Annotated in this window: 52 protein-coding genes; 29 read left to right on the top strand and 23 right to left on the bottom strand. The window is 70.2% G+C overall.

The genetic code is table 11. The annotated features are described in order from the left end of the window. Positions 1-6 precede the first annotated feature (6 nt). Together ACFQ8E_RS09325 and ACFQ8E_RS09320 are read right to left on the bottom strand one after the other, a co-directional pair. Positions 7-447 (bottom strand): MarR family winged helix-turn-helix transcriptional regulator, encoded by a 441-nt coding sequence (locus ACFQ8E_RS09325; protein WP_430550288.1) that lies wholly within the window; start codon positions 445-447, stop codon positions 7-9. After that, positions 444-1388, bottom strand: a complete 945-nt coding sequence (locus ACFQ8E_RS09320) for a serine aminopeptidase domain-containing protein (RefSeq protein WP_430550287.1) — start codon at positions 1386-1388, stop codon at positions 444-446. The genes ACFQ8E_RS09325 and ACFQ8E_RS09320 overlap by 4 nt, the downstream gene beginning before the upstream one ends. An 81-nt stretch (positions 1389-1469) precedes the next feature. On the opposite strand from ACFQ8E_RS09320, the gene ACFQ8E_RS09315 reads away from it, so the two are divergent. After that, positions 1470-1661, top strand: a complete 192-nt coding sequence (locus ACFQ8E_RS09315) for a hypothetical protein (RefSeq protein WP_430550286.1) — start codon at positions 1470-1472, stop codon at positions 1659-1661. 42 nt (positions 1662-1703) lie between these two features. Here ACFQ8E_RS09315 and ACFQ8E_RS09310 read toward each other — a convergent pair whose 3' ends face one another. After that, complete coding sequence (locus ACFQ8E_RS09310) at positions 1704-2228, bottom strand: hypothetical protein (protein WP_430550285.1); 525 nt, start codon at positions 2226-2228, stop codon at positions 1704-1706. A gap of 195 nt (positions 2229-2423) precedes the next feature. Between ACFQ8E_RS09310 and ACFQ8E_RS09305 the strand changes: the two genes are divergently transcribed. The 13 genes from ACFQ8E_RS09305 to ACFQ8E_RS09245 all read left to right on the top strand — a co-directional run bounded on the left by ACFQ8E_RS09305 (position 2424) and on the right by ACFQ8E_RS09245 (position 21521). Next, the gene (locus ACFQ8E_RS09305) at positions 2424-3338 is read left to right on the top strand and encodes a restriction endonuclease (protein WP_430550284.1); all 915 of its coding nucleotides are present in this window, start codon (positions 2424-2426) and stop codon (positions 3336-3338) included. A gap of 409 nt (positions 3339-3747) precedes the next feature. Continuing rightward, positions 3748-4872 (top strand): hypothetical protein, encoded by a 1125-nt coding sequence (locus ACFQ8E_RS09300; RefSeq protein ID WP_430550283.1) that lies wholly within the window; start codon positions 3748-3750, stop codon positions 4870-4872. Between the two features lie 162 nt (positions 4873-5034). Beyond that, positions 5035-6357: a hypothetical protein gene (locus ACFQ8E_RS09295; RefSeq protein ID WP_430550282.1), complete on the top strand. Its 1323-nt coding sequence runs from the start codon at positions 5035-5037 to the stop codon at positions 6355-6357. A gap of 30 nt (positions 6358-6387) precedes the next feature. Next, positions 6388-6666, top strand: coding sequence for a hypothetical protein (locus ACFQ8E_RS09290; RefSeq protein ID WP_430550281.1), 279 nt, complete (start codon positions 6388-6390; stop codon positions 6664-6666). 135 nt (positions 6667-6801) lie between these two features. Beyond that, on the top strand, positions 6802-7200 hold the full coding sequence (locus ACFQ8E_RS09285; RefSeq protein ID WP_430550280.1) for a GIY-YIG nuclease family protein: 399 nt from the start codon (positions 6802-6804) through the stop codon (positions 7198-7200). Positions 7201-7277: 77 nt separating this feature from the next. Beyond that, a complete protein-coding gene (gene mobF, locus ACFQ8E_RS09280; protein ID WP_430550279.1) occupies positions 7278-10619 on the top strand; it encodes a MobF family relaxase in 3342 nt (1113 codons plus the stop codon). A gap of 138 nt (positions 10620-10757) precedes the next feature. Then, positions 10758-12668 carry a P-loop NTPase fold protein gene (locus tag ACFQ8E_RS09275; protein ID WP_430550278.1) on the top strand — a complete coding sequence of 637 codons (1911 nt, stop codon included), beginning with the start codon at positions 10758-10760 and terminating at the stop codon, positions 12666-12668. 55 nt (positions 12669-12723) lie between these two features. Further along, positions 12724-13455: a Qat anti-phage system associated protein QatB gene (qatB, locus tag ACFQ8E_RS09270; protein ID WP_430550277.1), complete on the top strand. Its 732-nt coding sequence runs from the start codon at positions 12724-12726 to the stop codon at positions 13453-13455. Next, positions 13452-14723, top strand: a complete 1272-nt coding sequence (qatC, locus tag ACFQ8E_RS09265; RefSeq protein WP_430550276.1) for a Qat anti-phage system QueC-like protein QatC — start codon at positions 13452-13454, stop codon at positions 14721-14723. The genes qatB and qatC overlap by 4 nt, the downstream gene beginning before the upstream one ends. After that, positions 14720-15448 carry a Qat anti-phage system TatD family nuclease QatD gene (gene qatD / locus ACFQ8E_RS09260; protein ID WP_430550275.1) on the top strand — a complete coding sequence of 243 codons (729 nt, stop codon included), beginning with the start codon at positions 14720-14722 and terminating at the stop codon, positions 15446-15448. Before qatC ends, qatD begins: the two co-directional genes overlap by 4 nt. A 210-nt stretch (positions 15449-15658) precedes the next feature. Continuing rightward, positions 15659-17233, top strand: a complete 1575-nt coding sequence (locus ACFQ8E_RS09255) for a type I restriction-modification system subunit M (protein WP_430550274.1) — start codon at positions 15659-15661, stop codon at positions 17231-17233. Further along, complete coding sequence (locus ACFQ8E_RS09250) at positions 17230-18429, top strand: restriction endonuclease subunit S (RefSeq protein WP_430550273.1); 1200 nt, start codon at positions 17230-17232, stop codon at positions 18427-18429. Before ACFQ8E_RS09255 ends, ACFQ8E_RS09250 begins: the two co-directional genes overlap by 4 nt. Next, on the top strand, positions 18426-21521 hold the full coding sequence (locus ACFQ8E_RS09245; RefSeq protein WP_430550272.1) for a type I restriction endonuclease subunit R: 3096 nt from the start codon (positions 18426-18428) through the stop codon (positions 21519-21521). The genes ACFQ8E_RS09250 and ACFQ8E_RS09245 overlap by 4 nt, the downstream gene beginning before the upstream one ends. Before the next feature lie 76 nt (positions 21522-21597). Here ACFQ8E_RS09245 and ACFQ8E_RS09240 read toward each other — a convergent pair whose 3' ends face one another. Then, positions 21598-22710 (bottom strand): DUF4062 domain-containing protein, encoded by a 1113-nt coding sequence (locus ACFQ8E_RS09240; RefSeq protein WP_430550271.1) that lies wholly within the window; start codon positions 22708-22710, stop codon positions 21598-21600. Between the two features lie 453 nt (positions 22711-23163). On the opposite strand from ACFQ8E_RS09240, the gene ACFQ8E_RS09235 reads away from it, so the two are divergent. From ACFQ8E_RS09235 to ACFQ8E_RS09220, 4 genes are all read left to right on the top strand, one after another. Next, complete coding sequence (locus ACFQ8E_RS09235) at positions 23164-25257, top strand: DUF262 domain-containing protein (protein ID WP_430550270.1); 2094 nt, start codon at positions 23164-23166, stop codon at positions 25255-25257. Positions 25258-25356: 99 nt separating this feature from the next. After that, positions 25357-26487, top strand: coding sequence for a 3-oxoacyl-[acyl-carrier-protein] synthase III C-terminal domain-containing protein (locus tag ACFQ8E_RS09230; protein ID WP_430550269.1), 1131 nt, complete (start codon positions 25357-25359; stop codon positions 26485-26487). Continuing rightward, entirely contained in the window at positions 26484-27227 is a 744-nt protein-coding gene (locus tag ACFQ8E_RS09225) for an iron-containing redox enzyme family protein (RefSeq protein ID WP_430550268.1), read from the top strand. The genes ACFQ8E_RS09230 and ACFQ8E_RS09225 overlap by 4 nt, the downstream gene beginning before the upstream one ends. Continuing rightward, positions 27227-28054, top strand: a complete 828-nt coding sequence (locus tag ACFQ8E_RS09220; protein ID WP_430550267.1) for a DUF6999 family protein — start codon at positions 27227-27229, stop codon at positions 28052-28054. Before ACFQ8E_RS09225 ends, ACFQ8E_RS09220 begins: the two co-directional genes overlap by 1 nt. Positions 28055-28079: 25 nt before the next feature. Here ACFQ8E_RS09220 and ACFQ8E_RS09215 read toward each other — a convergent pair whose 3' ends face one another. Next, entirely contained in the window at positions 28080-28568 is a 489-nt protein-coding gene (locus tag ACFQ8E_RS09215; protein ID WP_430550266.1) for a DUF4188 domain-containing protein, read from the bottom strand. Positions 28569-28653: 85 nt separating this feature from the next. Here ACFQ8E_RS09215 and ACFQ8E_RS09210 point away from each other — a divergent pair, with 85 nt between their 5' ends. Then, positions 28654-29304 carry a MerR family transcriptional regulator gene (locus tag ACFQ8E_RS09210; protein ID WP_430550265.1) on the top strand — a complete coding sequence of 217 codons (651 nt, stop codon included), beginning with the start codon at positions 28654-28656 and terminating at the stop codon, positions 29302-29304. 87 nt (positions 29305-29391) lie between these two features. After that, entirely contained in the window at positions 29392-30198 is an 807-nt protein-coding gene (locus tag ACFQ8E_RS09205; RefSeq protein ID WP_430550264.1) for a hypothetical protein, read from the top strand. A gap of 21 nt (positions 30199-30219) precedes the next feature. Here the strand turns inward: ACFQ8E_RS09205 and ACFQ8E_RS09200 are convergent, their stop codons facing one another. The 5 genes from ACFQ8E_RS09200 to ACFQ8E_RS09180 form a co-directional block, all read right to left on the bottom strand. Continuing rightward, positions 30220-31260, bottom strand: coding sequence for an NAD(P)-dependent alcohol dehydrogenase (locus ACFQ8E_RS09200; RefSeq protein ID WP_430550263.1), 1041 nt, complete (start codon positions 31258-31260; stop codon positions 30220-30222). Positions 31261-31326: 66 nt separating this feature from the next. Beyond that, positions 31327-31860 (bottom strand): gluconokinase, encoded by a 534-nt coding sequence (locus tag ACFQ8E_RS09195; RefSeq protein ID WP_430550262.1) that lies wholly within the window; start codon positions 31858-31860, stop codon positions 31327-31329. A gap of 1 nt (position 31861) precedes the next feature. Further along, positions 31862-32800: an NAD(P)-dependent oxidoreductase gene (locus tag ACFQ8E_RS09190; protein WP_430550261.1), complete on the bottom strand. Its 939-nt coding sequence runs from the start codon at positions 32798-32800 to the stop codon at positions 31862-31864. Then, entirely contained in the window at positions 32797-35112 is a 2316-nt protein-coding gene (gene yicI / locus ACFQ8E_RS09185; RefSeq protein ID WP_430550260.1) for an alpha-xylosidase, read from the bottom strand. The genes ACFQ8E_RS09190 and yicI overlap by 4 nt, the downstream gene beginning before the upstream one ends. Before the next feature lie 48 nt (positions 35113-35160). Continuing rightward, positions 35161-36171 (bottom strand): LacI family DNA-binding transcriptional regulator, encoded by a 1011-nt coding sequence (locus tag ACFQ8E_RS09180; RefSeq protein ID WP_430550382.1) that lies wholly within the window; start codon positions 36169-36171, stop codon positions 35161-35163. Between the two features lie 181 nt (positions 36172-36352). Here ACFQ8E_RS09180 and ACFQ8E_RS09175 point away from each other — a divergent pair, with 181 nt between their 5' ends. The 3 genes from ACFQ8E_RS09175 (at position 36353) to ACFQ8E_RS09165 (ending at position 39382) form a co-directional block, all read left to right on the top strand. Further along, complete coding sequence (locus tag ACFQ8E_RS09175) at positions 36353-37558, top strand: extracellular solute-binding protein (protein ID WP_430550259.1); 1206 nt, start codon at positions 36353-36355, stop codon at positions 37556-37558. Positions 37559-37604: 46 nt separating this feature from the next. After that, a complete protein-coding gene (locus ACFQ8E_RS09170) occupies positions 37605-38555 on the top strand; it encodes a carbohydrate ABC transporter permease (protein ID WP_430550258.1) in 951 nt (316 codons plus the stop codon). A 74-nt stretch (positions 38556-38629) separates the two neighbouring features. Further along, positions 38630-39382 carry a carbohydrate ABC transporter permease gene (locus ACFQ8E_RS09165; RefSeq protein WP_430550381.1) on the top strand — a complete coding sequence of 251 codons (753 nt, stop codon included), beginning with the start codon at positions 38630-38632 and terminating at the stop codon, positions 39380-39382. 20 nt (positions 39383-39402) lie between these two features. On the opposite strand, the gene ACFQ8E_RS09160 is transcribed toward ACFQ8E_RS09165, so the two are convergent. Next, positions 39403-39897, bottom strand: a complete 495-nt coding sequence (locus ACFQ8E_RS09160; protein WP_430550257.1) for a hypothetical protein — start codon at positions 39895-39897, stop codon at positions 39403-39405. Between the two features lie 537 nt (positions 39898-40434). Here ACFQ8E_RS09160 and ACFQ8E_RS09155 point away from each other — a divergent pair. Further along, positions 40435-42060: a sodium:proline symporter gene (locus ACFQ8E_RS09155; RefSeq protein WP_430550380.1), complete on the top strand. Its 1626-nt coding sequence runs from the start codon at positions 40435-40437 to the stop codon at positions 42058-42060. Further along, entirely contained in the window at positions 42060-42188 is a 129-nt protein-coding gene (locus ACFQ8E_RS09150) for a putative transporter small subunit (protein ID WP_430550256.1), read from the top strand. Before ACFQ8E_RS09155 ends, ACFQ8E_RS09150 begins: the two co-directional genes overlap by 1 nt. A gap of 78 nt (positions 42189-42266) precedes the next feature. On the opposite strand, the gene ACFQ8E_RS09145 is transcribed toward ACFQ8E_RS09150, so the two are convergent. Both ACFQ8E_RS09145 and ACFQ8E_RS09140 read right to left on the bottom strand, forming a co-directional pair. Further along, positions 42267-42950 (bottom strand): hypothetical protein, encoded by a 684-nt coding sequence (locus tag ACFQ8E_RS09145; protein ID WP_430550255.1) that lies wholly within the window; start codon positions 42948-42950, stop codon positions 42267-42269. Positions 42951-43254: 304 nt separating this feature from the next. Beyond that, entirely contained in the window at positions 43255-43848 is a 594-nt protein-coding gene (locus tag ACFQ8E_RS09140) for a DUF6318 family protein (RefSeq protein WP_430550254.1), read from the bottom strand. Between the two features lie 299 nt (positions 43849-44147). Here ACFQ8E_RS09140 and ACFQ8E_RS09135 point away from each other — a divergent pair, with 299 nt between their 5' ends. Next, the gene (locus ACFQ8E_RS09135) at positions 44148-44585 is read left to right on the top strand and encodes a YybH family protein (RefSeq protein ID WP_430550253.1); all 438 of its coding nucleotides are present in this window, start codon (positions 44148-44150) and stop codon (positions 44583-44585) included. 25 nt (positions 44586-44610) lie between these two features. On the opposite strand, the gene ACFQ8E_RS09130 is transcribed toward ACFQ8E_RS09135, so the two are convergent. Then, positions 44611-45273, bottom strand: a complete 663-nt coding sequence (locus ACFQ8E_RS09130; protein ID WP_430550252.1) for an SDR family NAD(P)-dependent oxidoreductase — start codon at positions 45271-45273, stop codon at positions 44611-44613. A 222-nt stretch (positions 45274-45495) separates the two neighbouring features. Between ACFQ8E_RS09130 and ACFQ8E_RS09125 the strand changes: the two genes are divergently transcribed. Beyond that, positions 45496-45993 carry a pyridoxamine 5'-phosphate oxidase family protein gene (locus tag ACFQ8E_RS09125; protein WP_430550251.1) on the top strand — a complete coding sequence of 166 codons (498 nt, stop codon included), beginning with the start codon at positions 45496-45498 and terminating at the stop codon, positions 45991-45993. A gap of 29 nt (positions 45994-46022) precedes the next feature. Here ACFQ8E_RS09125 and ACFQ8E_RS09120 read toward each other — a convergent pair whose 3' ends face one another. The 5 genes from ACFQ8E_RS09120 to ACFQ8E_RS09100 form a co-directional block, all read right to left on the bottom strand. Next, on the bottom strand, positions 46023-46319 hold the full coding sequence (locus tag ACFQ8E_RS09120) for an SHOCT domain-containing protein (RefSeq protein ID WP_430550250.1): 297 nt from the start codon (positions 46317-46319) through the stop codon (positions 46023-46025). A gap of 1 nt (position 46320) precedes the next feature. Further along, entirely contained in the window at positions 46321-46752 is a 432-nt protein-coding gene (locus tag ACFQ8E_RS09115) for a DUF6325 family protein (protein WP_430550249.1), read from the bottom strand. Between the two features lie 175 nt (positions 46753-46927). Further along, positions 46928-48337, bottom strand: coding sequence for an MFS transporter (locus ACFQ8E_RS09110; RefSeq protein ID WP_430550248.1), 1410 nt, complete (start codon positions 48335-48337; stop codon positions 46928-46930). Positions 48338-48455: 118 nt separating this feature from the next. Continuing rightward, entirely contained in the window at positions 48456-49079 is a 624-nt protein-coding gene (locus tag ACFQ8E_RS09105; protein WP_430550247.1) for a TetR/AcrR family transcriptional regulator, read from the bottom strand. 33 nt (positions 49080-49112) lie between these two features. Then, positions 49113-49628: a GNAT family N-acetyltransferase gene (locus tag ACFQ8E_RS09100; RefSeq protein ID WP_430550246.1), complete on the bottom strand. Its 516-nt coding sequence runs from the start codon at positions 49626-49628 to the stop codon at positions 49113-49115. A gap of 104 nt (positions 49629-49732) precedes the next feature. On the opposite strand from ACFQ8E_RS09100, the gene ACFQ8E_RS09095 reads away from it, so the two are divergent. Beyond that, the gene (locus tag ACFQ8E_RS09095; RefSeq protein WP_430550245.1) at positions 49733-50314 is read left to right on the top strand and encodes a hypothetical protein; all 582 of its coding nucleotides are present in this window, start codon (positions 49733-49735) and stop codon (positions 50312-50314) included. Positions 50315-50317: 3 nt separating this feature from the next. On the opposite strand, the gene ACFQ8E_RS09090 is transcribed toward ACFQ8E_RS09095, so the two are convergent. From ACFQ8E_RS09090 to ACFQ8E_RS09080, 3 genes are all read right to left on the bottom strand, one after another. After that, positions 50318-50830, bottom strand: coding sequence for a hypothetical protein (locus ACFQ8E_RS09090; protein WP_430550244.1), 513 nt, complete (start codon positions 50828-50830; stop codon positions 50318-50320). Between the two features lie 25 nt (positions 50831-50855). Next, complete coding sequence (locus ACFQ8E_RS09085; protein ID WP_430550243.1) at positions 50856-51332, bottom strand: pyridoxamine 5'-phosphate oxidase family protein; 477 nt, start codon at positions 51330-51332, stop codon at positions 50856-50858. 61 nt (positions 51333-51393) lie between these two features. Beyond that, entirely contained in the window at positions 51394-51804 is a 411-nt protein-coding gene (locus tag ACFQ8E_RS09080; protein WP_430550242.1) for a VOC family protein, read from the bottom strand. 128 nt (positions 51805-51932) lie between these two features. On the opposite strand from ACFQ8E_RS09080, the gene ACFQ8E_RS09075 reads away from it, so the two are divergent. Then, complete coding sequence (locus ACFQ8E_RS09075) at positions 51933-52922, top strand: helix-turn-helix transcriptional regulator (protein ID WP_430550241.1); 990 nt, start codon at positions 51933-51935, stop codon at positions 52920-52922. Positions 52923-52958: 36 nt separating this feature from the next. Here the strand turns inward: ACFQ8E_RS09075 and ACFQ8E_RS09070 are convergent, their stop codons facing one another. Further along, positions 52959-55448 carry an amylo-alpha-1,6-glucosidase gene (locus ACFQ8E_RS09070; RefSeq protein ID WP_430550240.1) on the bottom strand — a complete coding sequence of 830 codons (2490 nt, stop codon included), beginning with the start codon at positions 55446-55448 and terminating at the stop codon, positions 52959-52961. Between the last annotated feature and the right edge of the window lie 161 nt (positions 55449-55609).

The following is a 55609-nucleotide window of genomic DNA, read 5'->3' as shown; positions in this document are numbered from 1 at the left end:
CCCCCCTCACCCCAGGGAGTGCCTCACGTGCTCGAGCCAACGGGCGACCGTGGCGAGCTCGTCGTCGGTGAAGCCGTCGGTGAGGCGGTCGTTGACCTCGGCGAGGGCTGCGCGGACGTCGTCCAGCGCGGCGGTGCCGGTGGGTGTGAGGTCGAGGCGGACGGTGCGGCGGTCGTCGGGGTCGGCACGACGGCGTACGAGGTCGGCGCGCTCCATGCGGGCGAGCAGGCCGCTGGCGCCGGCCGGGGAGGCCTCCAGCGCGGCCGTGATCTCGCCGATGGTCGCGCCGGGGTGGTCGGCGAGGTGCAGCAGCACGCCGGCGGCGGGGGCGCCGAATCCCTGGCCGCCGTTCCCCGCGGTGTGCGCGCCGCGCCGCGCGATCCAGCGCCGCAGCTGGCGCTCCGCCGCGATGGTGAGGAACACGAGCCGCGGCGGGCGGCGCGTCATCGGCGCGGCTTCCTGGCGCGGAAGCGGACGTTCCCGTCCTCCTGCGTCGGCGCGGCCTCGGCGCGGGCGTCGAGCCAGGCGAGGAGCTCGGGCCACAGCGTGTCGCGCAGGCCGCGGCGGAAGAAGCCCAGGTGCCCGATCGTCTCCACGCCGCCGTCGGCGGGGCTCCACGTGCGTCGCTCGACACGGGCGGCCGTGAGGCGGTCGGTGATCGCGTCGATCTGCGCGGGGGTGGACCACGGGTCGTCGGTGAACCCGAGGGCGAGGACGTCACCGGTGACGCGCGCCGCGTCCTCGGCGGCGGTCATGGTCGGGTCGTCGAAGAAGTAGTGCGGCATGGTCGACCAGCGGCTCCACTCGAGCATCGCGGCGGCGGGCATGTCCTCCCCGAGGCCCATGCGGCGCCCGGGCACGTAGCCCAGCACCCGCGCCGCCGCGGGCCCGAGCGCCCGCAGGATCAGCCGGACGCGTGCTCGTTCGCGCCGGTCGGGGATCGTGGCCGTCCCGGCGACGTGCGACGCGACCGTGACGAACCCGGCCAGCCCCCGCGACCCGTTGCCCAGCGCCAGCGCGTGCCCGCCGATGCTGTGCCCGATGGCCAGCTGCGGCACGTCGCCGAACCGTGGGCGAGCCCACGCCGCGACCGCGGGGACGTCGTCGGACATCCAGTCCCGCATGCGCAGGCCGCGATGCTCGCGCGGGCTGCCGGATCGGCCCGTGCCGCGGTAGTCGTAGGTGACGGCCACGTACCCGCTGGTGGCGAGGAACTCCGCGAACCCCGTGTACAGGCGCTCGGGGACCGCCGTCGCGGGGTGGATCACCACGACGCCGCGCGGAGACTCGTCCGCGGGCTTGCGCACCGTGCCGACGACCCATCCGCCTGCCGGGATCTGGATCCGCAGCTCCTCGGACTCGACCATCGCCTCGTCGTCACTTCGCATGCGAAATACCCTAGCGGCCCGCGTGACCGCGCCCGTGGTCGCGCGGCCTTGGGGGCGGGTCGTGTGTGGCACTCTGCGGTCGTGAATCAGCCGACCCGCCCACGACGGGGCTTCTGGTATCGGGTGGGGCGACCGTTCCGAGCCCTCGGGCGCGGCCTCGCGAGAGTCCTGGAGTTCTTCGACCTCATCAGCGTCGTCGTGAACGTCGGACGCGGCATTGTCTGGCTCGTCCGTGGTGTGGGGAGCGTCGTGGCGCGTGCCTTCGACTGGTGATCTGCGCACAGCCGTTAGCGCACGGCCGTCATCGGCGCGGTGTCAGCAGCCGTCGAACTTCCACTCGCCGTCCTCGAGCACCCACGGTTGAGAGGACACCGTGCCTTCGTCGGTGGAGGACCGGTAGTCGTACGTGACCACGGCCAGGTCGCCGTCGAACCGGTCGATGGTGATGTTCTCGGCCTGCGGGCGCTCGGTCCCCTCCGGGTAGTTCACCTTCTGCGCGGAGATCTCCCCGAGTGCCTGGTTGCGGGCGGAGTTGTCGCTGAGGCAACGCTCCGACCACATGTCCTCGACGGCCGTCTCGTAGTCGGCGGCAAAGTAGGCGTCGGTATATGCGGACACGGCGTCCTTCAGCGCGGCCTCCTGGTCCTCGTCCGGGCTCTCCTCCGATATGGAGGAGGGCGCAGAGGACTCCGGGAGTGCCGTCGTCGGCGACTCTTCCGGGGTGTCTGAGCCCGAGGAGGCGGGCGTGTCGATCGGCGACTCGGTGGCCGTTGCCGAGGCGATGGAGTCTTCGGGCGCCGGATCGGGCGCGCAGCCTCCGATGGCAAGGACCGCGATCACCGGCGCGATCCATGAAATCGCGGCCCGTGAGGTGTGCGGGCCAGATTGTGGGGGCATGGACCGAGCGTAGGTTCGCTGTGATGGTCGTGCGCGCGGCAGGCGTGAAGGACCCTCGCAGCGTAAGGACGAACCGCCGGTGAGGGGTCTGGACTCCTTCGGGTTTCGCGCGCGCTCAGTTTCCGCGAGCATCGGCACATGGCGGTTCCCGGGTTCCAGACGTTCTTCCTGCCCACGCTGCGCGTTCTTGCCGATGGCGGCGAGCGCCGGGCACGGGACGCACGTGATGCGGTGGCGGACGTGTTGGCTCTCACGGACGAGGAGCGGCAGGAGGCGGTGCCGACCGGGCAGGCGAAGTACGACAACCGCGCTGCCTGGGCCCAGACGTACCTCTACCAGGCCGGCCTGGTCACTCGCCCGCGCCGAGGTGTCTTAACGATCACTCCAGAAGGGCGCCGTCTCTTGGACTCGGGCGTCGAGGCCCTGACGATCGCGGATCTCGAGGCTTACGACTCGTTCCGCGAGTTCAAGGAGCGGCGTCGGACGTCGAGAACGCGAATGTCCGGCGACGCCCACTCCGACAGTGGGGATGCGACACTGAGCTCCCCCGAGGAGCGCATAGCCGAAGCCGTGTCGGAGCAGCAAGCGAGCCTCGCCGGCGAGCTCCGCACCCGTTTCCGGGACCTTTCTCCACGGGCGTTCGAGATCCTTATCGTCCGGCTGCTGTCGAAGATGGGCTACGGCACGACCGAGACCAGTGATCACACCGGGGGATCCGGTGACGAGGGAATCGACGGGATCATCCGCAAGGACGCGCTGGGCCTCGATCGCGTGTACATGCAGGCGAAGCGCTACGTGGACAACTCCGTCGGCCCCGAGGCGATCAACGCGTTCTACGGCGCGCTCCAGCGCAAGGGGGCGGACCGCGGCGTGTTCATCACCTCGAGCAGCTTCACGGCTGGAGCACGGCGAGCGGAGCAGGACTTCCGGACCATCGTGCTGGTCGACGGCGAACGCCTGGCCGAGCTCATGATCGAGCACGAAGTCGGCGTCCAGGTCGATCACACGGTCGTGCTCAAGAAGGTCGACGAGGACTTCTTCGAGGACCTCTAGTAGGTGCTGGAGCGTCCATCGCATCCACCCGTGCGGGACGGATGCACACGCGGTTCGGGACGTCCCCGTACGCGCCGGCCAGATGCGCTTCACACGTCTGGCACCCGAGGCTTGGCAAAGTCGTTCGAGAGCGTGCCGATCATCCTCGAGACCGTGAACCGCCACGGGTTGCTAATGACGAAATGCTGCATGTGCTGCGCTTCTCGCTGCTCACGCCCACGAGTCTGACCTCGCTCTGCCGATCGTTGCTGACCTGTCGGACGCTCGGCCTGTGCGCGTCCCCCAGGTGAGTGGTCAGGCCCCTCCATCTGTGCGGCCTGGCCCTCGGTATTTCGAACCCGGCGCGTCGCTCGCCCGAGTTGCCGAGCTTCAACCGTCCTGGGCTGCGCCCGGAGCATACGATCGTTCGATGGTGCACGTGCCGGCCTATGTCGCCGACCGGATCCGGCAGCCCGTTCCTGACGGGTGCTCGGTCGTGCCGGGATCCACTCCGATCGTCGTCTTTGGCGATGTGCGCACGGCCACCGTGGCGACCCTCGGCTTCAATCCGAGCAAGAAAGAGTTCGTCACCAACCACGGTGCGCCGGTGGACCCGCGCCGGCTCGCGACCTATGAGTCTCTCGGTGTCGAGACGCTCATGACGGCGACGGACGAGCAGGTCGCCCAAGTGCTGACCGAGTGCTACGAGTACTTTCAGCACTACCCGTACTGGACCTACTTCAAGCCGTCGGAGAACCTGCTGCAGACGACGGTAGGAGCCTCGTACCTCGACGGCACCGCGTGCCACCTCGATCTCATTCAGTGGGCGACCGACCCTGTCTTTGGCAAGTTGCCCGGGACGGTCCGCAAGAAGCTCGTTGCTGCTGATCAGGAGTTCCTCCGCCAGCAGCTCCTCTCCGAGAATGTCCGCCTGGTCCTCCTCAACGGTGCTGGCGTGATCGACGCCGTGAGGAAGATGGGCGTGGATCTCGTCGAGGGCGAGCCTGCTGTCGCCGATGACAGGGTTGCGAAGGTCGTCGTCGGGGAAGAGTACGGGGCCCGCTTCATCGGCTGGAACAGGTTTCTCCCGAGTGCCCGCGGCGTGACGAACGCGCTCAAGCAAGCGATCTACGCCCGGGTCAAGGATGAAGCGGCGAAGGCGGAGTTCACCCTTCATCCCGCGCCCGTAACGCCGTCTGACGGCCTCATCGAGCGCGGCGCGATCGTGACCACAAGGGGCGAGTTGCACGCGCTCCTCAAGGACTGGACTGAGACCTCGAGCGCCGCCACGATCGGCGACGTCGGCACGTTCGGTGGCAAGGCGTGGCTGTCCTGGCAGCACGGTGCCCAGACGATCGTTCTCAACGCCGACACGAGCCGCGCCGCAGTGCTCGATTACCTCGCCTTCGCTGCCGAGCACGGAGTCGACGAACCGTGGCGCGTCGTGGCCAACGCGAAGGGCAAGGTGAACCGTGTCGTCTACCGTGACGACCTGAAGCTGACCGGTTGGTACTGCTACACGGCCAAGCCGTGGATGACACCGGGCGATCTCTGAACGCCGCCCGGGCGTGCTCACAGGCGTTCGCATTCGCCGCTCACGTGCTGCGGTGACCTGCTGTCAAAGTTTCACCCGGGGAGGGGGCAGTACGCGAGCTAGGAGGCGTCGACGTCCTCGAAGAAGTCCTACGCTTCGGGCAGCATACGAACAGGAGGACCCGTGGGCGCCGAGCTTGAGCTGGTCAGTGATGGCAGCGGTCTCGCTGTCGTCGGTGCGGAAGATACGATCGAGCAGTTCCTGCTCGACATCGACCTCGTCGTCACGGACTCGCGTCCGCTGGCGCAGGCGGCCGCGGAGGGTGTCCACGCTGGCAGTGGCCTCGGCGGCCTGGCGCTGCAGGCTGGCGGACAGATCGCGGCCGAGTCTGGTCGCTGGCTCAAGCTCACGGAGGAATCTGCGGCGAAGGTCCGCGAGTTCGGCCTGCAGGCGACTAAGGACAATCCGGCGATCAGTCACGCGATGATCGGTAAGCCGGGCGATGTGCAGTCCTGGATCCAGGTGGTCAACTCTCCGGCCGCGCTCTTCGCGAACCCTGCAGCCCTCGCTTCGATCGGGACGATGATGGCCCAGCGCGAGCTGCAGCGGTCGATCGATGAGCTCCGTGAGTATCTCGCGCAGATCGACAAGAAGGTCGACGACATCCTGCGTGCGCAGAAGGACGGGGTTCTCGCCGAGATGATCGGGGTGTCCCTCCTGGTCGACGACGCCATCACGGTCCGTGACGAGGTCGGCCGGGTTCCGGAGATCACCTGGTCGAAGATCCAGGGTGGTGCGGCGACCATTGCCAGCACTCAGGCATATGCGGTGCGGCGGCTCGATGCGCTGGCTGACGGGCTCGAGTCCGAGCAGGACCTCGGAGACCTGGTCAAGGCGACGCAGGGTGCCCGCACCTCCGTCTCAGAATGGCTCGCGGTGATCGCCCGCTCGGTCCAGGTGCAGGATTCGATCGACGTGCTCGAGCTCGATCGCGTCGCCGATGCGAACCCCGAAGAACTTGACCGGCATCGTGCCGGGCTGCGCCTGGCGCGTCAGAAGCGCCTGGACGTGATCGGCGCCGCTTGCGGCCAGCTCGTCGGTCGCATGAACGAAGCCTCGAGCAGGGCCAACCAGAAGGTGCTCTTCAACCCGTTCGCGTCACCGAAGGTCGTGGGCGCCAGCAACGAAGTGGTCGGCGCTGTCCTTGAGCTCGAGAGGCGCCTCGATCTCGTGACGGAGTCGGAGACCGCCGAGGCGCGTCGTTGGCTTGCCGCTCTCGTGGATACCCGGGACCAGGCGGTCGAATCCGGGCAGGACGCGCTCGTCGCCGCACGACGGCGGAGCGCGCAGGCAGCCGAGAAGACCAGCGATCTGCGGGTCAAGGCGTTCGACGCGGGGACCGATGGCGTCGTTCGTGCGAGCGAGGCCACCAGCAGGTTTTTCGGTGGTCTCGCCGACCGGGCCCGTCGCCGACAGGGCGTTGATGACGAAGCGCGGGTCGACTGAGATGGCGGGCCTTCCTGGATACCTTTCCTGATGTCGCTGACGCTCGACCCGATCCTGCGTAGCGGAGGTATCGACCCCCACGGGGCCCTCGTGATCCGGCACGCGTACGTCAAGGAGCACGAGGACACGGGATTGCCCGGCATCCATGCCGACTCCACCGACGAGGAGATCCTCGCGTATACCCGCCGGCAGTCGGCATCCCCCCGGATCTTCCCCGCCGCGCCGCCGGCCATCTGGGTGGTGTTCGTCCGCGAGGGAGGCGACCGGGCGCGCCTGTGGTCGGTACTCGAGAACCGCGGCGAGGTCTAGAACGACGGCGCGTTCCGCACCTTCGACCTGGTCGCGTCCGAGCGACTCGCGGACCTGAGGGACCGGCTGGTGATCGGGTGGCGTTCCCCGCGGACGTGGCGGCTCAACGGCCCCACGGCCGCGGGCTACCCAGTGATGGAGATCGCCGACGCGCAGCCGGTGCCGTTTCCGGGGTTCGACCGGCTCGTGCTCGACCACGCGCAGCTCCAAGCGGTCATGCGCGAGCACCGCCACGCCGCCTGGCGCACCGCGCTGGCGTCCGTCGTCGGTGTCTACCTGATCACCGATACCCGCGATGGGCGGCACTACGTCGGCAAGGCCGATGGCGCGGAGAGCATCCGGCAGCGCTGGACCGCCTACGCGACCAATGGCCACGGTGGCAACGTCGAACTGCGCACCATCGACCCGACCAGCTTCCGCTTCTCGCTGCTGCGGGTGTTCGACCCGTCAACACCGACGCGGGTGATCGACGAGGCCGAAAGTCATTCCAAGGTCGCCCTAGACTCGCGGGCGCATGGTTTGAATCGAAACTGACTTCCGGCGCGGCATGGCGATCGTCGCGTTGGCTCCGCGAACGATCCGCACTGGGGTGAACTGCACACCTGTCAGGTGTGACGGTCTCGCTGCGGGTGGTCTCGGCTGGGCAGGGGTATGCGTACCTGCTGCGGTCGGTCGTGACTGGTGACGGTAGCGAGCCGCGGGCGTCGGCGTTTACGAGGTACTTCACCGAGGCGGGTACGCCGCCCGGCGTGTGGATGGGTCGCGGGCTTGAGCACCTCGGGGACGGCGTGTTGGAGCCGGGGATGGCGGTGACGCCGGCGCAGCTGCAGGCGCTGCTGGGCCATGGCGTGGATCCGGTGACGGGTGAGCCGTTGGGTCGACCGTTTCGGGAGTACCCGACGGCGAAGGATCGTGCGGCGCGTCGGGTCCGGGGCGTGGATCGGTCGCTGCCGGCGGCGGAGTTCGATGTCGAGGTGGTACGGATCCAGGCGCAGGAGGCGGCGCGTGGTTCGCCGACGGCGACGGCGGGGTTCGACCTGACGTTCTCGGTGCCGAAGTCGGTGTCGGTGCTGTGGGGCCTGGCGGACGCGATGACGCAGGAGTTGATCGTCGCTGCGCACCATGACGCCGTCGGGCAGGTGCTGGACTTCCTCGAGCGCGAGGTGGCCGCCACACGCACGGGGCATGGGGGAGTGGCGCAGGTTCCGGTGGTGGGGGTGGCGGCGGCGGCGTACGACCACTGGGACTCGCGGGCGAACGATCCGCAGCTGCACACGCATCTGGTGATCTCGAACAAGGTCAAGGCCGCCCACGACGGCCGGTGGCGCACGCTGGACTCTCGCGCCCTGCATCACGCCGTCGTCGCGTTGTCTGAGCACTACAACGCGGTCCTCGCCGATCGGCTCACGAACACGTTCGGCATCAGCTGGCAACGGCGCGACCGTGGCACGGACAGATCCGCACAGTGGGAGATCGCCGGCGTCCCGGACGAACTGCTGGCGGAGTTCTCCTCCCGCAGCCGAGACATCGAGGTCGTCAAGGACCGCCTCATCGAGGAGTTCGTCGCGTCGCGCGGGCGCCGGCCGTCCGCGAGGCAGGTCGTGAAGCTGCGTGCGCAGGCCACGCTCGAGACGCGACCCGAGAAGACCATCCACTCCCTGGCGGAGCTGACCTCGGACTGGCGCCGGCGTGCCGAACCGCTGCTCGGTACCGATCCGACGACGTGGGCTCGGCGGGTGGCACTTGGCGGGTCGGTACCGATCCTGAGCGTGGACGCCGTCCCGCCGGACCTAGTCGACGGCGTCGCCGCCCAGATCGTCGACGTCGTCTCGCAGAAGCGCGCCACCTGGACGCACTGGAACCTGTGGGCGGAGGCGTCGCGGCAGACGATGGGCTGGCGGATGGCGACCGCTGCCGACCGTGAGCAGGTCTTGGCGCTCGTGGTCGACGTCGCCACGCGACGTTCCGTGCAGCTCACGCCCGGCGAGCTGGCCAGTACCCCCACGGCGATGCGCCGCCCCGACGGGACGAGCACCCTGCGCCCGCAGCACAGCGAGAAGTTCACCAGCCACGAACTGCTCGCGATGGAGGACCGGCTCCTGCACGTCGCCGACGACGACGCCGGCGGCCAGGCTGTCGATCGGAGGACCGCGGCGCGTGTCGTCGCTGGCAGCACGCCCGACGGCGTCCAGCTCGACGCCGAGCAGGCTCGCGCCGTCTCGCAGCTGCTCACCTCGGGCCGGCGGTTGGAGGTGCTCGTCGGCCCGGCCGGGACGGGCAAGACGACGGCGACGTGTGCCCTGGCGGCGGGGTGGATTGCCGCGCACGGTCGGGGGAGCGTCGTGGGGATGGCGCCGTCGGCCGCGGCCGCGCAGGTGCTGGCTGGCGATCTCGGCATTCGCTGCGACAACACCGCGAAGTGGATCTACGACCACCGCCGTGGGCGCGCGGACTTCGCGCGGGGGCAGCTGGTGATCCTCGACGAGGCCACGCTCGCCTCCACGCGTGCCCTGGACACGATCACTTCCCGTGCCGCGCAGGTCGGCGCGAGGGTCGTGCTCGTCGGCGACCCGGCGCAGCTGCAGTCCGTTGACGCGGGCGGCGCGTTCGCGATGCTGGTCTCGGCGCGCGGCGAGGACGTGCCGCGGCTGACCGAGGTGCACCGGTTCGCGCACGACTGGGAGAAGACCGCCTCGCTGCGCCTGCGGGACGGCGACCCGTCCGTCATCGACCAGTACGAGACACACGGGCGCATCCGCCAGGGCGGCACCGACGAGATGGTCGACGCCGCCTACACCGCCTGGCGACACGATACCGAGCACGGCAGGGCGAGCATCCTCGTGACCGAGTCCGCCGAGTCCGTCCGGCAACTGAACGACCGTGCCCGCGCCGAACGCATCCGCTCCGGCCTGACCTCCGCAAGTCGCGACGTCGTCCTGCGCGACGACGCACGAGCCTCCGCGGGCGACTTGATCGTCACGCGCCGCAACGACCGCCGCCTACGCAACGGTCCGACGGGTTGGGTGCGTAACAGCGACCGCTGGACGGTGACCCGTGTGCGCGTCGACGGCGGGTTGGAGGTCCGCCCCGAGGGGCGACGTCGGGGGAGCGTGGTGCTGCCGGCGGGGTACGTGGCCGAGCACGTCGACCTGGGCTACGCCGTCACCGCGCACCGCGCCCAAGGGTTGACCGTCGACACCGCGCACGTCGTGGTCTCGCCGTCCAGCATCCGCGAGAACCTCTATGTCTCGATGACGCGAGGCCGCCAGACGAACACCGCCTACGTCGCGCTCGATCGGCCCGACCAGCTGCACGCCACCCCGCCCGACCTGGACGTCACCGCGCGGAGCATCCTGTTCGGAGTCCTGCACCACACCGGCGCAGAGGTCTCAGCACATCAGGCGACCGAGGCCGAGCAGAACCGCTGGGCCGGCATCGCCCAACTCGCCGCCGAGTACGAGGCCATCGCCACCGACGCGCAACGTGATCGCTGGACCTGGCTCGTGCGCAATGCTCTGTGCGGCGCCGGCGGCCTCGCGCGCGACGACGCCGACAGGGCGGTCCATTCCGAGGCCTTCGGGGTCCTCGCGGCGGGACTGCGGCGTGCGGAGGCGTACGGGTACGACGTCGACGCGCTGGTGACGTGCCTCGTCGGATGGCGGAGCCTTCTCGACGCCGACGACATCGCCGCGGTTGTGACCGCACGCCTGGCTCGCGCGACTGCGCGACCGGAGTGCGGCGTGAAGCCCGACCTCATCGCAGGACGCATCGCGGCCGCCCGCGGTCCGATGACGGAGGACGCTGCACGTGCCTTGTCAGAGCGTCGTGCGCTGATCGAGGGTCGAGCCCAGGGGGACCGATGGCAGGTTGCCCTGCAGGCAAGAGCAGTGTCGGTTGCGCGGCACCGTCGGCGCAGGACGACGGGTCACGCTCAGCGAATCATTCCGCGGTGATGAGTTCTGATCGAGCGAACCGGGGCAGGCCTCGAAGAGGAACGGCGCGCGAGCATCGGAAACCCCGACCCGGCGTGCCCAACCCACCGAAATCACCCGCAAACTACCCTCCGGGACCGCGGAGCGGGCCCTACCCTCATGCTCGGGCATGCAACGCTGCGCAAGGTTCAGGGGGACGAAGTCGTGTGGTCTGACAACGAGACCGATCGGGACCTGCTCAACTTCCAGGGGGTCGCTGACACCGTCGCCGAGTTCATTCTTCAGGCGAACGGGGCGCCCATCTCCGTGGGCGTCTCGGGTGCCTGGGGTGTGGGCAAGTCGACGATGATCCAACTGACGCGGGCGGCGCTCGAGGAGAAGCGCCACGCGGACGACCCGACAGAGTTCGTGTTCGTTGAGTTCAACGCGTGGCTGTACCAGGGTTACGACGACGCTCGCGCGGCACTGCTGGACGTGATCGCCGCCAAGCTGGAGGCCATCGCTGAGGAACGAAAGTCCGGGACCGACAAGGTCAAGGAGTTCATGCGCCGGGTCAGGTGGCTGCGCCTGGCGAAGCTCGTGGCCCTGCCGGCGGCGGCTGTGGCGCTGGGGATCCCGCCGGTGGGTCTCGGTGGCGAGATCGCCGAGGTGGTGCGCGACGTGCGCGATGGTGCGGCCGATGGTGAGCAGATCGAGAGCGTCGGGAGCGCCCTGGCCGCGGCGGGCGCGGGACTGCTCAAGCCCGGGCTGGAGATGTCTCCGCCGAAGGAGATCCAGGCGCTGCGCGACAGTTTCGAGGAGACGCTCGAGGCGATCGGGGTCACGCTCGTCGTGCTGATCGACGACCTGGATCGTTGCCTGCCCGAGACTGCGATCTCCACGCTCGAGGCGATCCGACTGTTGCTGTTTCTGCAGAACACCGCCTTCGTCATCGCGGCCGACGACGAGATGATCAAGCGGGCCGTCAAGAAGCACTTCGGCGGCCTCGACGACGACGAACTCGTGACGAATTACTTCGACAAGCTCATCCAGGTGCCCATCAAGGTCCCGGCGCTCGGGATCCAGGAGGTGCGCGCCTACATGATGATGCTGTTCATCGACGACAGCACAGAGCTCGACATCGCCAGCAAGAACACACTACGAACGGCGATTGCGGCGGGCCTACGCGGGTCCTGGAAGGGCGTGCGCGTCGACGGCGCTTTTGTGTCGCAGGTCGACGACCAGCTGCCGGCTGCCCTCGTGACGAGGCTTGAGACGGCCGAGCGTCTGGCGCCGCTGATGACGGGCGCCACCCACATCGTCGGGAACCCGCGACTGATCAAGCGCTTCCTGAACGCGCTGTCGATCCGGATGTCGATTGCTCGGGCGCAGGGTGTCGACGTGGACGAGGCGGTGCTGGCAAAGCTGCTGCTGTTCGAACGGGTGGTTGAGGCTCCCGTGTTCGTCGAGCTCGCGACGAAGGTCAACGAGGACCCCGACGGTCGTCCGACGTTCCTCGGGCCGTGGGAGGCGGCCGTGGCCGCAGGTGCGGAACTCGAGCTCCCCAAGGGGTGGGACACCGCCTTTGCCCGCGACTGGCTGGGGCTGGAGCCGGAGCTCGCCGGCATCGACCTGCGCGGCGCGCTGTACGTCGGGCGCGAGCAGGCACCGCTCGTCACCGGCTCGGACAAGCTGTCGGCGGCTGCCGTGGAACTGCTCACTGCGCTCACCGAGTATCCGCGCGAGGCCCCCCGGATGAAGGACGACCTTGCTGCTTTGCCTAGCGTGGAGCAGGGGTTCATCCTCGACCGCCTGCTCGCGATTGCCCGACCGATCCAGTCCTGGGGCAGCCCGCCGATCCTTGACGCCTGCCTGACGATGGCGAGCATCGACCCGGCGTGGGGCCAGAAGCTAGCCCGCTTCCTGGTCGAGCGCCCGCAGACTCAGATCAGCGCGAGTGTGGTGCCGAAGATCGCCGGGCAGGAGTGGTCGTCCTCGGTGTTCGGCGTCTGGAAGCAGGCAGAGGGCATCAAGGCACCGGTCAAGAATGCCATCGCGGAGCGGAGCGGCAGTGGGAACCTCGCAAAGTAGCAGTGGACCGTCCGCGTCCGTTGCCCTGATCCCACCATGGGTGGAGGACATCCCCATGGACCCGCCCGCCGGTGAGCTGCCGCTCGACGAGCCGACGCCGGACGGGACGACCCCGGTCGCCGCACCTGCGAGGTTCCGCGACGCGCGTACAAGCATCGGGCGGTATGCACGTTCCGGCGGCCGCGAGCAGATGCGCCGTGCTCTCGGGCACTACGTCCGCAGTGGGTACGGCGGTGGCGCGACGATGGCGCGGCGGCTTAGCGGCACCTCGCGGACCGCCGCAAGGCTGGGTGCGGCGCTGCGGCCGGGGGCCGGGCCGGACCTGGCTGCAGCTCGCGATGCCGCCATCGCCGGCGGCAAGAACGCCCAGTCCGTCCTTGATGCCATTGTCGAGGCGATCAGGCCGGTCGACGGTACCCAAGACGCCGAGTCGTCGCGCCGGGCGGTCCGCGATGCGCTCTCGGACGTGCTGGAGCGATACCCCGACGCGGACCTGCTCGACTTGGACGACGCACAGCGGCAGTACGTCGTCCAGAGGTTCGTCGGGCTGGATGTATACAACCGGTTCTGCCTCGACTTGGGCGAGAAGCTTGACGAGCACGCGTCGTCCGCGTCTGTTGCCGCGGCTCGGTCCGCGGAGGTACGGGAGTACATTGCCGCGACTGTCGCCGCGGAATTCGACAAGCTCTGGGCCGTCGGCGTGACGCCCGCCAGCCCGGAGCTGGCACGCGTGACCCAAGGCGCGCTCAGGGAGACGTTCCGGGTGTTCGAGGGGTACCTGCAATGAAGTTCACCAGCGGTCCGAAGTCGATCCTTGGCAGGTCATCCGGAGTCGGCGCGACACCGGTCGTGCTGTACAGCAAGACCACTCCCGCCGGTGGTATCTCGGCCGGAGGTTCGGCGGCCGCCACGGTGCGACGCATGCGCCTGGAACCCGCCCCGGTGGCCTGGGACCTGGTCTCCCTCGCGCTGACCGCGGTCGCGGCGGACTTCACCGTGCGGCGGGACGCGAGCGTCGACGGGTGGACCCGGGAGATCGATCTGGAGGTGGCGGTGAGCGAAGCGTCGCGGTGGGCCGGCCTCACCGACCGAATCGCGTCAACGCTGGCGTTCCTCACCACCGACCGTTGGTCCATCGGGTTCGCCGACGGCGTCGACCTGCCCGAGGCGCCGAAGAAGCCCCGCCTGTCCACGGCAGACTCCGCGGTGCTCCTGTCCGGCGGCCTCGACAGCCTCATCGGTGTGACCGACCTGCACGCCGCCGGGTCTTCGATCCTCGCCGTCAGCCACACCGTGCGCGGCGACCAGGCCAATCAGGTCCGCTTCGCTCAGAGGGCCGCCGCCGTCGATCACCTCCAGGTGAACCACAACGTCAGCACCCCGTGGACGGCCAGCGAGACGTCGCAGCGCGCACGCTCGCTTCTGTTCCTGGCGTTCGCGGTGCTCGCCGCGACCGCCACCCAGCGGTACGCGGACGGGGACGTGGTGCCGGTCTACATCTGCGAGAACGGGTTCATCGCGATCAACCCGCCCTTGACCCCCGGGCGGGTCGGCAGCCTGAGTACCCGCACCGCGCATCCCCACTACCTGGGCGAATTCCAAACGATCCTGAATGCGGTCGGGTTGAGGGTGGAGCTGCGGAACCCGTACGCCGAGAAGACGAAGGGCCAGATGATCCAGGCGAGCGCCGACCCGGAGCTGCTGGCCGAGCTTGCGGTGGAGTCGACGAGTTGCGGTCGCTACCAGCGCTACGGTCTCCAGCACTGCGGGCGGTGCCTGCCGTGTAGCGTCCGTCGGGCGGCGTTCCTGTCCGCGGGCTTGCCGGACACGACGACATACAGGTACGACGACCTCGGGACGTACGCCAGCGCCGATCTCGAGGACCTGCGCGCTATCGCCAGGGCGCGGATTCAGGTCAAGGACCAGGGCCTCGACCGCTGGATCGGCAACGCCTTGAGCTCCCCGCACGTCAAGAACTCCCAAGAGCTACGCACGATGCTCGAGCGGGGGTTAGGGGAGCTCGGTGACCTGCTCGACCATTACGGTGTGGTGTGATTGACTTTCACTGCCACCTCGACCTGTACCCGGACCCCGTGGCGGTCGCTGACGAGATCGAGCGCCGCCGAGTCGGTGTTCTGTCGGTCACGACAACGCCGGCCGCCTGGGCCGGGACGGTTCGCCTAGCTCAGGGGCGGCCCTCCATCCGCACTGCGCTGGGATTTCACCCCGAGCTCGCCGGTTCGCGGTATCGCGAGCTCGACCTGTTCGACCGGCACCTGCCCGAGACCCGGTTCGTGGGTGAGGTGGGGCTAGACGGTTCGCCGCAGCACCTCAGCAGCTGGGAGTCGCAGGTCCTGGTGTTTGACCACGTCTTGAAGGCTTGCGAGCAGGCGGGGGAAAAAGTCCTGTCCGTACACAGTCGTCGTGCCGCGTCGCAGGTCCTCGACTGCCTGGACCGGCACCCCGCGTTAAGCAAGGTGGCCATGCACTGGTTCTCCGGAACCAAGGCCGAGCTCCGCCGGGCAGTCGAACGAGGATGCTGGTTCAGTGTCGGCCCTGCGATGCTGCTGGGCGCGCGGGGGCGTTCGCTGGTCTCCGAGATCCCAAGCGACCGGCTGGTCCTGGAGACAGACGGGCCGTTCGCGCAGAAGAACCGCCGGCCGCTGCGACCGTGGGACGTGACAGCCGTAGTCGACGACTTGGCGGATCTGTGGGGAACTACCCGCCGGGGCGCGGCCCAAATCGTTCGGGCGAACGAGGTGGCTTTGCTTGCGCTGTGAGGACCAATCGGGCGTCGATACCGTTAGTCGACCTGTGTCGCAGGCCGCTGATGCCGGTGGTGCGCGTACGTGTGGCCTTGACCGGCGCGCGTCGCGCTATGCCCACTCTCGGCCGGTAGGGTCGGCGACAACCGTGCGCTCGACGCGAGTCGGCGGCAGAGGTGGACGTTTCGACGCGCCGACTGAGGCGTCTGACAGGAGAACGAGAGCATGAACCGTGAGACCCAGAGGGCCGAGCTTCACAAGACCATCTGGAGGATCGCGAACGACCTGCGAGGGTCGGTGGACGGGTGGGATTTCAAGCAGTACGTGCTCGGATTCCTCTTCTACCGATACATCTCCGAAAACCTCGCGGCGTACCTCAACGCGGGCGAGCACGAGGCCGGCAACACGGACTTCGACTACGTCAAGGTCCCGAACGCCGACGTCGCGGACCCGGACCTGGCGCGCGAGATCGTGGCGGAGAAGGGGTTCTTCATCCGTCCCTCGGAGCTGTTCGCCAACGTCCGCGCCCGCGCGTCGCGTGACCCGAACCTGAACGAGACGCTCGAGCGGGTCTTCCGCAACATCGAGGCGTCTGCCGTGGGCACGGAGGCGGAGGACGACCTCAAGGGCCTGTTCGACGACGTGGACGTCAACTCGAACAAGCTCGGCAACACGGTGCTCAAGCGCAACGAGAAGCTCGTCAAGCTGCTGGACGCGATCGGCGACCTAAACCTTGGCAATGGGACGTTCAGTGAGAACAAGATCGACGCGTTCGGCGACGCGTACGAGTACCTGATGCAGATGTACGCATCGGCCGCGGGTAAGTCGGGCGGGGAGTATTACACCCCGCAGGAGGTGTCCGAGCTGCTCGCCCGCATCACTGTGGTGGGCAAGACGAGCGTCAACAAGGTGTACGACCCGGCGTGTGGGTCCGGGTCGCTGCTGCTGAAGTACCGCAAGGTGCTCGGCAAGGACGGCGTACGGCAGGGGTACTTCGGCCAGGAAATCAACCTGACCACGTACAACCTGTGCCGGATCAACATGTTCCTGCACGACGTGAACTTCGAGCAGTTCAACATTGCCCACGGCGACAGCCTGATTGACCCGGCGCACTGGGACGATGAGCCGTTCGAGGCGATCGTGTCCAACCCGCCGTACTCGATCAGGTGGGAGGGCGACGCCAACCCGCTGCTCATCAACGACCCGCGCTACGCGCCGGCCGGAGTGCTCGCTCCGAAGTCGAAGGCGGACCTGGCGTTCACGATGCACATGCTGTCGTGGCTGGCGGTCAACGGGACGGCAGCAATCGTCGAGTTTCCTGGCGTGCTGTACCGCGGCGGCGCCGATCAGAAGATCCGCAAGTACCTGATCGACAACAACTACGTCGACACGGTGATCCAGCTGCCTCCGGACTTGTTCTTCGGCACCACGATCGCGACCTGCATCATCGTGCTGAAGAAGTCGAAGAACGACAATGCCGTGCTGTTCGTCGATGCATCGGCCGAGTTCGTGCGTGGCGGGAACAAGAACAAACTCGACGACGCCCATCAGGCGAAGATCTTGAAGGCGTTCGCGGTTCGCGAGAACGTGGGCTACTTCGCCACGCTGGTGGAAAACGAGGCCATCGCGGAGAACGGCTACAACATCTCCGTGTCCTCGTGGGTCGAGTCCGAGGACACCCGCGAGACTGTCGACATCACCGAGCTCAACGCCCGCATCGCCGCCATAGTCGAGCGCCAGGCCGAGCTGCGGACGCAGATCGATGCGATTGTCGCCGACTTGGAAGGTGTCGACGCATGAGCCGCATCGACGACTTGATCAAGCAGTATGCGCCCGACGGCGTCGAGTACAGGGCGCTCGGTGATGTCGGCACGTTCGTGCGCGGCAACGGCCTTCAGAAGAAGGACTTCGTTGAGGAAGGATTTCCCTGCATCCACTACGGGCAGATCTACACCTACTACGGCACCTCGACGGCGGAAACCAAGTCGTTCGTCTCGCATGAGCTAGCCGCGAAGTTGCGCCGAGCCGCGCCGGGCGATCTTCTCATCGCGACGACGAGCGAGAACATGGAGGACGTCGGTAAAGCCGTCACCTGGCTCGGTGTGGGCGAGGTGGCCTTTGGCGGCCACACCAGTATCTTCACGCACTCCCTCGAGCCCAAGTACGTCGCCTACTTCTTCCAGACCGAGTCGTTCCAGCGGCAGAAGCGGAAGCACGTCAGCGGCACGAAGGTGCTGGAACTGCCGTTCGCCGGCATCGCGAAGATCCGCATACCCGTACCGACTGTCGAGGTTCAGCGGGAGATCGTGAGAATCTTGGATGCCTTCACGGAGCTGGAGGCTGAGCTGGAGGCTGAGCTGGAGGCTGAGCTGGAGGCCCGCAGGCAGCAGTATGCCCACTACCGGGACGCGCTCCTTTACCCTCGCAGTGAGTCGACGGGGTGGACCACACTCGGCGACGTGGCCGCGAATCTCGACTCGCAGCGCAAGCCAATCACGAAGGCGGCGCGCACGGCGGGTGAGATCCCGTACTACGGCGCGTCGGGCGTCGTGGATCACGTGCGCGACTACATCTTCGATGGCGACTACCTCCTGGTATCCGAAGACGGTGCCAATCTGCTCGCCAGAAGCACGCCCATCGCGTTCTCTATCTCGGGGAAGGCGTGGGTCAACAACCACGCGCACGTGCTGAGATTCGACACCTACGCTGCTCGGCGGTTTGCCGAGTTCTATCTCAACTCGATTGATCTGACGCCCTACGTTTCGAGCGGTGCGCAGCCGAAGCTTACGAAGGCGAGCCTCAACCGGATCCGGATCCCGCTTCGAACACATGAGGAGCACGAGCGGATTGTCGCGGTACTCGACAAGTTCGACGCGCTGGTGAATGACCTGTCGTCGGGCTTGCCGGCGGAGGTTGAGGCGCGGCGTGCGCAGTACGCGCACTACCGGGACCGGCTGTTGTCGTTCCCAGAGAAGCTGGAGGGTGCTGCGGCGTGAGCGAGGTGGTGCCTGCGGGCGGTGGGTCGTCGAGGTTCGAGCCGATCGCGCTGTCGTCGGAGTCGACGGTGGTGGCGGAGTTCGAAGCGGACGCGGCGTCGGCGGAGCGGTATCAGTCGGAGGCTGCGCTGGAGGCGGAGCTGGTCCGGCTGCTGCAGGAGCAGGCGTACGAGTACCTGCCGATCACGTCCGAGGCGGACCTGGTTGCCAACCTCCGCGCCCAGCTCGAGGCGCTGAACCGCATCCGGTTCTCCGACGAGGAGTGGGCGCGGTTTTTCTCCACGGTGATCGCGTCGGCGAACGACTCGGTGCGGGAGAAGACGGTCCGCCTCCAGGAGAACCATGTCGAGGCGTTTCGGCGTGACGACGGGTCGACGAAAAACATCGCCCTAATCGACAAGACCCGGATCCACAACAACCTGCTGCAGGTGATCAACCAGTACGAGGTGCCCGGCGCGCCGTCGTCGGGAGAGGGGGCCCCGGCGCAGCGGGCGAACCGGTATGACGTGACGGTCCTGGTCAACGGGCTTCCGCTGGTTCACGTGGAGCTGAAGCGGCGCGGTGTCGATATCCGCGAGGCGTTCAACCAGATCGACCGCTACCAGCGGGACTCGTTCTGGTCGGGGTCGGGGCTGTTCGAGTACGTTCAGCTGTTCGTCATCTCGAACGGGACGCTGACGAAGTACTACTCCAACACGGTGCGCGCGTCGCACCTGGATGAGCAGGGCCGGGCTGCGCGTGCGGGTGGGCGCGGGAGGCGGACGTCGAACTCGTTCGAGTTCACGTCGTGGTGGGCGGACGCGGCGAACCGGCCGATCGCGGACCTGGTGGGGTTCACAAAGACGTTCTTCGCCAAGCACTCGCTGCTGAACGTGCTGACGAAGTACTGCGTGCTCACGGCGGACCGGATGCTACTGGTGATGCGCCCGTACCAGATCGCGGCGACTGAGCAGATCCTCACGCGGATCGAGACGTCGTCGAACCAGAAGCGGTTCGGCACCTTGTCGGCCGGTGGGTACGTGTGGCATACGACCGGGTCCGGCAAGACGCTCACGAGCTTCAAGACGGCCCAGCTCGCCTCCAGGTTGTCCGACGTTGAGAAGGTCCTGTTCGTCGTCGACCGCAAGGACCTGGACTACCAGACCATGCGGGAGTACGACCGGTTCGAAAGGGGCGCCGCGAACTCCAACGCGTCCACGACCGTGCTGAAGCGGCAGCTCGAGGACCCGACCGCTCGGATCATCATCACCACGATCCAGAAGCTGTCGACGTTCATCGCCGCCAACCCGGGCCACGCGATCTACGGCGGGCACGTGGTGATTATCTTCGACGAGTGCCACCGGTCCCAGTTCGGGGATATGCACACCGCGATCACGCGGGCGTTCCGGCGGTATCACCTGTTCGGGTTTACCGGGACGCCGATCTTCGCGGAGAACGCCCGCTCGGGCGGGGCGGCGACGCTGCGCACCACGGAGCAGGCGTTTGGGGACAAGCTGCACACGTACACGATCGTTGACGCGATCAACGACAGGAACGTGCTGCCGTTCCGCATCGACTACGTCAACACGGTGCAGACGCGCGGTGGGTCGTCGGACAAGGAAGTCGCGGGGATCGACACCGATGCCGCGCGCCTTGACCCGAAGCGGATCCGCGGAATCGTGGAGTACACGCTCAATCATTTCGACCAGAAGACCCGACGTAACACCACCTACCGGCTCAAGGACCGGCGGGTGGCGGGGTTCAACGCCCTGTTCGCCACAGAGTCGATCACGGCGGCGAAGATCTTCTACAACATGTTCGGCCGGGTCCAGGAGGAGCGGGGGCTGCCGGACGCGAAGCGGCTCAAGGTCGGGCTGATCTTCTCCTACGCCGCGAACGAGGCGGCCGCCGAAGAGGCGGGCGGCCTGCTTGGGGAGGAGGAGTTCGAGACCCAAGGGCTGGACCAGTCGTCGCGGGACTTCCTGGAGGACGCGATCCAGGACTACAACGAAATGTTCGGCACGTCGTTCGACACGTCGGCGGAGAAGTTCCAGAACTACTACAAGGATCTGTCGCTGCGGATGAAGAACCGCGAGATCGACCTCGTCATCGTGGTCAACATGTTCCTCACCGGATTCGACGCGACCACGATGAACACCCTGTGGGTGGACAAGAATCTGCGCGCCCACGGGCTGATCCAGGCGTACTCGCGCACCAACCGGATCCTCAACTCGGTCAAGACTTACGGCAACATCGTCTCGTTCCGGAACCTGGAGGACGAGACCCAGGACGCGCTGGCGCTGTTCGGCAACAAGGACGCCGCGGGCATCGTGCTGCTCAAGCCGTACACCGATTACTTCGAGGAGTACGCCAGCAAGGTCACCGAGCTGCGTGAGCAGTTCGCGCCGGGCGAGATGCCAGTGGGGGAGCGGGCGAGCAAGGACTTCATCGCCGTGTTCGGGGCGATTCTGCGGCTGCGCAACATCCTGGTGTCGTTCGACGAGTTCGCCGGCGCGGACATCCTGGCCGAGCGAGACCGGCAGGACTACCAGAGCGTCTACCTGGAACTATGGAACCAGCGCCGCGGCGGCCAGCGGGCCGAGCGGGAGACGATCAACGACGACGTCACCTTCGAGATCGAGCTGATCAAGCAGGTCGAGATCGATGTCGACTTCATCCTCATGCTCGTCGAGCAGTACCGGGACGCGCGAGGCAACGGTCAGGACAAGGAGATCAAGGCGAGCATCGACCGCGCCATCGACTCGTCGCCGAGCATGAGGAATAAGAAAGACCTCATCGAGGAGTTCGTAGACCGTCTCTCGCTGGACGATGACGTAGCCGACGAATGGCGCGACTACGTCGCCGCGAAGCGCGACGCCGAACTCGAGCGGATCATCGCCGAGGAGAACCTCAAGCCCGGACCGACCCACCAGTTCATCGACGCCGCGTTCCGCGACGGAGCCGTCCGCACCACCGGCACTGCGATCACCAGAATCCTGCCGCCCGTCTCACGCTTCGCCCGCGGAGCCGGTACGAACCACGGCATCAAGAAGCAGACCGTCATCGACAAGCTCACCGCGTTCTTCGATCGTTTCTTCGATCTGACTTCATAGATGACGCGGCGAACACCGGCCGAGGTCGAAGGCCCGGGTTCTCCGTCTTCCTGGGCGTCCAGGCATCTCGTTCTTGCTAGCGCACCGACTCGAACTCGCGAATCAGCAGTGCGCCCAGGTACGACGCGATTTCTTCCGCGCCACGGTCGAACGCGGCAGTCGAGACGGATTCGTCCATGCTCACCCGAATCGGGCGAGGGCTCACGACCATGCTTGCGGATGTTCTGCTGACACCAGTCTTCTTGCCACGGCTGACGACGCCGAGCGCACCGCTCAGCCCGGTTGCGAGGCCGAACCTCTTCCCGGACAACATGTTGACGGCGCTCGTGAGCCGGAGGTTCGTCGTGAGGGTCTGTTCGAGGTCGTCTTCGTCCAGGATCGAGCCGAGCTGGTCACGGGGCAGCGTCGACCACAGAGAAAGCTGTCCGTTGGCCGCCAGTCGTGCGCCCAGGAACCGCGCGTCCTCCGGGCCAAGCCCAGGCGCGGTCGAGTGGACGTGGACCGTGGCGGCTCGCGCGTGGCCGTGAACGCTTGCTCCCGCAGTGACGGGGACGGCTCCGGCGGCCCGCAGCGCCGTGGCCAGAGAGTTCGGTGCCGACATCATCGTTCTGCCGGCGATGGGGCCACCATCGAGAGGGACGATGTGAAGCTCGACGACGGCGTCGTGTTCCCGGGTGAGCCCCTGGCCGTCGGACCACTCGTCCTTCCATTCGATCGCGAGGGGTTGATCGAGCGGCGCGAAGGTCAACGGAGATGGCGCTGCCTCGTGTGCTCTGATTGCGCGCGCAACTTCGGTGAGTAGTTCGGCGACGTCGGAGAACGTCGCGTAAAAGGATCCAGCGCCGTAATCCCCGACCTGTTGGATGAAGGTCGCCTGGTCGGGCTCGACCCCGACACCCTCCTTGCGGAAGACGAACACGGGCTTGCCGGCTGCCTTAGCGGCCATCCACTCGTCGTGTGTGGGGGACTGGTTGGTCTCCGGGAAGCGATAGCCGTAGTACGGACCGAGGAGCAGGATGTAGACGTCCGCGTCGGCTACACCCTTGAGGCACGCCTCGCGTGACGGCACCGGTTGAGCAGTGAACTGCTCGAAGGCGATCGGCTGGTGCCCGAGAGCATGGATCAGACCTGGCAACGCGTCTCGCTCGGCTTCGAGGCCCCTGCGGACGCTGCTGATGAAGGCGCGCACACCGCAAGGATGCCAGTCCGCACCGACATGGTCGGGTGACCGGGAATTTACCCGCTGCCGAGACGGCGGTGAGGGCGGCCTCCGTATGCTGGTAGGACACATGGACGTACTCGAGCCGGGGCCCTTGCGCAGTGGCACGACTGTTGCACGGCCACTCGTCGCGAGTTCAGAAGCCGCGGAATTTCAACGATCCTGAGCCCTCGGACTATACGATCAACTTCTGTCCAGGGCGACGGCGGAGCAGTTCGTCCGAGCCATGCTGCGGATCGCAACCGTCCATCAGGTGGCCCGGCTGCGCAAGGCTTCGGCAAGCGGAGGAATCGCGGATTAAGGGGGAGTCATGGGCTTGACGTCGCTCGTATGCGCCGTTGAGCTTGAGGGCAGCACCGGTCAACCCGGGCGCCGTGGGTCGGGCCTGGGTAGCGTGACGATCATGTGTGAGGTGGCCGTCTGATGGGCGCAATCTTCAAGCCGACGCCGTGGGAGGTCGACCAGCTGGTCTCGGGCGTGCAGAAGGGGAGCATCAGCCTCCCTGATTTGCAGCGACCGTTCGTCTGGCCGGCTACCAAGGTGCGCGACCTCTTCGACTCGATGTATCGCGGGTACCCTGTCGGCGAGTTGATGTTCTGGGACGTGGCCGCCACGGGAGAGTCGCGGGCGATTTCGGGCCTGGGCCAGGTCGAAGCGGTGCACCAGATCGTCGACGGGCAGCAACGACTGACGAGTCTTTACGCCGCGATGAAGGGTTTGAAGGTCCGCGACGAGTCGTACCGCGAGAAGTCGGTGATGATCTCGTTCAACCCGTTCACGGAGAAATTCGACGTGCGGACGCCGGCCCTTGCTCGCTCGCCGCAATGGATTGAGGACATATCGACGGTGTTCGCGTCTGCGATCGATGCGCGCTACGCGTTTCTCGACCGTCTGCGTGGCTCGCAGGAAGTCTCCCGCGAGGCCGAGCGGGCTGTCGAGACGGCGATCAGCAAGCTCGACGGGCTTCGGAAGTACTCGTTCCAGGTGGTGCACATCCAGAGCGACGTGGCGAAGCGAACGGTCGCCGACATCTTCGTTCGCATCAACTCCGAGGGCGTGAGCCTGAAGGCATACGACTACATCCTGACGTGGCTGAGCGTATTCTGGCCCGACGGACGCGAGGCGATCGAGAACTTCGCTCGGTTCTCTCGCGTCACGCCCGAGCGGGCGTCGGAGATCGCGGGCCACAGGGTCGACTGGACCCCGAAGAACCCGTTCCTCGCCATCGACACCGGCCACGTGGTGCGCGCAACGGTCGCGGTGGGTCAGAACCGTGCGCGGCTCACCGACGCGTACGCCGCCCTGCAGGCCAAGGACCGCACGACGGGCGTCATCGACGCGGAGCGCCAGGAGCGGGAGCTCAACCTCCTCCAGAAGGGCCTGCCGATCGTCACGGACCGCGTGAACTGGACGGAGTTCATACACGCGATCCAGACGGCTGGGTTCCGCTCGCACAAGGGTGTCACATCGAACACCAACCTGGTGTCGAGCTACGTGATCTTCCTGCTCGGGCGAACGCGCTATGGCGTCGGGCTTCCGAAACTTCGGTCGCTCGTCGCGCGGTGGATGTTCATGTCGCAGATGACCTCGCGGTATACGGGCTCTGGGGAGTCCCAGCTGCAGAAAGACCTCGATATTTTCGGTGCCTTGGACAGCGACGACTCGGCAGGCTTCGAGCGCATCGTGAAGCAGACCGTCGCTACGTCGTTGACGTCCGATTTCTGGACCTTCAACGTCCCGCAGTTGCTCGTGACGTCGAGCGTCGCACTGTCGCCGGTGTACCAGTGCTACCTCGCCGCGCTGAACATACTCAACGCCGACATGTTCATGCTTCGGATGCCTGTCCGTGACTGGATGGATCCGACGCTCCCGGTGGTCAAGGGGCTCGAGGGGCACCACCTCTTTCCGCGGGCATACCAGGAGAAGGTCCTGGACATCAACGACACCAAGCGCATCAACCAGGTGGCGAACTTTGCGCCGACAGACTGGGATACGAACATCAGGATCTCCGACAGGCCGCCGGCCGACTACTGGCCCGGGTTGCTCGCCGAACGGGGCGGCGACCCTGAGTGGGTCAAGCGTCAGTTCTACTGGCACGCGCTACCCGAGGGCTGGGAGTCGATGCCGTACGACGATTTCCTCGAGGCGAGGCGGACGCTCATCTCCGACGTCATCCGTGACGCGTTCGGGGTCCTCAGCACGGGAGAGAGCACGGCGCCGACGCCGCCGGTCGACATTCCGGAGGCCGGGTCCGAGGTCCTCACGCTGCAAGAGCTCCTGACGCGAGGCGCGCTCCGACCCGGCGATCTCCTCGATCCCATCGATCCCGACTGGCAGGTCGACGCCGTCGTCAGCGAGGACGGCACGATCGTCATCGACGGTACCCACGTGTTCGACAGCCTCGACGACGCGAGCCGGTTCTTGGGCGTCACGAACGTCAGCGGGTTCGAGTTCTGGGCCCTCGAACGGGACGGCGGGCTCGCGTCCCTCGCCGAGCTTGTAGCGAACCACGACTGACGGAGAGGCCCCAGTTTGTCACCCGGCGGCGTCGAACGAGATCACGTTGGTGTGATCTGACCTGATGACGCGGACGCCCAGGTGTGGCTGAATACCCCCATGCCAGCGACCGCGTACTTGACCGGCCTGGGCCGGTACCTGCCCGGCGAACCGGTAGCCAACGAGGACGTGGCGCGCCGGCTCGGTGGTGTGGACAAGCGCACTGACGGCCTGCGTGCCCGCATCCAGCGGGCCAACGGCATCCGGCAGCGGTACTACGCGTTGGACGACGAGGGCCGCACCACCGAGCTGAACGAGGAGCTTGCGGTGCATGCGATCGAGGATGCGCTCGCCGACCGGGGGATCACCGCCGCGGACCTGGGCATGCTCGCCTGCGCCACGACGCAGGGGGACCTGCTGGTGCCGGGCTTCGCGTCGATGGTGCACGGACGGCTGGGCGGCGGCCCGATGCAGGTGCTGACGGCGAGCGGCGTGTGCGCGTCGAGCATCGCGGCGCTCGACGCGGCGGTGAGCAAGGTGCGGCTCGGCGACCACCCGCGGGCCGCCGTCGTGGGCTCGGAGCTGTCCAGCCGTTGGCTGCACCAGCGGCGTTTTGAGGGCGTCGAGGACCACCTGGACGCGCACTTCCTGCGGTGGATGCTGTCCGACGGCGCGGGCGCGGCGATCGTGGAGTTCCAGCCGCGCCCCGACAAGCCGTCGCTGCGGGTGGACTGGGTCCGGCAGGTCTCGCTCGCGCACGAGCACGAGGTCTGCATGCGTGCCGGCCTCGACGGGCCCACCGCCGTCGCGGGCCGTACGTGGCAGGACTACGACGACGTGGCCACCGCCGAGAAGGCCGGCCTGCTGCAGATCCGGCAGGAGACGGCCGTGCTCGACGAGCTCGCCGCCGCCGGGCTGGCGCAGTTCGAGGAGTTCGTGGACCGCGGCCTGATCGACCTCAAGAAGCTCGACCACGTGCTCTGCCACTACAGCACCAACGCCTTCCGCGACGTCGTCTTCGACGCGCTGAGCGCGCGCGTCCCCGGCATGGACACGAGCCGCTGGTTCTCCAACCTGGAGACGTGCGGCAACACCGGCGCCGCGAGCATCTTCATCGCGCTGGAGGAGGCGTGGCGCACCGGGCGCTTCGCGCCGGGCGACACGATCCTCCTCGCCGTCCCCGAGTCCGGACGGTTCTCGTTCGGCTTCGCCCACCTGACCGTCGTCGCACCGCGAAGGAGCACCAGATGACCAGCACCGGGATCAGCACCGAGGCCAGTACCCAGGTCAGCGCCGAGACCGTCGAGGGCTACCGCCCGCCCCAGCCGGACCGGGCCGCCGGGCTGCTTGCCCGGCTCTCCGACGTCTGGACGGACTTCGAGGCCCGGCTGGCCGACGTGCCGATCCTGCGGGCGCTCGACGCCGGCGACGTGACGGTGGCGGACTACCAGCGCCTGCTGCACAACCTGCGCCAGCAGGTGGTCGACGGGTCGCTGTGGATCGCGCGGGCGGCGTCGAACTTCGACATGGACCACTTCGACCTGCGCTCGGCCGCTATCTCGCACGCGCTGGAGGAGCACCGCGACCACCTGCTCCTGGAGCGCGACTACGTCGCCGTCGGTGGCTCTCTCGAGGCGCTGCGCGCAGGCCGGAAGAACCTCGGGTCGCAGGCGCTGTCCGGCTACATGTTCCACGAGGCGAGCAGGCCGAACCCGGTCGGGTGCCTCGGCGCGATGTTCATCATCGAGGGGCTCGGCGCGCAGAAGGCCGGCGTGTGGGCCCGGCGGTTCCAGGAGGTGCTCGGGCTGGCGGACAACCAGGTGCACTTCATGGCCTACCACCAGGACGCCGACGCCGAGCACACCGGCACCCTCGACGCCATCCTCACGTCCGACCGGATCGACGACGACGCGGCCGACGCCATCGTCACCTGCGCGCGGGTGGTGGCCCGGCTCTACGTCATGCAGCTCACCGAGCTGGACGAGATCTGATGCCCGTGAGGTCCGACCCGAGCATGTGGGAGGCGATCTACGCCGACCCCTCGGTCCCGCTCGACAAGCCGCTGGTGCGGATGATCATCGAGGACCAGCAGCGCCCCTCCCGGCGGCTGCTGTACCCGATCGCGCGGATCGTCTCCCGCGTGCTGGTGGCGGTGCTCTCGGTCGTGAAGCGGGTGTTCCCCGGCAGGTGGATGACCCTCGCGACCATGGACGCGCTGTGCCTGTGGTTCCTGCGCCGGTTCGTGTCGCCGGACGCCGTCGAGCTGCTGATCCGCCACTTCGTGGTGGAGACCAACCTGGTGAACTTCATCATCCGCAACACCCCGGCCGCCATCGAGCCGGTCACGCTGCGCCCGACGACGCTGTCCGGGCTGGGCGACAACGCGGTCGTCGAGCACGACGTCAACGTCTACGACGTGCTCATCGCGCTCGAGGGGATCGACATCACGGCGCCCGAGCGACTCGACTTCGCCCAGCTGGACGTGCCGGACCTCGACCCCGAACGTCGTCGCCCCCGTCTGCTGCGCCTCGACATCCAGACGGCGCTGTGCCTGATGAACATCCCGTTCTGCATCGCGCTGAACCTGGAGGAGTTCCGTCGCGCGATCCACTCGCTGCGGTTCGACGACTCCTTCCTGAGCATCCTCGCCGTGCTGACCGCCGACGAGACGTTCGAGCACTGGAAGATGGGCGCCCTGAGCCTCTGGATGGACACGAACGTGGACGTCCCGCAGCTCGTCTACCGGCACGCGCTGGTGTGCGAGTACGCCCACGCCCACCTGGTCTCGATCGCGCAGCGGAGCGGCGCGGGGGAGTAGGGCCGGGACCGTACCCGCCGGCCGCCTATGCCGACGTGACGGGGCTCTTCAGCCGCTCGCGTGCGGTGCGGCCGCGGCGGGACGCGGGGATGCTGCCCGCGGCTCGGGCGAGGCCGAAGGGTCGGGGAGCGTCGGCGTAGAGGCTCTCGTGGTGCCCGGCGGGGACGGCGTACGACTCGTGCCAGACCTGGACGGCGCCGGGCACGCGGTGCGCACGGCGATAGAAGGCGAGCCAGGCGGGCCGGTGCCGTCGCTCGTCGGCGTTGGCGTAGCGGTAGATGTCGTCGATGCTGCGCCAGTACTGCACGACGGTGACGCCGCGCAGGTCGGCGTCGATCGTAGTGCGCGCGTGGAGCAGCCCGGCGTCGGGGTCGCGACCGAGCTCGGCGAGCATCGGTCCCATCGCGGCGAACGCGGGGAGCCAGGCGTCGGGGCGCCAGGGCTTGACCACTCGCGCGCCGATGAGGAAGACGGCGAGGCCGCCCTCGTGCTGGTGGGTCGTCAGCGTGCTCATGGGAACCGCCACTCGAACGGATAGTGGAACTCTCCAATATTGGATAGTGCTACTCTCCAAAGTCAAGAGGTACGGACGGAGGAGCATGCGCATCTCGGGTCTCGCGGAACGGACCGGTGTCCCGGTCGCGACGCTGAAGTTCTACGTGCGGGAGGGGCTGCTACACGCGGGCACGGCTACCGCCCGCACCCAGGCCGTGTACGACATGTCGCACGTCGAGCGGGTGCGGCTCGTCCGTGCTCTCACCGAGTCCGCCGGCCTGACGCTGGGCGCGGTGCGCGAGGTGCTCGCCGTGCTGGACGACCCGCCGGCCAGCCGGCACGAGCTCCTCGGGGCGGCGCAGCACGTCATGCTCGCGCGGGAGGACGGACGCCCGCAGGACCGCGCCGAGCAGGGTGAGCCGGCCTCCGATGAGCGCGATCACTGGGCGGCCCGCGCGGCCGCGCTGGTCGCGGCCCGGGAGTGGTGCGCCGACGACGACCCGCTCGTCGCGCGTCTGGCGGGCCAGCTCCGGGCCGCGGACGCCGCCGGCATCGACCTGACGGACGCCCACCTCGCGGCCCTCGCCGAGGCGGCGGACACCGTGGCCGCCGCCGATGTCGCCTCCGTGCCCGCGGACCGTGCCGGGGCCGTGCGGCAGGTCGTCGTCGGCACCCTGCTCACCGACCCCGTGCTGCTCACGCTGCGCCGCATGGCGCAGCAGCGCGCGAGCGCCGGCGTCGAGCGGACAGGCTGACGGAGCGTCGCCCCGGCGTCGGACGCACGGCCGCTTTCACCCACGCCCCTGGGCCGGCGACGCCGCCCGCGGTGACAGACTTCGCGGATGTGGCGGCGTCTCCCGGTGGTCCTGGTGCTGGTCACGTCGGCGCTGCTGGCCGGGTGCAGCGTGCTCGAGATGGGGCCGTCCCCGACGACGACGTACACGGACGCGAACGGCCAGACCGTCACGGTGGACTGGAAGGACTACCCGGCCGCCGAGGGGTCGGACGCCGAGGCGATGCTCGACGCCCCGGACCAGGCGGAGCTGGAAGCCCCCGCCAGGCAGCTGGTGAACGACCTCCGCGACGCGGTGGAGGAGGCGGCGGGGACGCCACTGGTGCCGCAGCGTACGGAGGAGTCCTGGTTCGACGACGAGGACTGGTACCCGGTGGAGGGCAACGGGTACGGGGGAGAGCCCCTGCTGACGACGGTGAACTGCTGCCGGCTCAGCAGCGACCGGGTGCCTGACCTGGAGCGGTGGCGAGCGATCGTCGACGCCGCGAGCCGGGTGACGGAGGAGGCCGGGCTGGGGCCGTTGGTGCTCGAGCACGAGTCCGGGGCGATGGCGGACGACCCGGCCTGGCGGAAGGAGCACCACGAGCGGTTCTGCAACGTCGTCGGCGGCGGGTGCTGGTGGTGGTCGGCCGTGGCCGCCGACGGCTACCGGTGGATCAGCCTCGATCTCCAGGACGCGTCCCTCGACCCGACCGGCGACGGCCTCGACGAGGCCGAGGAGCTGGACCTCTCGGCGGCCTCGATCACCCTGGAGTACGGCGCGACGGTGGTGCGCGCGGGCATGAAGCCCGCCTACGAGGAGGCGCTCGCCCCCTTCCGCGGGCTCGAGCAGCCAGAGGCGACCCGGTCGGACTGAAGGGGGCGAGCGCCGATGTCGCTACAGGGTCGCCGTGTCGATGACGAACCGGTAGCGCACGTCGCTGGACAGCACGCGCTCGTAGGCGTCGTTGATCTGGTCGGCGCCGATGAGCTCGGTCTCCGGCGCGATGCCGTGCTCGGCGCAGAAGTCGAGCATCTCCTGGGTCTCGGCGATGGAGCCGATGCTGGAGCCGGCGAACGACCGGCGGTTGTTGAACAGCGAGAACACCTGGATGGGCAGCGGCTCCGGCGGGGCGCCGACGTTGACCATGGTGCCGTCGAGGCGCAGCAGCCGCAGGTACTGGTTGAGGTCGAGCGGCGCGCTGACGGTGTTGACGATGAGGTCGAAGCGGTTGGCGAGCGCCTCGAACGTGGCGGCGTCGTCGGTCGCGTAGTAGTCGGTCGCGCCGAAGGCGAGGCCGTCGTCCTTCTTCGCCAGGGTGCGCGAGAGCACGGTGACCTCGGCGCCCATCGCGGCGGCGATCTTGACGGCCATGTGGCCGAGGCCGCCCATGCCGACGACCGCGACCTGCTTGCCGGGGCCGGCGTTCCAGTGCGCGAGCGGCGAGTAGGTGGTGATGCCGGCGCAGAGCAGGGGCGCCGCAGCGGCGTAGTCGATGGCGGCGGGGACGCGGAGCACGAAGTCCTCGTCGACGACGACGTGCGTCGAGTAGCCGCCCTGGGTGATGGTGCCGTCGCGGTCCACGGCGGCGTACGTGCCGGTGTTGCCCGCGAGGCAGTAGTTCTCCATGCCGGCGAGGCAGTTCTCGCACTCGCGGCACGAGTTCACCATGCAGCCGACGCCGACGCGGTCGCCCACGGCGTGCTTCGTGACGGCGGGGCCGATTTCGACGACCTCGCCGACGATCTCGTGGCCGACGACCTGCGGGTAGGTGATCGGGCCCCAGTCGCCGCGCACGGTGTGGATGTCGGAGTGGCAGATCCCCGCGTAGCGGATGGCGATCAGGACGTCCTTCGGGCCGACGTCGCGACGCTCGATGGTCGTGGGGACCAGCGGCTCGGTCGCGGACGGGGCGGCGTAGGCGTTGACGGTGCGCAAAGAGTTCTCCTCGGTCGATGGTGCGTGCCCACCGTAGATGCCGGCGGCCCGCCCCGGGAGACCCTCTCAGGGCACCCCTGGGCGGCTGAACCAGCCCGCGACGACGTCGACGGCGCGGTCAACGGTCTGGTCGACGTCGACCATCACGCCGGTCTCGTCGGAGCCCAGGGGCTCGAGCGTGGCGAGCTGCGAGTCCAGGAGCGCCGGCGGCATGAAGTGGTCCGCGCGCGCCGCGATGCGCCGCGCGAGCAGGTCGCGGTCGCCGTGCAGGTGGACGAACGCGACGTCGCCGCCCGCGCCGGCCCGCAGGATGTCCCGGTACGACCGGCGCAGGGCCGAGCAGGCCACGACCGCCGGTGCGCCGTCGTCGCCGCCGCGGAGCACCTCCGCGACGCGGGCGAGCCAGGGGCGCCGGTCGTCGTCGGTGAGCGGGGTCCCCGCCGACATCTTCGCGACGTTCGACGGCGGGTGCAGGTCGTCGGCGTCCACGAACTGCAGGCCCAGGCGGGCAGCGAGGAGCCACCCGACCGTCGACTTGCCGCAGCCTGCGACGCCCATGACGACGACGCCGCGCACGTCGCCCGGGACCGCTCCGGCCATGTCAGTACCCGGCGGCGGGGTCGACGACGCCCTCGAGCGTGCCGCCCGCGACGAAGCGGCGGAGGTTCTCCTCGACCCGTGCGCGCAGCAGCGGCGCGACCATCTCGGCGGTGTCCGCCGTGTGCGGGGTGATCAGCGCGGTCGGCAGGTCCCACAGCGGGTGGCCGTCGGGCAGGGGCTCGGGGTCGGTGACGTCCAGCGCCGCGCCGCCGAGCCGGCCGGAGGCCAGGGCGGCGACGAGGGCGTCGGTGTCGACGAGCCCGCCGCGCGCGATGTTCACGAGCACGGCGCCGGGCTTCAAGGCGGCCAGCTCCTCGGCGCCCAGCAGCGCGCGGGTCTGCGTGGTCAGCGCCGCGGCGACCATGACGACGTCCGCCCGGGCGAGCTCCGCGCCCAGGTGCTCCGTGGTGACGGTCCGCTCGGCGCCGGGCACCGGCTCGGCCCGACGGCGGACGACGACGGTGCGCGTGCCGAACGGCGCGAGCAGGTCGAGGTACATCCGGGCGATGCCGCCTGCGCCGAGGACGAGCACGTCGGCCCCGAACAGGGACGTCCCGGCGGACCTGCCCCACGAGCGGGCGCGGGCGCGCTCCGGCAGGTGCCGGAGCAGCGCCAGGGTCAGCGCGAGGGCGTGCTCGGCCACGGGGCGGGCGAAAGATCCTTTCGCGGAGGTCCAGGTGATGCCGGGCGCCTCGAGCAGCCCGCCGTCGGCGTACGCGTCGACCCCGGCCGACGGGAGCTGGACCCAGCGGGTGCCCGGCGCGGACGCCAGCGCCGCCCGCAGGTCGGCGAGGTCGCCGCCGAACCAGAGCAGGCCATCCGTCTCCGGACCGGGCGGGACCAGTCGGGCGCCGGCCGCCGCCACGGCGTCCGGCAGCCAGCCCGGCAGCGGGGCCGGGCGGGCGACGCTCACGCCGGGGCCCGCCGTCGCGCCGCTCATGCCGCGACCCGCGCGGTGCCGTCCGCGGCCTCGGCGCGGGCGCCGCCCACGACCTCGACCGACCAGCCCGCCGCGAGCGCCGACTCGACGACGACCTCGTCGCCGTCGCGCCGGACGGTGAACGCCACGGCCTCGCCGTCGGCGCCGTCGACCTCGACGCGCCGCGACCAGCCGTCGGCGCCGGGGTGCACGAGCAGCGTCAGCCCGTCGAGGTGATCGGCGTCCGGGCGCTCCTCGTGGGCGCTCAGCGGGACGACGCCGCCGGTGCGGACGTAGACCGGCAGCGAGTCGAAGCCGTGGTTCTCCCGCACCCAGCGGCCGCCGGCGACGCGCTCGCCGGTGAGGAGGCCGGCCCACTCGCCGTCGGGCAGGTAGAGGTCGACGTCGCCCTCGGCGTTGAACACCGGCGCCACGAGCAGGTCGGACCCGAGCATGTACTGGCGGTCCAGGTGCGGCACCGCGGGGTCCTCCGGGAACTCCAGCAGCATGGGCCGCATCATCGGCGTGCCCGACCGGTGGGCCTCGTGCCCCGTGGCGACGAGGTAGGGCGCGAGCCGGTTCTTGAACCGCGCGAACGTGCGGGTCACGGCGACGGCGCTCGTCGGGTCGGACTCGTCCTCGCCGAACATCCACGGCACGCGGTAGGACCCGCTGCCGTGCATGCGGCTGTGGCTGGAGAACAGGCCGAACGCCGTCCAGCGCTTGAACACGCCGGCGTCCGGCGTCATCTCGAAGCCGCCGATGTCGTGGCTCCAGTACCCGAACCCGCTGTACGCGAGCGACAGGCCGCCGCGCAGCGACTCGGCCATCGACACGTACGACGCCGTGGAGTCGCCGCCCCAGTGCACCGGGAACTGCTGCCCACCGGCGGTGGCCGACCGGGCGAACAGCACGGCCTCGCCGGTGCCGCGCTCCTCGGCGAGCACCTCGTGCACCGCCTCGTTGTACAGGTGCGTGTAGTAGTTGTGCATCCGCTCCGGGTCGGATCCGTCGAAGTACTCGACGTCCACCGGGATCCGCTCGCCGAAGTCGGTCTTGAACGCGTCGACGCCCTGGCGCACGAGCACGCGCAGCTTGTCCTTGTACCAGGAGGCGGCATCCGGGTTGGTGAAGTCCACCAGGGCCATGCCGCCCTGCCAGCGGTCCCACTGCCAGACCGAGCCGTCCCGACGCCTCACCAGGTAGCCGGCCGCCATGCCCTCGTCGAAGAGGGGCGACTGCTGGGCGATGTACGGGTTGATCCACACGCACACCCGCAGGTCGCGGTCGTGGAGACGGGCCAGCATGCCCTCCGGGTCGGGGAAGGTGCGCTCGTCCCACTCGAAGTCGCACCAGTTGAACTCGCGCATCCAGAAGCAGTCGAAGTGGAACAGGCTCAGCGGGATGTCCCGCTCGGCCATCCCGTCGATGAACGAGTTGACCGTGGCCTCGTCGTAGTCCGTGGTGAAGCTCGTGGACAGCCACAGCCCGTACGTCCAGGCGGGGATCTCGGCGGGGCGGCCTGTGAGCGCGGTGTAGCGCTGGAGGATCGTCTTCGGGTCCGGCCCGTAGACGACGAAGTAGTCGAGGGCCTCGCCGAGCACCGAGAACTGCACCCGCTCGACGGCCTCGGAGCCCACCTCGAACGAGACGTGGCCGGGGTCGTTGACGAACACGCCGTACCCGCCGGTGGTCAGGTAGAACGGCACGTTCTTGTACGCCTGCTCGCTCGACGTGCCGCCGTCGTAGTTCCAGATGTCGACCGTCTGGCCGTTCTTCACCACCGGGCCGAAGCGCTCGCCCAGGCCGTAGACGAGCTCGCCCACGCCCAGGTCGAGCTGGTCGAACACGTAGCTGGTGCGCCCGTCGCGGCGCAGCTCGATCGGGCCGTGGTCGACGGAGGCGTCGGGCGCGACGTCGGCCCACGCGGCCGACTTGCCGCTCGACCCGGTGAGGCGACGCCCGCCGGCGTGGAACGACAGCTCCCAGGACTTCCCGACGGACAGCTGCACGTTGAGGTCGCCGGTGGTGAGCGTGCCCTGGCCGTCGACGACCTTGGCCTCGCCGACGCCGTCGAGCAGGTCCAGCTCGAAGCGGCGGGGCTCCTGGCGACCCTTGTGGTGGACGTGCTGCACCCGCACGACGTTCTCCATCGGCGACGACACCGTGGTCGTGATGACCGGGTTGTTCAGGGTGTCGCCGCGGTGCCGCACGACCTTGGTCGGCGCGACGGAGCGCAGGCTCGCGCCGTCGGCGGCGACCCGGTCCACCTCGCGGGCGTAGTGGATCGCGACGCCGGGGCGGGCGTGCCAGAAACCGTCGGTGAACTTCATGGGGGGAGGGCCTTCCGTGGTGCGGGTGGTGCGGGGCGCCGGCGGGCGTCAGCGGGCGTCGGCGGTGGAGCCGACGAGCTGGAGCGTGCCGGGCAGGAGGTCGTGGGTGGGGGCGGCGGACGGGTCGGCGAGACGGTCGACGAGGTCCTGGACGCTGCGGGAGCCGAGCTCGGCGCCGGGCGCGACGACGGCGCTGACGGCGGGGTCCGCCGTCGCGAGGTCGGCCGCGGACGTCGCGAGCGCGAGGACGGAGACGTCGCCCGGGACGGCGCGGCCGGCCGCGCCGAGCCCGTTCACGAACCCGGAGAGGGCCGCCTCGTTGAGGACGAGGACCGCCGTGACGTCGGGGTGGTCGGCGGCCAGGGCGGTGGCGGCCCGCCGTCCGGAGCGCGGGTCCTGGGCGGCGCGGACGACGAGCGGGTCGAGGCCACGGCGCGCCGCCTCGGCCAGGTACGCCTGCTCGGTGCGGACGACCGGCCCGTACCCCGACCACGCGGGGCCGGAGGGGCCGCCCGGCTCGCCGAGGACCAGGGCCACGCGGCGGTGCCCGAGGTCGGTGAGGTGGTCGAGACCGGTGGCGACCATGCCGGCGAAGTCCATGTCGACGTACGACAGCCCGGTCGGGTCCTCGGTCCGGCCGATCAGCCCGAAGGGCACCTCGCGCTCGGCGAGCAGCGCGACGCGCGGGTCGTCGGCGGTGACCTCCATGAGCAGGACGCCGTCGACGAGCCCGCCGGACAGGTAGTCGTCGAGCTGGGCGACGTCGTCGACCGGCCACAGCACCACGTTGAAGCCGCGCTCGGTCGCGGCGCTCGCGGCGGCGGTGACGATGCTCAGCGCGGTGCTGCCGAGGCGGTGCTGCAGGGCGGGGAAGACCAGCGCCACGATGTGGCTGCGGCGGCTCGCCAGAGCCCGGGCGAGCACGTTGCGCCGGTACCCCAGGTCGGCCATCGCGTCCTCGACGCGGGCGCGCGTCGCCGGGGCGACGCGCTTGGTCCCGTTGACGACGAACGACACGGTCGTCAGGGAGACGCCGGCCCGGTCGGCCACGTCCTGCATGGTCACCACGGGGCACTCCTCACGTCGGGAACAGATCGGGAACAGGTCGGGAACAGGGCTCGGGAACGGTGCTGCGGATCGATGATCACACAGCCGGACGAGATTGGTAAAGCGCTTTGACAGCCTCGCCGGGTCGTGCCTAACCTCGCCGTCACGTGAACCGAGCGAAGGAGCTACGACTGTGCGACGAACCCACACCGCCGTCGGCGCGGCGTCGGCCGCCGTCGTCGTCCTGGGGCTGTCAGCCTGCAGCGGCGGTGCCCGTGCGGACGACGGCACGCTCGTCGTGACCGACACGCTGTCCGACACCAGCGCGCCCGTCTACCAGGAGGTCTACGACGCCTGCGCCGCCGAGGTCGGCATGAAGGTGCAGGCCAACCACGTGGCGGGCTCCGGGCTCATCGCGACCGTGCTGCAGCAGGCGTCGTCCGACACGCTCCCCGACGTCCTCATGCTCGACAACCCCGACGTGCAGCAGATCGCGTCGTCCGGCGCGCTCAGCCCGCTGACCGACTACGGCATCACGGGCGAGGGGTTCCCGCAGGGCGTCGTCGACGCGGGCACCTACGACGGCGACCTGTACGGCATCGCGCCCGTCGTCAACACGGTCGGTCTGTTCTACGACGTCGACGCGCTCGCCGAGGCGGGGATCGAGCCGCCCACCACCTGGGACGAGCTCCGTGCGGCGGCCGAGGCGCTGACCACCGACGGGCGCTACGGCCTCGCGTTCAGCGCTGCCAACACGTTCGAGGGCACCTGGCAGTTCCTGCCCTACCTGTGGAGCAACGGGGCGGACGAGGACGACCTCACGTCGCCCGAGGCGGTCGAGGCGCTCTCCTTCGTCGACGGCCTCGTGCAGGACGGGTACGCGTCGTCGAGCGTCGTCAACTGGTCGCAGAACGACGTCAACGACCAGTTCATCGCGGGCAAGGCCGCCATGATGGTCAACGGGCCCTGGAACATGCCCGCGCTGGAGGCCGCCGAGGGCCTCGACTACGCCGCCGTCCCGCTGCCCGTCCCGGAGGCGGGTGACACGCTCGAGGCGCCGCTCGGCGGCGAGGCGTTCACCGTCCCGCGCACCGGGAACCCCCACAAGATGGCGAAGGCCGGCGACTTCGTCGCCTGCGTGACCCGCGGCGAGCACCAGCTCGCCATGGCCACCGGCCGGGGCGCCGTCCCGTCGGACACCGAGGTCGCCGCCGAGGCGGCTGCCGAGAACCCGGTCGTGGCGACGTTCGTCGACACCGTGCAGACCGCCCGGTCGCGCACCGCGCTGCTCGGGCCGGACTGGCCCGGCGCCGCCACCCAGATCTACACCGCCCAGCAGCTCGCGCTGACCGGGAGCGAGCCTCCCGCGGAAGCCCTCGAGCGGGCGACGGAGCACTGATGCGCACGCCGACGTCGCGCGCGTCGTCACCGAGGAAGGATCGACGATGACCACCACCCTCGCCGGCCCGACGCCCGTCGTCGCGCCCCGACCGGGTGCCGACCGCCCGCGCAGGCGCGCCCGCATGCGGGAACGGACCGCCCAGTGGCTCTTCCTCGTGCCCGCGATCGCGTACGTGCTCGTGTTCTTCGGGTACCCGATCGTCAAGAACCTCGTGATGGGGTCGCAGGACTACACCGTGCGGACCTTCGTCTCGGGCGAGGCGCCGTGGGTCGGGCTCGACAACTACGTCGAGGTCGTCACGAGCAGCCTGTTCCGCACGACCGTGCTCAACACGGCGCTGTTCACCGTCGGCTCGATCGTCGGCCAGTTCGTCATCGGGCTCCTGTTCGCCCTGTTCTTCAAGCGGCGGTTCCCGCTGGGGAACGTGCTGCGGTCCCTGCTCCTGCTGCCCTGGCTGCTGCCGATGATCGCGGGCACCGCGGTGTGGAAGTGGATCCTCGACCAGGACGGCGGCGTCCTCAACGCAGCGCTGGGCTCGATCGGCATCGCGCCGGTCCACTGGCTCACCAGCCCCGACGTCGCGCTCATCGCCGTCGTCCTGGTGAACGTCTGGGTGGGCATCCCGTTCAACATGACGCTGCTGTACTCCGGGCTGCAGAACATCCCCGACGAGCTCTACGAGGCCGGCGCCCTCGACGGCGCCACCGGCGCCAAGGCGTTCTGGCACATCACGTGGCCCAACCTGCGGCCCGTGGTCAGCGTCGTCCTCGTGCTCGGCGTGATCTACACCCTCAAGGTGCTCGACATCATCCTGGGCCTCACCGGCGGCGGACCCGCCAACGCGACCCAGACCCTGGCCACCGACTCCTACCGACGCTCGTTCCAGGAGTTCTCCTTCGGCACCGGCGCCGCGGTCAGCAACATCCTCATCGTGGTGTCGCTGCTGTTCGCCGTCGTGTACCTGCGCGTCAACAAGCGCGCCGTGGATGAGTGAGGTTCATCGTGAATCAGACGACCGACGCCCGGAAGCTGCGGTACACGATCGTCGGGATCGTGCTCCTCGCGGTCATGCTGTTCCCCGTCTACTGGATGGTCAACGTGTCCCTCCAGGGCGGCGGTACGGCGGCGAACAGCTCGTTCTTCCCGACGAACGTCACGTTCGAGGGCTACCAGCGGGCGTGGGAGGACCAGACGGGCAACCTCGTCACCAGCATGATCGTGGCCCTCGGCGCGGTGCTCGTGTCCCTGGTGATCGCGACGCCCGCCGCCTACGCGCTGTCGCGGTTCCGGCTGCGCGGCATGGGGATCTTCCTGTTCGTGCTGCTGCTGGCGCAGATGATCCCCGGCATCGTCATCGCGAACTCGCTCTACACGCTGTTCAACGACCTGGGCCTGCTCAACACGTACGTCGGCCTGATCCTCGCGAACGCCACGCACGGCATCCCGTTCGCGATCCTCATCATGAGCGCGTTCATGCGGTCCATCCCGCCCGCGCTCACCGAGGCGGCGCGCGTCGACGGCGCCGGCCACTTCCGCGCGTTCTGGTCGATCATCGTGCCCGTGAGCAAGAACTCGCTCATCACCGCCGGGCTGTTCAGCTTCCTCTTCGCGTGGAGCGACTTCATGTTCGGCCTCACCCTCACCACGGGTGCGGACATCAAGCCCATCACCCTCGGCATCTACGACTACCTGCAGGGCAACGTCCAGAGCTGGGGGCCCGTGATGGCGAGCGCCGTCATCTCCTCCGTGCCGGCGATCGTGCTCCTCGTCCTCGCCCAGCGGTACATCGCCGCCGGCGCGCTCGGCGGCGCGGTGAAGTGACGTGAGATGACCTCGGCACCTCAGCCGAGGGCCGCGGCCCCGAGCCTGCTGCTCGTGTAGAGCTCGGCGACCTCGTCGAGGTCGACCGGGGGGACCGAGTCGCCGGTGCCGACGGCCGCTGCCACCCACCAGTCGGCGCCGGGCAGGCCCGCCGAGGCGTAGGCGCGCACGCCTGGTTCGAGGTGGGGGCAGCCGGGGCGCGGCCGTGCGAGGACCTCGCCGTGCGCCGGCTCCCACAGGCGCACCGACCCGTCGCGTTCATCGTCGAGGACGACGGCGTCGTACCACCGCCACACGACGACGTCGCGCCCGCCGGCGGGTGCCGCGATCGCGACCAGGTGGCCGGGGGAGAAGCGTTCGGTGTGCGGCGAGGGGACCGTCGCGGCGAACGGGACCGTGGCGACGCGGCCGTCGTGCCACACGTCGCAGGCGGTCTCGGTGACGCGCAGCACCCGCGCGGTGCGGAGGGAGGGCGTCGGGCCGGGGCCGCCGTCGCGCCCGTCGTCGGTCGTCATGCGCGGGAGTCTGGCAGGACGGCGCGTCGTGGGCGACGGGAATTCCCCGCGTCCTCTGGTCGGTGGCGCCCTGGGAATAATGTGTCCATTTTGTGGTATAAACGTGACCGACGGCCATTGATCGGCGCGCTGTGCCGCGCCCGGAGGAACCCCGACACCACGTCTCGTCGGCGCGCTCTCGCGAGAGTTCCCGCTTGGTCCCCGTCACGAACCGCCGGCCCCTCCGTGCGCCGGCACCCGCACGCCCCGACCGCGGCGCATCGCCGTGCGCCCTGGTCAGGACGGTTGACGAACGGAAGGAGCGTCGTGCTGTCGACCCAGCCGGCACGGTACGCACTGCCCTGTGCGTGCCGCCCCGTCTGCCCCCGGCGAGTGCCGCCCGCCTAGCTGTCGTTCCCGCTGTCCCCGTCCCGCCGGACCCGCATCGGGCCTCCGGTTCCCTGACGAGAGAGTGAGAACCCCTTGGGCAACCTGCAACAGATCCCTGGACCGATCGTGATCCTCATCCTGCTGCTGTTCTTCGGCGGCAGCTTCTACATGTCGGTCCGCATCAGCCGCAAGAAGGAGAACGCGGACGGCTACATGACGGGCGGCGGAAAGATCGGCTTCGGGATCTCCGCGGCGTCGATGACCGCCACCTGGATCTGGGCGTCGTCGATGTACGCCTCCGCCACGTCCGGCTACACCTACGGCGTGTCCGGCCCCATCCACTACGGGCTCTGGGGCGCGCTGATGATCCTGCTCATCTACCCGTTCGGGCGCCGGATCCGCGCGGTCGCGCCGCGCGCGCACACGATCGCGGAGGTGATGTTCGCCCGCCACGGCCGCTCGAGCCAGCTCATGCTCGCCGGGTCCAACGTGCTCGGCAGCGTCATCAGCCTCACGTCCAACCTCATCGCCGGCGGCGCCCTCGTCGCCATGCTCACGCCCTACACCTTCACGCAGGGCATCGTCGCCATCGCGGCCGGCGTGCTCCTGTACACGCTCTGGTCGGGCTTCCGGGCGTCGGTCCTCACCGACTTCGCCCAGGTGGTGGCGCTGCTGGGCGCGGTCGTGGTCATCATCCCGGTGGTGTTCTTCGCGGCCGGCGGGCCCAGCCTGTTCGAGACGGGCGCGGCGAACCTCACCGCCCAGCAGAAGGACTTCTTCTCCTCGGACGCGTTCTTCAACCAGGGCGCCCCGTACATCGCGGCCGTGCTGGCCTACGCGATCGGCAACCAGACCATCGCCCAACGGCTGTTCGCGGTCCGCGAGGACCTCATCAAGAAGACGTTCGTGACCGCGACCTTCGGCTACGGCGCGACGATCATCGGCATCGGGATGCTCGGTGTCATCGCCCTGTACGCGGGCATCGAGCCGCTCGGCGGGGACATGAACAACCTCGTCCCGCAGATGGCCGCGAACTACCTGAACCCCGCGCTCCTGTGCCTGTTCTTCGTGATGATCATCGGCTCGCTCTCCTCGACGGCTGACTCCGACCTGACGGCCCTCTCGTCGATCGTCATGGCCGACATCTACGGCCAGAACGTCGCCGGCAAGAAGCGCGCCAACCCGCGGACCATGGTCCTCATCGGCCGGATCACGATGGTCGTCTCCATCGCCGCGGGACTGGTGTTCGCCGGGTCGAAGTTCAACATCCTCGACCTGCTGGTGTTCGTCGGTGCGTTGTGGGGCGCCCTCGTGTTCCCCGTCATCGCGAGCTTCTACTGGGACCGGGTCACGAACGTGGCCTTCAGCGCCGCGGTCGTCGCGGGGCTCGCGTGCTTCCTGCCCGTGCGCTTCTCGTGGGTCGACCTCTCGGGCGGGCTGGGCCTCGCGTCGGACGTCCTGTCCACGCTCGGCATCGGGATCGTGCTCGGCCTGATGGCCTTCGGCTTCTTCGGCAAGCGGGTCGCCCTCGTCGTCGGGACGGTCGCCACGGTGGCGGCCGCGCCGTTCGCGATCGGGTTCCTGCACACCTACCCGGTGCTGTCGGGCTCGCTCGTGGCGTACGCGGTCAGCACGATCGTCTGCGTCGCTCTGACGCTGCTGAGCAAGGACCGGTTCGACTTCGCCCTGATCAAGGAGCGCACCGGCAACTTCGACGAGGAGGAGACGGCTGCGAGCCGTCCGGCCGAGGAGCCGCGACGGGGCGAGCCCGTCGCGGCAGGAGAGGGGATCTGATGACGTTCCTGCTGACGGTGTACGTGCTCGTCTGGCCCGTCGTCGTGGCCGGCGTGCTCTTCGTGATCAGCCGCGCGTTCTACCGCGAGCTGCGCAAGGCCAGGGCCGAGGGGCGCAGCGTGATCTAGCGCGGTGCCCCCTGGCCCGGCGCCCGCCGCACCTCGACGCCGTCGTCCGCGACGGCGTCGAGGCGCGGCCGCGGCGGCTCAGCAGGTCGCGTTGCCCTCGAGGTCCTCGCAGACGAGGCGGGTGCGTGCCTCGGTCACCGTGGTGGGGTTGGTGGTGCTCGTGGTCGAGATGGTGCCCGGGATGTCGGTCCAGTCGCTGGTGCCCTGCACGCGGAAGCGGCCCTGCCAGGTCGTGGTGAGGGTGACGGCGACGCCTGCTCGGTAGACGTTGCCCTTGTCGTCGACGCCGGTGCCCGCGTCCTTGCCGGGCGTGCCGAGCTGGCCGTAGGTGTGCCCGACCCAGCTCTCGTCCGGGGTGGCGTCGCCCTCGTGCCACGGGCGCCCGGGGGAGGTGGTCGTGAGCGTGCTGCCCGTGGACGAGTACGGGTCGTCGAAGTCCCACGTGTACTCCGTGGGCTCCGCGCGCAGGACGACGGGCACGCCGAGGAGGGTGACCGTGCGGTCCAGGGGCGCGGCCGACGTGTACGCCGGGTAGTGGACGTTGACCACCATGGGCGGGTTGCCCTGCACCGTCGCCTCGGGGGCGGCGATCTTCATCGACTTGAACTCGCGGCGCGCCTGGGCCGCGATGTCGGCGGGCGTGACGCACTGATCGTCCGACAGCTGTTCGGCGTCGTCGTAGGTGCCGTCCTCCTGGACGCGCTGCACCCAGAGCGCGTCGAGGGTGTACTCGCCGTCCTCGCACGGTGTGGTGATCTCCACGACGTCCGTGCCCTCAGGGCACGCGCCCGGTGCCGTGACAATGCCGCTGAGGGAGTCCAACTCTTCGCCCAGCGTCCCGCACGTCACCGCATCGGTGCGGGCGTAGCGGTCTCTTGTTTCGTTGGGTGCTTCGGCGCCGCCATCCCCGTGTGGCGCTGTTCCATCGCGACCGACGTTGAGTTCGTTGTTGATGTCGTCGGAAAGCCCCCAGGGATCGTCACTTGGGGAGTCAGTTGGAGCGTTCGGTGAGGCCGTCGATGTGCCAAGTAGGAGTCCCGCCAGGATCAGCACGGCAATCCTCGGGCTAGCCATTGTCCACCTGACCGACCTCGACTATGACCCAATTTCCGTCCTTCTGGCCCACTTCAAACGCAAGACCAAGTTTCTTCGGGTCGCCAGCGCTGACGGATTCGCCCTCAGCGTCAACGATCTTGATCTTCTGAGTGACTTCAACGTCGATGGGCCAAATGCCAGTCGCGTCGTCCTGCTCGTACGTATGAGTTACCTGAGGTCGTGTCTGTGTTCCTTCCCAGGTGTACTTGAGATCCTGAATCTCTTGTGCCTGGTCTACACGCTTCACGCAGAACTGGCAGTCCTTCGCAGACATTGTTCGGAACGGGTCGGTTTCACCCGTTCTCATCATGTAGTCGTCGAGCTCGAGGAAGTACACGGCTGCAGCCTCGGCGCCTGCGGGGCCGTCGTCGTCCATCTCCTGGGGCCGCTCGGGTGCGACGACCACGGCGGAGGAGCTGGGCGACGGTGATGCCGAGGGGCTCACGTCGGTCGCGGTGGGTTCGGCCGACGGCGTGGCGGGCGGGTCGTCGTCGCAACCGGCGACGAGGAGCACAGCGGCAGCGGCGATGGAGGTGGCGGCGAGAATGGCCCGGCTGCGGGTCATGACGGTGCTCCCTGTCGGCGGTGACGTCGCGGTCACTGTAGAGCAGAACGTCATTTGATTGCCTGAGCGTCTGTGGATAGTGCACCGACCACGCTCAGGGCGGCGTCCTCGCCGTCGAACACCTGCACCGCTGGGTCGCCGGCGCACCGCGCTCGCCGTCGTCCCGCTCGCCACCATCACCCGGCCGCGCCGTTCCTGTGCGGGCGGAGGGTTGAACCGCCGCCGTCCGTGTGGTGACGTGGAGGCCCGAGGGCGCGTGCGGTCGCACCGCGACCTTCACCCCTCATCCCGGAGAGGTCATGACGATGGTGTCGACGTGGGCCGACTTCCAGGCCGCGCAGCGCTCCGCGCTGGCCGCGCTGGTGGCCGGTGACCCGCGCGACTTCCAGCGGCTGTGGGACCACACACCGCACGTCTCGCTGCTGGGCGCGTTCGGCGGCGTCGCGCGGGGTTGGGACGAGGTGCGTGACCGCCTCGCCGCCGTGTCCGCCGCGTACGGCGACGGCGTCTACCGGCGGCTCGACCAGCTGGACGAGCACGTCCACGGAGACACCGCGTGGACGGTGCACGTGGAGGAGATCCACTCCCGGTCCGCGACCGGCGGACGGGTGGTCCGCGAGCGCCGCGTCACCAAGGTCTACCGGCGCCGCGAGGACGGCTGGCGGATCGTGCACATGCACTCCGACCCGTTGGTCACCGCGGAGCTCCCGGGCGACGACGCCGGGACCGGCCGCTGACGGCGCACGGCCGGGCTGTCGGGGGTCAGTCCAGCGGCCGCACGAAGGTGCGGAACTCGCCGCGCTGGACGTGCAGGTCCCAGAGCCGCTGGGCGAGGGCGTCGGGGTCGTGGTCGGGCTCCCCGCCGCCGATGCCGAGCGGGATGATCAGCTGCGCGACGTGGATGCCCTCGGGCTCGAGCGCGTCGTGCAGCAGCCGGGCGTACGCGCTCTCGGCGGCGAAGGCGACGGACGTGCCGGTCACGGCGTCGCGCGGCCGGACGGCGCTGCCGCCGTTGGGGAACAGCACGGTCCCGCGGCCCAGCGCGCGCATGCCGGGCAGCACGTGCTGGACGGCGGCGGCGGGGCCGAGCACGGACATCTCGAGCGGGCCGACCAGGTCCTCGGCGGTGGTCTCGAGCGCGGGCTTCATGAACTCGCGCGCCGGGACCGGGCTGTACTGCAGCACCTCGACGGGGCCGAGGTCGGTGGCCGCCCGGTCGAGCGCGGCGGTCAGCGCGTCGCGGTCGCGCGCGTCGGCGACGTACCCGGCGGCGGTGACGCCGTCGTCGCGCAGCCCTGACGCGAGCCGGTCCAGCTTCGCGGCGTCCCGCGCGACGAGCGCGACGGAGAAGCCCTCGCGACCGAAGCGTCGGGCGACGGACAGGCCGAGGCCGGGGCCGGCGCCGATGATGGCGAGCGTCGTCATGTCGTTCCTCCCACGTGGCGGTCGGCGCCCGTGCGGCACCGGCTCGGGACCCAGTCAACGCCCTCGACGGCGGGCGGGGGAGTCCCTGGTGAGAGGTGTACCGCCAGGGCACCGTCGCGCGCTCGGTGCGGTCCCGCGGTTCGATGTCGAGAGAGCGCGCTCCGCTCCGTCCCCGGGGCGAGGGCGGCGACCGGCGCCGCTTCCGACGGAGGGATGCACGCGATGGAGCAGCAGGAGATCGACGGCGAGCTGGCGGACGCGACGGAGCTGCTCGACTCGCCGTCCGCCCTCCACCTCGCCTACACCGCGCAGGACGGCACGCCGCGGGTCGTGCCGGCGGGGTTCTGGTGGACCGGCCGGGAGCTGGTGCTCTCCACGGCGGAGACGGCGCCCAAGGTCGCCGCGCTCCGGGCCCGCCCGGAGGTGGCTCTGTCCCTCGTGGACGGCGACGCGCCCTCGGGGGCGCGGTCGCTGTCCGTGCGCGGCCGCGCGGAGATCACGATCGTCGACGGCGTGGTGCCGGAGTACCTCGCCGCCGCCGGCAAGGGCATGGCCGGCGACGACCTCGCGCAGTTCGAGCAGGCCTGCCGCGCGCTCTACGACCGCATGGCGCGCATCGCCGTCGTGCCGACCTGGGCCCGCTACTACGACTTCGGCACCGGCCGGATCCCGACGTTCCTCCAGGAGCTCGCCGCGCGAGGCGGCGCGGGGCGCGGCTGAGCCGGACGGCCTCTCGCCGAGCTCCCGCGTCAGGACCCGAGCAGCCTGGCCTTCTGGGCGGCGAACTCCTCGTCCGTGAGGACGCCGCTGTCGCGCAGGCGGCCCAGCTTCTCCAGCTGCGCGATGACGTCGTCGCCGCTTGCAGCCGCCGGGGCCGGGGGCGGCGGCGCGTACTGCTGAGGCGGCGGCGCGTACTGCGGCTGGGACTCCGCGTACTGCTCCTGCGCCGCCCAGCGGCCGGCCTGACGTCGTGACACCCGGTTCGACACCGCGGTCGCGGTGCCCGCGACCACCGCGGTCCGGGCGACCCCTCGTAGCAGTCCCATCTCACTCCTCCTCGAGCGCGTCGAGCGCCGCGACGACGTCATCCACCGGGATGCGGCCGCTGGACACGACCTCTGCGCCGGCCTCGCGCATGGCGGCGACGAAGGGTCCCGCCCACGTGTTCTCGTACACGATCATCCCGACGGCGCTGCCCGGTTCCACGAGGGAGGCGCCGCGCGCCAGGTCGTCGTCGTCGAGCAGCCCGGACGTCGCCCCCTCGAACACCGCGAGGTCCAGCTGGCCGTCGTCGTCGAGGTCGCTGAGCGCCACCCCGACGACGCCGGTGTCGGTCACCCTCGCGACGCGCAGGTCGAGGATCCGGATGATCCCGCGCTCCACGAGGTCCAGGAGCGCGGCCAGCCCTTTGCCCTGCAGCCTCGCGCCGGGGAACTCCAGGACGAGGTAGTCGATCGGTCCCACCTGCTGCTCTGTCATCGAGGTCCTCCTGCGACGGTGCCAGCCCTGTCGGTCGCGGCACGTACGGCCGCGACGGACGGGCTGGCATGGGCCCGCGCGCGGCGGGTGCGGCAGCACCCAGCGTCTCTCTCCGCCCGGCGAGCGGCCATGCGACGGCGCGATATCACCCGGCCCGGCCCGGTGATGAGTCCCGTCAGCGACCGTCCCGGGCCGGCGCGAGCGACGCGAGCGCGGCCACCAGGGCGACGACGGCGGCGAACCAGTAGCCGGTGGCGAACGTGTCGAACCCGGGGTCCACCAGGGCCGCGGCGGCGACGCTGGACACGGCCGAGACGCCGGTCGCGGCGCCGAACTCGTGGAACGTGCTCAGCGCGCCGGAGGCCACGCCTGCCTCGTGCGGCTGGGCGGCGGAGAACAGGCTCCCGGCGGCCGCGACGAACACGGCTCCCACGCCGAACCCGGCGACGGTGATGCCGACCACGAGCACCGTCATCGAGAAGATGCCGGCCGCCGCGGCCAGGCCGACGGCGGCCACCAGCAGCCCGGCGACGGACACGGTGCGCACCCCGAGGCGGGGGAGGGCGCGGCCGGCGAGGCCCGACCCGAGGATGGTGCCCACCGCGACGGGCAGGAACGTCAGCCCCGTGTCCAGCGGGCTGAAGCCGTGCAGCTGCTGCAGCGTGAACGAGCCGAGGAAGAACACGGAGATCATCAGCGCCGTGGCGACGAAGATCAGCCCGAGACCGCGCAGCACCGGCCGCCGGGTGAGCATGGCCGGGTCCACGAGGGGTGCGGCGGACGCGCGCAGGTGACGCGCGAGCAGCACGTACCCGATGACGCCGACGAGCAGGGCGACCAGGGTCGGCGCGCTCAGCCAGCCGGAGTCGCCGGCGGTGACGAGCCCGAACACGACGGCCGCGGTCGCGCCGGTGGCGAGGGCGGCGCCGAGCACGTCGAGCCGCCCGCCCGACCCGGGCCACGGCCGCACCCACCGGAACAGGGCCAGGAGCAGCAGCGCCCCGACGGGGACGTTGACGTAGAACACCCAGGGCCAGCCCGGGCCGGACGTGAGGAGGCCGCCCACCAGCACGCCGACGGCGGCGCCGGCGCCGCCGAGCGCCGACCAGACGCCGATGGCGCGCGACAGCTCGGGCCCGCTGAACGTGCGCACGATGACGGACAGCGCGGCGGGCGACATGGCCGCCGCGCCGACGCCCTGCAGGCCGCGGGCGGCGAGTAGCAGCTCAGGCGACCTCGCGAGCCCGGCGAGCAGCGAGGCGAGGGTGAACAGCGCGAGCCCGGCGAGCACGACGCGCCGCGGCCCGAGGACGTCGGCGGCCTTGCCGCCGAGCAGCATTAGCCCGCCGAAGACCAGGGCGTAGACGCTCGCCACCCAGGTGAGGCCGGAGCGGTCGAGGCCGAGGTCGGCGCCCATCTCCGGGAGGGCGATCGCGACCACGGTGACGTCGACGATGAGCATCAGCTGGGCGATGCCGAGCAGCGCGAGGATGCGCCAGCGCCGGGGGTCGGGCGCGGCGGTCTGGTCCTGGCCGTTCTGGTCCTGGCCGGTCTTCTCCGGAGCGGGCTGTTCTGACGGGGTCATGGCACGGTCCCTCGATGAGTCGAGCACGAATAAGTCGAACACACCTGTTCGAGTAAATTAACTCGAACAGGTGTGTTCGACAAGAGGGGTGTGCGGGTGACTTCCGGGAGGGGCGACGTCAGGCGGACAGGGCGGCGAGCGTCGTGCCGCGGACGAGCGCCGGGGCCTCCTCCGCGGTGATCTCGCCGCGGTGCACCGCGGCGGAGGCGCCGTGGAGGATCGCCTGGATCACACTGAGCTGCCAGTCGATCGGCATGTCGTCGCGGAACTCGCCGACGTCTCGCCCTCGCTCGAGCACGCCGCGCGCGCGGGTCATCGGGCCTTCGTGGGCCCGTCGCATCTCGTCGGGCGGCAGCACCTGGGACCCGGCCACCACGAGCGCCCCGAACCGGTGGGTCAGGTGCCAGGTCGCCTCCAGCATGCGGCCGAGGGCGTCCCGGGGGTCGCCGCCCAGGTCCATCCGCCCCATGGCCTCGTCGGTCTGGGCGATCGCGCGGTCCACGACCTCGCGCACGAGCGTCGCCCGCGAGTCGAAGTGCCCGTAGAGGGTGACCCGGCCGACGCCCGCGGCCTTGGCGATCTCGTTGATGCTCGCGTCGGGGTCGGTCGCCAGCACCCGGGTCGCCGCGGCCAGGATCGCCTCGACGTTGCGGACGGCGTCCGCGCGCTTCGCGCGGTCCCGGCCGTCGTTGGCCGGGCCCCTGCCCGTCGTCTCCGTCGTCTGGGCAGGTGTGGTGGCCACGGGCTCCTCCAAGGTCGGACAGTGGTGTCCAGGTTATCGGTCCGGGCGGTCCGGGCTCGTGAAGCGGTGGCAGTCCACCTCGACCGTGCCGCCCGGCACCGGCGCCCGGTGCGCGAACCGGCCCGCGTCGACCCAGCCCTGGCGTGCGTAGAAGCGGCGGCCGGGCGCGTTTCCCGTCGCGACGGCGAGCCACGCGTGCGGGTGCCCGGCGGCGCGGACGGCGTGCTCCGCGTGGCGCAGCAGGGCGCCGCCGACGTCGCCGCCGCGGCCCGCGCGGTCGACGTAGAGCTGGTCCACCTCGTCCCCGGCGACCATGACGAACCCGACGACGGCCCCCCGGCGCACCGCGACGGTCGTGTCGGCGACGCGCTCGCGGGCGCGCTCCGGGAACGATGCCGGGGTGCGCGCCGCCGCGAGCGCGTCGGGCACGTGGCCCAGGTGCGCGTCCGCCCAGCCCTCGCGCCAGATCCGCGCGACGGCGTCGGTGTCGTCCGCCGTCGCGGGCCGGAGCTCGACCGGCGTGGTCAGTGACGTCGTGGTGTGCGACATCGTCGTCCGCCCTTCCGCTAACTCGAACAAGTGTGTACAGTTTATCGCGCTCGATCGTCAGCGGTTCACCTCACGCGGTTCGCACGCACGAGAGCGAGAAGACCATGACCCAGGACCAGGCGGCAGGCACGTCGACGGCCGCGGCCGACCGGCGTTCGGTGTTCGGCAGGGTGTGGCCCGCGGCGCTCGGGGTGCTCGTCGCGGCGGCGACCGCGATCGGGCTCGCCGACGCGCGCGACGTCGCGCCGGTGCTCGCCGCCTCCGGCCTCGTCTACCTGGCGGCCGCCGCGCTCGGCCGGCCGGCCGCCGCGTGGCCCGCGTTCGGCGCGACCTTCGTGCTGATCGGCGTCGCCAAGGTCACCGACCTCGACCCGACGCCCTGGATGATCGGCCTCGCCGTGGTGCTGGCCGTCGTGGGCCTCGCGGCCGGGCGGAGGCATCCTGCGTGGTCCTTGCCGCTCCAGGCAGCGGCCATGCTCGTCCTGGGGGTCGCCGCGCTGGCCGCCGTCCGGCTGGACGCCACCGCGGGCGGGCTCGTCGTCGCCGTCGGGCTGCTCGGGCACGCCGCCTGGGACGCCTACCACCACCGCACCGGCCGGGTCGTCGCCCGCTCGCTCGCGGAGTTCTGCGGCGTGCTCGACGTGATCCTCGCCGTCGCGCTCGCCGTGCTCGTGCTGACGGCGTGACCGTCAGCCGGTGCTGCCCGCGACCCCGTGCCAGTACTCCGCGATAGCGCTGTGCCGGACGACGACGGCGTCGGGGGCAGGAGGGGCGGGCCACAGCTGCAGGAGGTAGGAGTCCGGGGCCGGCACCTCGAACGCGGTGTCGAGGTCTCGTCCGGCGTCCATCTCCCGGGCCGTGAACCGGACGCGGTGCCAGCCCTGGCCCGGAAACGTCAGCGGCCACGCCTCGTTGAACGTCCGCAGCTCGGCTCCGGGACCGGCGAGGTCGACGGACACCTCGACGACGTCCTGACCCGTGGTATCGGGCGCGGGTTCCTCGGGCGACCACTCGACGCGGAAGGTGACCTCGCCCGTGTGCAGGCCGGTGACACCCGACAGGCGGTGCGGCTCACGGGCGCCGAGCAGCCCGTTGGCCTGACCGGCCCGGGCGGCCGCCAGGTCGTCGACGAGCTCGTCGGGCGGTGCGACCGAGAAGTAGCCGTAGTGGACGTCCAGCCGGCCGTCGAACATCGTGATCATCGGGACATCATGGCGGGAGGCACCGTCACTCGAGGTCGACCTCGCGGCGGACGTCGCGGTCGGGCTCGAGCACGAAGAACCGGGACACGACGGCGCGGTAGAGGCGCAGCTCGGCGGGTGCGACGACGCGGTCGAGCGTCCAGGGGCCCAGGCCCTCGGCGCGGGAGCGGCGGTCGAAGATCGCGAGGCAGCGGTCGCGGTCCGACTCGGGCACCTCGCCCGCGGTGGCCTCGGCGTACACGGCGCGCGGGCGGCCGTCGACGGGCACGGGCGTCTCGAAGACCACGATGCCCACCGCGGCCCGCCCGGCGACGTTCGTCGAGTGGCGCGTGCCGAGCCGGGAGACCCAGACGAGCTCCCGCCCCTCGCGGGCGAACCAGACCGGGGTGGGCCACGGGTTCCCGTCGCCGTCCGCGGACGCGAGGACCAGGTAGCGGCCGTCGTCGAGGACGCGACGCGCGAGCTCGGCGTCGTCCCGTGGGTCCATGGCTGGTCGATCCATCGCCATCCTCCTCGTGTCGCGGGTCGCCACCATGCTGGCACGGCGACTGGCGGCGTGGCGGTCAGGACGTCAGGGAGGCGAGCACGTCGCGGTAGTGGGAGTTCTCCATGACGCCGAGCACGTTGCCGAACGGGTCGACGACGGCCGCGGTGACGAACCCGGGGCCGCGCTCGATCGGCTCCTGGTAGGAGGCGGCTCCCAGCTCCAGCAGCCGCGCGAAGGCGCCGCGGACGTCGTCGACCGCCCAGTAGGCGACGGCGCCCGCGGCGTCGTCGGGCTGCGGGGGAGCGAAGCGCCGGTCCATGATCCCGAGCTCGTGCTGGTAGTCGCCGATGCGGAACTCCGCGTAGGCGAGCGCCCCGCCGGCCTCGCGGGCGAAGTAGGCCTCGGCGCCCAGCACCTCGGCGTACCAGTCGCGGGCGGCGGCGACGTCGTCGGCCAGGTAGGTGATGGTGGTCAGTCCGCGCAGCATGTCGGCTCCCCGTGCTCGGTGTGTGGGTGGGTATCGGTCGGTGTGGTCGAGGCCCGGTGACCTCGTGAGCACCACTCTTCCGTCCAAAGTGCTCACCTGCTGACTACTTTTCATGGCAGTCTCGGACCATGCGCGCCGACCGACTCATCCAGGTGCTGCTCCACCTCCAGTCACGCCCCCGCGTGACGGCGGCCGAGCTCGCCGACGCGCTCGAGGTCTCGGTGGCGACCGCCCGTCGGGACCTCGAGGCGCTGTCGGCCGCGGGCGTGCCGGTCTACCCGCAGCCGGGCCGCGGCGGCGGGTGGTCGCTGCTCGGCGGGTCGCGCACGGACCTCAGCGGCCTCACGGCACCCGAGGCGCGGGCGCTCTTCCTGCTCGCGGGCCCGGGAGCGGCGTCGTCCGACCATGCGAGGGCGGCGCTGCGCAAGCTCGTGCGCGCCCTGCCTGCCACCTTTCGGGCCGAGGCGGAGGCGGCCGCCGCGGCCGTGGTCGTCGACCGCGAGGGCTGGAGCGCGGCCGGGCGCGCCCGCCCGCCGGAGGTGGACGCGCTGCAGCGCGCCGTCGTCGAGCGGCGTCGCGTGCGGATCGACTACACGGGCGCGACGGGACGCTCCTCGCGGCGCGTCCTCGACCCCTGGGGGCTCGTCGACAAGGAGGGCGCCTGGTACCTGATCGCGGGCACGGACCGTGGTCCGCGCACGTTCCGCGTCGACCGCATCGGTGCGCTGGACCTCACCGACGAGCCCGCCGTCGTGCCCGACGACGTCGACCTGCAGGCCGAGTGGGACCGCGTCGTCGGCGAGGTCGAGGCGAAGAGGTCCGCGACGTGGGCCACCGTGCGCGTGGCCCCGGAGCACGTCGACGTGCTGCGCGCCCAGTTCGGGCGGCACACGGTCGTGACGGACGACGACCCCGCCGCCGACCCCGCTGCCCGGGACGCCGGCCGGGTGACCGTGCGGGTCGCCGCGCCCACGCCGCTCGACGTCGCGCGCCACCTGGCCGGCTGGGGCGCGCAGGCCGACGTCGTCGGTCCGGCCGAGGTGCGCGCGGAGCTCGCCCGCCTCGGGACGGAGCTGGTGGCGGCGCACGGCGGGACGACGGCCGGCGCCCGGCCGTGACCGGGAATCACGGCCGGGCGCCGGGGCGGTGCGGCGTCACAGGCAGACGTGCGAGCTGCCCTCCCGCACCGTGGCGCGCAGGGTGGTGCCGGGTCGCGGCGTCACCTGCAGGCGCGCGGTGCCGGTGGCGTTGACGTCGAAGCACGCGCCGTCGCGGGTGAGCGCGAAGTCGCGCACGACGACGCGCCCGCCGGTCGACCGGAACACGGTCCGCCCGTCCCGCTCCAGCACGGTGGCGCCCGGGCTCACCGTCGCGGCGTACGTGTGCCCGCTCACCCGCACGTCGTCCACGGAGTTGCGGCCCGGCAGGGCGTGCGAGCCGAAGGTGACCGACCCGGGCCGGCCCCACGCGTCCTCGGCGACGAGCTCGTGCACGGCCATCAGGGGCATGACGTTCGACCAGGTGTAGTAGCGCCACGCGCTGTCCACCGCCGAGGCGTTGATGACCTGACCGGGCTCGGGGTCGAAGTACTCGGGGAAGAAGCCGTTCTCGTCCCAGCTGTCGAGATACATGCTCGTGCTCTTCGCCGCCAGCTCGCCGGCGGCCCCGTCGAGCCCGTACCTCTTGAGGCCGTCGTAGACCGTCGCGTTCATCGGCGGCCAGACGGCGCCGCGCCACTGCTCGCAGGTGTTCTCCTCGCCCCAGCCCACGTAGTACGTGTACTCGTCGGACGTCGTCGCGGAGACGTCGCCGTTCGCGCAGTACTCCGCGTCGTCGCGGCTGATGCTCGGGATCGCGTACTCGCCCCAGAACTGCTCCGGGTCGAGCAGGTTCTCCTCCACCGTGCGCTGCGCGCGCTCCGGCGTGGCGAGGCCGCCGAACAGGGGGTAGAAGATCGTGGGCGTGACGACGTTCCCCCACGTCCTGTCGAGGTTGCGGTCGAGGTACATGCCGCGCTCGTCGTCCCAGAGGGTGTCGTTCGCGGCGCGCTTGGTCCGTGCCAGGACGGCGGCGAACCGGCGGGCGTCGTCGGGTCGGTCGAGCGCGGTGGCGAGCTCGGTCAGCGAGTCGGCCATCAGCGCGTAGTAGGAGGTCAGCGCGACGTCGGTGAGGTCGGTGTTGTCGCGCTCGTCGCCGCTGCCGCCCTCCTTGGCGACGCGGTCGCCCGCGAGATAGAGCGGCAGGTCGTCGAGGCCGAGGTGGTTGCCGATCTTGCTCGGGTCCGCCTCGTACGGCGCCTCCAGGAGCCCGTCGTCGTTCACGTCCCACTCGGGCAGCTTGTCGAAGAACTCCACGAGCGCGGGGTACGCCTGCTCGACGAGCTCGCGGTCGCCCGTGGCGTCGTAGATCCGCTTGACGGCGTAGGCGTGCATCGGGCCCGCGTGCAGCTGGTCGTAGCGCGGCCCGCCGGAGGCGAACAGCACCCGCTCGTGCTGGCGCGCCAGGTCCGGGTCCACGGTGAGCGCGGTGATCGCGTCCCAGGCGGAGTCCCAGCCGGTGAAGATCGAGTCGTTCTCCGACCCGCCGCGGCCCCAGCCCCACACGAGGAAGCTCTGGCGCGACTGCTCGTCGTAGTTCGCGTTGAGGGCCATGGCGGTGCGCATCGCGGTCGCCGCGCGGCCCGCCGGCCCGCTCCCGCTGAGGGTGCCCTCGTCGGCCTTCGCCCGGGCCCGGGCGAGGGTGCCGAGGATGCTGCCGCGGCCGGGGCGAGCCGTCGGGGGCTCGTCCGCCACGCTCGTGGTGAACGTGATCGTCTCGCCCTCCTCGAGGTCGTACCGCAGGGCCGCCGCGGCGTCGCCCGCGGCGCTCTCCTCGCCCTGCATCGCGGCGACCAGGTCGTCCTCCGACGCGTAGGCCGCGGCGTCGTCCGGCGCCTGCGTCGGGAGCAGGGCGAAGTGGCCGACCTCCGACGGGTCGTCGAGCCCGACCCCGGTGGCGCGGACGCCGCGCTCGGTCACCTCGTAGGAGTTGTCCTCGTCCCACGGCGCCGCGGCCTCGAGGAAGACGGTGGCGTCGGCGTCGCGTGCCGTGACCGACCCGACCAGGGTGTTCGGCGCGGTGCGGGCGAACCGCAGGACGATCGTCTGCTTGTCGCGCTGCGTCTGGTCGTAGCGCGCCTGGAGGGTCGGCAGCTGCTCGCGTGCCTGCTCCACCTGCTCGGCGGACCACTCGTCCGGGTGGTCGAGGATCTCGCGCAGCGCCCCGAGGCGGTCGGGGGTGATGGAGCGGTCGTCGCTGCTGATCTCCACCTCGTAGTACGAGCCGTCCACGGTCACCGGGCCGACGTGGGCGACGTTGTTGAGAAGGCCCTGGTTCTCCCGGACGAGCTTCCCGGCGGACGTCAGCAGGTCGACCCGGAAGGCGAACCGGCTCTCGCCCTCGCCGACGAGGAGGGCGCCGTTGTCGTCCCGCTCGACGTAGCCGGGCAGGGCGAAGGGGCGCTGGAGCCCGACGTCGGTGTCGGGCGGCCCGCCCGCGCCCGTCGCGCCCCCGGCGGGGACGGCGACGGTCGCGAGCAGCGCGGCCGCGGCGCCGAGGACGACGGGCGCGCGGCGCAGGGCTCGGGTGTTCTGGCGGTCGGTCATGGCTGCTCCTGGTCTGTGAGCGCTCACATGCGTGGACGGAAGGACGGCCGTGGCCGCCCCCGGGGGGGCCGGGGCCGCCGCCGGCGGGGGGCAGCGGCGGGGTGGGGGGATGAAGGGGGGGGGCCCGTATGGGGCTAATTCGTCCGCGGGGGGGGGCTAAA

The organism is Isoptericola sp. NPDC056573, assembly GCF_042793335.1.
In the GTDB taxonomy this organism is placed as follows: Bacteria; Actinomycetota; Actinomycetes; order Actinomycetales; family Cellulomonadaceae; genus Isoptericola.
Note: the sequence above shows the minus strand (reverse complement) of the source record. Positions and strands in the feature narration are given on the sequence as shown.

What these genes read in the sequence shown, in the direction of transcription:
- ACFQ8E_RS09325 (WP_430550288.1), bottom strand. Translation starts at nt 447, where the DNA reads ATGACGCGCCGCCCGCCGCGGCTCGTGTTCCTCACCATCGCGGCGGAG.
- ACFQ8E_RS09320 (WP_430550287.1), bottom strand. Translation starts at nt 1,388, where the DNA reads ATGCGAAGTGACGACGAGGCGATGGTCGAGTCCGAGGAGCTGCGGATC.
- ACFQ8E_RS09305 (WP_430550284.1), top strand. Translation starts at nt 2,424, where the DNA reads ATGGCGGTTCCCGGGTTCCAGACGTTCTTCCTGCCCACGCTGCGCGTT.
- ACFQ8E_RS09300 (WP_430550283.1), top strand. Translation starts at nt 3,748, where the DNA reads ATGGTGCACGTGCCGGCCTATGTCGCCGACCGGATCCGGCAGCCCGTT.
- ACFQ8E_RS09290 (WP_430550281.1), top strand. Translation starts at nt 6,388, where the DNA reads ATGTCGCTGACGCTCGACCCGATCCTGCGTAGCGGAGGTATCGACCCC.
- ACFQ8E_RS09285 (WP_430550280.1), top strand. Translation starts at nt 6,802, where the DNA reads ATGGAGATCGCCGACGCGCAGCCGGTGCCGTTTCCGGGGTTCGACCGG.
- ACFQ8E_RS09275 (WP_430550278.1), top strand. Translation starts at nt 10,758, where the DNA reads ATGCTCGGGCATGCAACGCTGCGCAAGGTTCAGGGGGACGAAGTCGTG.
- qatB (WP_430550277.1), top strand. Translation starts at nt 12,724, where the DNA reads ATGGACCCGCCCGCCGGTGAGCTGCCGCTCGACGAGCCGACGCCGGAC.
- qatC (WP_430550276.1), top strand. Translation starts at nt 13,452, where the DNA reads ATGAAGTTCACCAGCGGTCCGAAGTCGATCCTTGGCAGGTCATCCGGA.
- ACFQ8E_RS09255 (WP_430550274.1), top strand. Translation starts at nt 15,659, where the DNA reads ATGAACCGTGAGACCCAGAGGGCCGAGCTTCACAAGACCATCTGGAGG.
- ACFQ8E_RS09250 (WP_430550273.1), top strand. Translation starts at nt 17,230, where the DNA reads ATGAGCCGCATCGACGACTTGATCAAGCAGTATGCGCCCGACGGCGTC.
- ACFQ8E_RS09235 (WP_430550270.1), top strand. Translation starts at nt 23,164, where the DNA reads ATGGGCGCAATCTTCAAGCCGACGCCGTGGGAGGTCGACCAGCTGGTC.
- ACFQ8E_RS09230 (WP_430550269.1), top strand. Translation starts at nt 25,357, where the DNA reads ATGCCAGCGACCGCGTACTTGACCGGCCTGGGCCGGTACCTGCCCGGC.
- ACFQ8E_RS09225 (WP_430550268.1), top strand. Translation starts at nt 26,484, where the DNA reads ATGACCAGCACCGGGATCAGCACCGAGGCCAGTACCCAGGTCAGCGCC.
- ACFQ8E_RS09220 (WP_430550267.1), top strand. Translation starts at nt 27,227, where the DNA reads ATGCCCGTGAGGTCCGACCCGAGCATGTGGGAGGCGATCTACGCCGAC.
- ACFQ8E_RS09215 (WP_430550266.1), bottom strand. Translation starts at nt 28,568, where the DNA reads ATGAGCACGCTGACGACCCACCAGCACGAGGGCGGCCTCGCCGTCTTC.
- ACFQ8E_RS09210 (WP_430550265.1), top strand. Translation starts at nt 28,654, where the DNA reads ATGCGCATCTCGGGTCTCGCGGAACGGACCGGTGTCCCGGTCGCGACG.
- ACFQ8E_RS09205 (WP_430550264.1), top strand. Translation starts at nt 29,392, where the DNA reads ATGTGGCGGCGTCTCCCGGTGGTCCTGGTGCTGGTCACGTCGGCGCTG.
- ACFQ8E_RS09195 (WP_430550262.1), bottom strand. Translation starts at nt 31,860, where the DNA reads ATGGCCGGAGCGGTCCCGGGCGACGTGCGCGGCGTCGTCGTCATGGGC.
- ACFQ8E_RS09190 (WP_430550261.1), bottom strand. Translation starts at nt 32,800, where the DNA reads ATGAGCGGCGCGACGGCGGGCCCCGGCGTGAGCGTCGCCCGCCCGGCC.
- yicI (WP_430550260.1), bottom strand. Translation starts at nt 35,112, where the DNA reads ATGAAGTTCACCGACGGTTTCTGGCACGCCCGCCCCGGCGTCGCGATC.
- ACFQ8E_RS09180 (WP_430550382.1), bottom strand. Translation starts at nt 36,171, where the DNA reads ATGCAGGACGTGGCCGACCGGGCCGGCGTCTCCCTGACGACCGTGTCG.
- ACFQ8E_RS09170 (WP_430550258.1), top strand. Translation starts at nt 37,605, where the DNA reads ATGACCACCACCCTCGCCGGCCCGACGCCCGTCGTCGCGCCCCGACCG.
- ACFQ8E_RS09165 (WP_430550381.1), top strand. Translation starts at nt 38,630, where the DNA reads ATGCTGTTCCCCGTCTACTGGATGGTCAACGTGTCCCTCCAGGGCGGC.
- ACFQ8E_RS09160 (WP_430550257.1), bottom strand. Translation starts at nt 39,897, where the DNA reads ATGACGACCGACGACGGGCGCGACGGCGGCCCCGGCCCGACGCCCTCC.
- ACFQ8E_RS09155 (WP_430550380.1), top strand. Translation starts at nt 40,435, where the DNA reads ATGTCGGTCCGCATCAGCCGCAAGAAGGAGAACGCGGACGGCTACATG.
- ACFQ8E_RS09150 (WP_430550256.1), top strand. Translation starts at nt 42,060, where the DNA reads ATGACGTTCCTGCTGACGGTGTACGTGCTCGTCTGGCCCGTCGTCGTG.
- ACFQ8E_RS09140 (WP_430550254.1), bottom strand. Translation starts at nt 43,848, where the DNA reads ATGACCCGCAGCCGGGCCATTCTCGCCGCCACCTCCATCGCCGCTGCC.
- ACFQ8E_RS09135 (WP_430550253.1), top strand. Translation starts at nt 44,148, where the DNA reads ATGACGATGGTGTCGACGTGGGCCGACTTCCAGGCCGCGCAGCGCTCC.
- ACFQ8E_RS09130 (WP_430550252.1), bottom strand. Translation starts at nt 45,273, where the DNA reads ATGACGACGCTCGCCATCATCGGCGCCGGCCCCGGCCTCGGCCTGTCC.
- ACFQ8E_RS09125 (WP_430550251.1), top strand. Translation starts at nt 45,496, where the DNA reads ATGGAGCAGCAGGAGATCGACGGCGAGCTGGCGGACGCGACGGAGCTG.
- ACFQ8E_RS09120 (WP_430550250.1), bottom strand. Translation starts at nt 46,319, where the DNA reads ATGGGACTGCTACGAGGGGTCGCCCGGACCGCGGTGGTCGCGGGCACC.
- ACFQ8E_RS09115 (WP_430550249.1), bottom strand. Translation starts at nt 46,752, where the DNA reads ATGACAGAGCAGCAGGTGGGACCGATCGACTACCTCGTCCTGGAGTTC.
- ACFQ8E_RS09110 (WP_430550248.1), bottom strand. Translation starts at nt 48,337, where the DNA reads ATGACCCCGTCAGAACAGCCCGCTCCGGAGAAGACCGGCCAGGACCAG.
- ACFQ8E_RS09100 (WP_430550246.1), bottom strand. Translation starts at nt 49,628, where the DNA reads ATGTCGCACACCACGACGTCACTGACCACGCCGGTCGAGCTCCGGCCC.
- ACFQ8E_RS09095 (WP_430550245.1), top strand. Translation starts at nt 49,733, where the DNA reads ATGACCCAGGACCAGGCGGCAGGCACGTCGACGGCCGCGGCCGACCGG.
- ACFQ8E_RS09090 (WP_430550244.1), bottom strand. Translation starts at nt 50,830, where the DNA reads ATGATCACGATGTTCGACGGCCGGCTGGACGTCCACTACGGCTACTTC.
- ACFQ8E_RS09085 (WP_430550243.1), bottom strand. Translation starts at nt 51,332, where the DNA reads ATGGATCGACCAGCCATGGACCCACGGGACGACGCCGAGCTCGCGCGT.
- ACFQ8E_RS09080 (WP_430550242.1), bottom strand. Translation starts at nt 51,804, where the DNA reads ATGCTGCGCGGACTGACCACCATCACCTACCTGGCCGACGACGTCGCC.
- ACFQ8E_RS09075 (WP_430550241.1), top strand. Translation starts at nt 51,933, where the DNA reads ATGCGCGCCGACCGACTCATCCAGGTGCTGCTCCACCTCCAGTCACGC.
- ACFQ8E_RS09070 (WP_430550240.1), bottom strand. Translation starts at nt 55,448, where the DNA reads ATGACCGACCGCCAGAACACCCGAGCCCTGCGCCGCGCGCCCGTCGTC.